Origin of the sequence: Nocardia sp. bgisy134 (genome assembly GCF_965341865.1) — a bacterium.
Taxonomy (GTDB): Bacteria; Actinomycetota; Actinomycetes; order Mycobacteriales; family Mycobacteriaceae; genus Nocardia.
This window is the reverse complement of record NZ_CBDQZP010000004.1, coordinates 1-56,929: the sequence shown is the minus strand read 5'-3', so window position 1 is coordinate 56,929 and position 56,929 is coordinate 1. Positions and strand designations below refer to the sequence as shown.

General features: G+C 68.6%; 51 protein-coding genes and 1 pseudogene (1 of these 52 cut by a window edge). 28 read left to right on the top strand and 24 right to left on the bottom strand.

The window, feature by feature from the left end:
* From ACRWNM_RS09170 to ACRWNM_RS09130, 9 genes are all read right to left on the bottom strand, one after another.
* A protein-coding gene (locus tag ACRWNM_RS09170; protein WP_431965520.1) for a double zinc ribbon domain-containing protein crosses the window boundary here: on the bottom strand, positions 1 to 150 show its start. The gene continues 894 nt to the left of window position 1, outside the view; the window shows 150 of its 1,044 coding nt (coding positions 1-150); the start codon lies at positions 148 to 150; its stop codon lies off the left edge, out of view.
* Positions 151 to 332: 182 nt separating this feature from the next.
* A complete protein-coding gene (locus ACRWNM_RS09165; protein ID WP_431965518.1) occupies positions 333 to 2,666 on the bottom strand; it encodes a tetratricopeptide repeat protein in 2,334 nt (777 codons plus the stop codon).
* Entirely contained in the window at positions 2,663 to 3,847 is a 1,185-nt protein-coding gene (locus ACRWNM_RS09160; protein ID WP_431965516.1) for a hypothetical protein, read from the bottom strand. The genes ACRWNM_RS09165 and ACRWNM_RS09160 overlap by 4 nt, the downstream gene beginning before the upstream one ends.
* The gene (locus ACRWNM_RS09155) at positions 3,844 to 4,815 is read right to left on the bottom strand and encodes a glutamate ABC transporter substrate-binding protein (protein WP_431965514.1); all 972 of its coding nucleotides are present in this window, start codon (positions 4,813 to 4,815) and stop codon (positions 3,844 to 3,846) included. The genes ACRWNM_RS09160 and ACRWNM_RS09155 overlap by 4 nt, the downstream gene beginning before the upstream one ends.
* Positions 4,812 to 6,083, bottom strand: coding sequence for a hypothetical protein (locus ACRWNM_RS09150; protein WP_431965512.1), 1,272 nt, complete (start codon positions 6,081 to 6,083; stop codon positions 4,812 to 4,814). The genes ACRWNM_RS09155 and ACRWNM_RS09150 overlap by 4 nt, the downstream gene beginning before the upstream one ends.
* A gap of 136 nt (positions 6,084 to 6,219) precedes the next feature.
* Complete coding sequence (locus ACRWNM_RS09145; protein ID WP_431965510.1) at positions 6,220 to 8,115, bottom strand: CocE/NonD family hydrolase; 1,896 nt, start codon at positions 8,113 to 8,115, stop codon at positions 6,220 to 6,222.
* Positions 8,116 to 8,141: 26 nt separating this feature from the next.
* Positions 8,142 to 9,002 (bottom strand): SDR family oxidoreductase, encoded by an 861-nt coding sequence (locus ACRWNM_RS09140; protein WP_431965508.1) that lies wholly within the window; start codon positions 9,000 to 9,002, stop codon positions 8,142 to 8,144.
* 105 nt (positions 9,003 to 9,107) lie between these two features.
* On the bottom strand, positions 9,108 to 9,776 hold the full coding sequence (locus ACRWNM_RS09135; RefSeq protein ID WP_431965506.1) for a TetR/AcrR family transcriptional regulator: 669 nt from the start codon (positions 9,774 to 9,776) through the stop codon (positions 9,108 to 9,110).
* Positions 9,760 to 10,371 carry a TetR/AcrR family transcriptional regulator gene (locus ACRWNM_RS09130; RefSeq protein WP_431965504.1) on the bottom strand — a complete coding sequence of 204 codons (612 nt, stop codon included), beginning with the start codon at positions 10,369 to 10,371 and terminating at the stop codon, positions 9,760 to 9,762. The genes ACRWNM_RS09135 and ACRWNM_RS09130 overlap by 17 nt, the downstream gene beginning before the upstream one ends.
* 354 nt (positions 10,372 to 10,725) lie before the next feature.
* Between ACRWNM_RS09130 and ACRWNM_RS09125 the strand changes: the two genes are divergently transcribed.
* The 12 genes from ACRWNM_RS09125 to ACRWNM_RS09070 all read left to right on the top strand — a co-directional run bounded on the left by ACRWNM_RS09125 (position 10,726) and on the right by ACRWNM_RS09070 (position 23,529).
* Positions 10,726 to 11,571, top strand: coding sequence for an MlaE family ABC transporter permease (locus ACRWNM_RS09125; RefSeq protein ID WP_431965502.1), 846 nt, complete (start codon positions 10,726 to 10,728; stop codon positions 11,569 to 11,571).
* 1 nt (position 11,572) lies between these two features.
* Positions 11,573 to 12,439 (top strand): ABC transporter permease, encoded by an 867-nt coding sequence (locus tag ACRWNM_RS09120; RefSeq protein ID WP_431965501.1) that lies wholly within the window; start codon positions 11,573 to 11,575, stop codon positions 12,437 to 12,439.
* A 4-nt stretch (positions 12,440 to 12,443) separates the two neighbouring features.
* Complete coding sequence (locus ACRWNM_RS09115; RefSeq protein WP_431965500.1) at positions 12,444 to 13,502, top strand: MlaD family protein; 1,059 nt, start codon at positions 12,444 to 12,446, stop codon at positions 13,500 to 13,502.
* The gene (locus ACRWNM_RS09110) at positions 13,499 to 14,521 is read left to right on the top strand and encodes an MCE family protein (RefSeq protein WP_431965498.1); all 1,023 of its coding nucleotides are present in this window, start codon (positions 13,499 to 13,501) and stop codon (positions 14,519 to 14,521) included. The genes ACRWNM_RS09115 and ACRWNM_RS09110 overlap by 4 nt, the downstream gene beginning before the upstream one ends.
* Positions 14,509 to 15,543: an MlaD family protein gene (locus ACRWNM_RS09105; protein ID WP_431965496.1), complete on the top strand. Its 1,035-nt coding sequence runs from the start codon at positions 14,509 to 14,511 to the stop codon at positions 15,541 to 15,543. Before ACRWNM_RS09110 ends, ACRWNM_RS09105 begins: the two co-directional genes overlap by 13 nt.
* Before the next feature lie 3 nt (positions 15,544 to 15,546).
* Positions 15,547 to 16,644 (top strand): MlaD family protein, encoded by a 1,098-nt coding sequence (locus ACRWNM_RS09100; RefSeq protein ID WP_431965494.1) that lies wholly within the window; start codon positions 15,547 to 15,549, stop codon positions 16,642 to 16,644.
* Positions 16,641 to 17,720 carry an MlaD family protein gene (locus ACRWNM_RS09095; RefSeq protein ID WP_431965492.1) on the top strand — a complete coding sequence of 360 codons (1,080 nt, stop codon included), beginning with the start codon at positions 16,641 to 16,643 and terminating at the stop codon, positions 17,718 to 17,720. Before ACRWNM_RS09100 ends, ACRWNM_RS09095 begins: the two co-directional genes overlap by 4 nt.
* The gene (locus ACRWNM_RS09090) at positions 17,717 to 18,766 is read left to right on the top strand and encodes an MlaD family protein (protein WP_431965490.1); all 1,050 of its coding nucleotides are present in this window, start codon (positions 17,717 to 17,719) and stop codon (positions 18,764 to 18,766) included. Before ACRWNM_RS09095 ends, ACRWNM_RS09090 begins: the two co-directional genes overlap by 4 nt.
* Positions 18,767 to 18,994: 228 nt before the next feature.
* Entirely contained in the window at positions 18,995 to 19,444 is a 450-nt protein-coding gene (locus tag ACRWNM_RS09085; protein ID WP_431965488.1) for a hypothetical protein, read from the top strand.
* 224 nt (positions 19,445 to 19,668) lie between these two features.
* On the top strand, positions 19,669 to 20,295 hold the full coding sequence (locus ACRWNM_RS09080) for a hypothetical protein (protein ID WP_431965486.1): 627 nt from the start codon (positions 19,669 to 19,671) through the stop codon (positions 20,293 to 20,295).
* A 162-nt stretch (positions 20,296 to 20,457) separates the two neighbouring features.
* A complete protein-coding gene (locus tag ACRWNM_RS09075) occupies positions 20,458 to 20,847 on the top strand; it encodes a hypothetical protein (protein ID WP_431965484.1) in 390 nt (129 codons plus the stop codon).
* Positions 20,848 to 23,529, top strand: coding sequence for a DUF4132 domain-containing protein (locus ACRWNM_RS09070; RefSeq protein WP_431965482.1), 2,682 nt, complete (start codon positions 20,848 to 20,850; stop codon positions 23,527 to 23,529).
* 110 nt (positions 23,530 to 23,639) lie between these two features.
* On the opposite strand, the gene ACRWNM_RS09065 is transcribed toward ACRWNM_RS09070, so the two are convergent.
* From ACRWNM_RS09065 to ACRWNM_RS09055, 3 genes are all read right to left on the bottom strand, one after another.
* Positions 23,640 to 23,945, bottom strand: a complete 306-nt coding sequence (locus ACRWNM_RS09065; protein WP_431965480.1) for a hypothetical protein — start codon at positions 23,943 to 23,945, stop codon at positions 23,640 to 23,642.
* A 4-nt stretch (positions 23,946 to 23,949) separates the two neighbouring features.
* A complete protein-coding gene (locus ACRWNM_RS09060; protein WP_431965478.1) occupies positions 23,950 to 24,600 on the bottom strand; it encodes a pentapeptide repeat-containing protein in 651 nt (216 codons plus the stop codon).
* A gap of 75 nt (positions 24,601 to 24,675) precedes the next feature.
* A complete protein-coding gene (locus ACRWNM_RS09055) occupies positions 24,676 to 27,864 on the bottom strand; it encodes a carboxyl transferase domain-containing protein (protein ID WP_431966157.1) in 3,189 nt (1,062 codons plus the stop codon).
* Between the two features lie 49 nt (positions 27,865 to 27,913).
* Here ACRWNM_RS09055 and ACRWNM_RS09050 point away from each other — a divergent pair, with 49 nt between their 5' ends.
* A complete protein-coding gene (locus tag ACRWNM_RS09050; protein WP_431965476.1) occupies positions 27,914 to 28,525 on the top strand; it encodes a TetR/AcrR family transcriptional regulator in 612 nt (203 codons plus the stop codon).
* Positions 28,526 to 28,579: 54 nt separating this feature from the next.
* On the opposite strand, the gene ACRWNM_RS09045 is transcribed toward ACRWNM_RS09050, so the two are convergent.
* Complete coding sequence (locus tag ACRWNM_RS09045) at positions 28,580 to 30,079, bottom strand: flavin-containing monooxygenase (RefSeq protein ID WP_431965474.1); 1,500 nt, start codon at positions 30,077 to 30,079, stop codon at positions 28,580 to 28,582.
* A gap of 218 nt (positions 30,080 to 30,297) precedes the next feature.
* Between ACRWNM_RS09045 and ACRWNM_RS09040 the strand changes: the two genes are divergently transcribed.
* Positions 30,298 to 31,443, top strand: a complete 1,146-nt coding sequence (locus tag ACRWNM_RS09040) for an LLM class flavin-dependent oxidoreductase (protein ID WP_431965472.1) — start codon at positions 30,298 to 30,300, stop codon at positions 31,441 to 31,443.
* 166 nt (positions 31,444 to 31,609) lie between these two features.
* Entirely contained in the window at positions 31,610 to 33,034 is a 1,425-nt protein-coding gene (locus ACRWNM_RS09035; protein WP_431965470.1) for an amino acid permease, read from the top strand.
* Here the strand turns inward: ACRWNM_RS09035 and ACRWNM_RS09030 are convergent.
* Together ACRWNM_RS09030 and ACRWNM_RS09025 are read right to left on the bottom strand one after the other, a co-directional pair.
* Positions 33,031 to 33,432 carry a hypothetical protein gene (locus ACRWNM_RS09030; protein ID WP_431965468.1) on the bottom strand — a complete coding sequence of 134 codons (402 nt, stop codon included), beginning with the start codon at positions 33,430 to 33,432 and terminating at the stop codon, positions 33,031 to 33,033. The genes ACRWNM_RS09035 and ACRWNM_RS09030 overlap by 4 nt on opposite strands.
* A 281-nt stretch (positions 33,433 to 33,713) precedes the next feature.
* Entirely contained in the window at positions 33,714 to 34,706 is a 993-nt protein-coding gene (locus ACRWNM_RS09025) for a helix-turn-helix transcriptional regulator (protein WP_431965466.1), read from the bottom strand.
* A gap of 68 nt (positions 34,707 to 34,774) precedes the next feature.
* Here ACRWNM_RS09025 and ACRWNM_RS09020 point away from each other — a divergent pair, with 68 nt between their 5' ends.
* Entirely contained in the window at positions 34,775 to 35,362 is a 588-nt protein-coding gene (locus ACRWNM_RS09020) for a DinB family protein (RefSeq protein WP_431965464.1), read from the top strand.
* Entirely contained in the window at positions 35,359 to 35,820 is a 462-nt protein-coding gene (locus ACRWNM_RS09015; RefSeq protein WP_431965462.1) for a VOC family protein, read from the top strand. Before ACRWNM_RS09020 ends, ACRWNM_RS09015 begins: the two co-directional genes overlap by 4 nt.
* Positions 35,821 to 36,062: 242 nt before the next feature.
* On the opposite strand, the gene ACRWNM_RS09010 is transcribed toward ACRWNM_RS09015, so the two are convergent.
* Together ACRWNM_RS09010 and ACRWNM_RS09005 are read right to left on the bottom strand one after the other, a co-directional pair.
* On the bottom strand, positions 36,063 to 37,268 hold the full coding sequence (locus ACRWNM_RS09010) for an MFS transporter (protein ID WP_431965460.1): 1,206 nt from the start codon (positions 37,266 to 37,268) through the stop codon (positions 36,063 to 36,065).
* Positions 37,269 to 37,365: 97 nt separating this feature from the next.
* Entirely contained in the window at positions 37,366 to 37,845 is a 480-nt protein-coding gene (locus ACRWNM_RS09005) for an RrF2 family transcriptional regulator (RefSeq protein WP_431965458.1), read from the bottom strand.
* Positions 37,846 to 38,213: 368 nt separating this feature from the next.
* On the opposite strand from ACRWNM_RS09005, the gene ACRWNM_RS09000 reads away from it, so the two are divergent.
* Positions 38,214 to 39,050, top strand: a complete 837-nt coding sequence (locus ACRWNM_RS09000) for an SGNH/GDSL hydrolase family protein (protein WP_431965456.1) — start codon at positions 38,214 to 38,216, stop codon at positions 39,048 to 39,050.
* A 310-nt stretch (positions 39,051 to 39,360) separates the two neighbouring features.
* On the opposite strand, the gene ACRWNM_RS08995 is transcribed toward ACRWNM_RS09000, so the two are convergent.
* From ACRWNM_RS08995 to ACRWNM_RS08985, 3 genes are all read right to left on the bottom strand, one after another.
* Positions 39,361 to 40,170, bottom strand: coding sequence for a class I SAM-dependent methyltransferase (locus ACRWNM_RS08995; protein ID WP_431965454.1), 810 nt, complete (start codon positions 40,168 to 40,170; stop codon positions 39,361 to 39,363).
* A gap of 287 nt (positions 40,171 to 40,457) precedes the next feature.
* Positions 40,458 to 41,345: a patatin-like phospholipase family protein gene (locus ACRWNM_RS08990; protein ID WP_431965452.1), complete on the bottom strand. Its 888-nt coding sequence runs from the start codon at positions 41,343 to 41,345 to the stop codon at positions 40,458 to 40,460.
* Positions 41,346 to 41,619: 274 nt separating this feature from the next.
* Positions 41,620 to 42,183 carry a PadR family transcriptional regulator gene (locus ACRWNM_RS08985; RefSeq protein WP_431965450.1) on the bottom strand — a complete coding sequence of 188 codons (564 nt, stop codon included), beginning with the start codon at positions 42,181 to 42,183 and terminating at the stop codon, positions 41,620 to 41,622.
* 121 nt (positions 42,184 to 42,304) lie between these two features.
* Between ACRWNM_RS08985 and ACRWNM_RS08980 the strand changes: the two genes are divergently transcribed.
* The 5 genes from ACRWNM_RS08980 to ACRWNM_RS08960 all read left to right on the top strand — a co-directional run bounded on the left by ACRWNM_RS08980 (position 42,305) and on the right by ACRWNM_RS08960 (position 48,170).
* Positions 42,305 to 42,721, top strand: coding sequence for a nuclear transport factor 2 family protein (locus tag ACRWNM_RS08980; RefSeq protein WP_431965448.1), 417 nt, complete (start codon positions 42,305 to 42,307; stop codon positions 42,719 to 42,721).
* A complete protein-coding gene (locus ACRWNM_RS08975) occupies positions 42,718 to 44,205 on the top strand; it encodes a phytoene desaturase family protein (protein WP_431965446.1) in 1,488 nt (495 codons plus the stop codon). The genes ACRWNM_RS08980 and ACRWNM_RS08975 overlap by 4 nt, the downstream gene beginning before the upstream one ends.
* Positions 44,206 to 44,220: 15 nt before the next feature.
* A complete protein-coding gene (locus ACRWNM_RS08970) occupies positions 44,221 to 45,357 on the top strand; it encodes an FAD-binding oxidoreductase (protein WP_431965444.1) in 1,137 nt (378 codons plus the stop codon).
* Positions 45,354 to 47,204 carry an acyl-CoA dehydrogenase gene (locus ACRWNM_RS08965; protein WP_431965442.1) on the top strand — a complete coding sequence of 617 codons (1,851 nt, stop codon included), beginning with the start codon at positions 45,354 to 45,356 and terminating at the stop codon, positions 47,202 to 47,204. Before ACRWNM_RS08970 ends, ACRWNM_RS08965 begins: the two co-directional genes overlap by 4 nt.
* Before the next feature lie 147 nt (positions 47,205 to 47,351).
* Entirely contained in the window at positions 47,352 to 48,170 is an 819-nt protein-coding gene (locus tag ACRWNM_RS08960; RefSeq protein WP_431965440.1) for an SGNH/GDSL hydrolase family protein, read from the top strand.
* 211 nt (positions 48,171 to 48,381) lie between these two features.
* Here ACRWNM_RS08960 and ACRWNM_RS08955 read toward each other — a convergent pair whose 3' ends face one another.
* The gene (locus ACRWNM_RS08955) at positions 48,382 to 49,059 is read right to left on the bottom strand and encodes a winged helix-turn-helix transcriptional regulator (RefSeq protein WP_431965438.1); all 678 of its coding nucleotides are present in this window, start codon (positions 49,057 to 49,059) and stop codon (positions 48,382 to 48,384) included.
* Between the two features lie 241 nt (positions 49,060 to 49,300).
* On the opposite strand from ACRWNM_RS08955, the gene ACRWNM_RS08950 reads away from it, so the two are divergent.
* Positions 49,301 to 49,729, top strand: a complete 429-nt coding sequence (locus ACRWNM_RS08950) for an organic hydroperoxide resistance protein (RefSeq protein WP_431965436.1) — start codon at positions 49,301 to 49,303, stop codon at positions 49,727 to 49,729.
* 101 nt (positions 49,730 to 49,830) lie between these two features.
* Here ACRWNM_RS08950 and ACRWNM_RS08945 read toward each other — a convergent pair whose 3' ends face one another.
* Positions 49,831 to 51,222 carry a phenylacetate--CoA ligase family protein gene (locus ACRWNM_RS08945; protein WP_431965434.1) on the bottom strand — a complete coding sequence of 464 codons (1,392 nt, stop codon included), beginning with the start codon at positions 51,220 to 51,222 and terminating at the stop codon, positions 49,831 to 49,833.
* Between the two features lie 360 nt (positions 51,223 to 51,582).
* Between ACRWNM_RS08945 and ACRWNM_RS08940 the strand changes: the two genes are divergently transcribed.
* The 4 genes and pseudogenes from ACRWNM_RS08940 (at position 51,583) to ACRWNM_RS08925 (ending at position 55,043) form a co-directional block, all read left to right on the top strand.
* A complete protein-coding gene (locus ACRWNM_RS08940) occupies positions 51,583 to 52,041 on the top strand; it encodes a cupin domain-containing protein (RefSeq protein WP_431965432.1) in 459 nt (152 codons plus the stop codon).
* Positions 52,038 to 52,568 (top strand): annotated as a pseudogene (locus tag ACRWNM_RS08935) (aminotransferase class I/II-fold pyridoxal phosphate-dependent enzyme); the annotation flags it as partial. The gene ACRWNM_RS08940 and the pseudogene ACRWNM_RS08935, both read left to right, overlap by 4 nt.
* A 238-nt stretch (positions 52,569 to 52,806) precedes the next feature.
* Positions 52,807 to 54,360 carry an alpha/beta hydrolase gene (locus tag ACRWNM_RS08930; RefSeq protein ID WP_431965430.1) on the top strand — a complete coding sequence of 518 codons (1,554 nt, stop codon included), beginning with the start codon at positions 52,807 to 52,809 and terminating at the stop codon, positions 54,358 to 54,360.
* Positions 54,361 to 54,434: 74 nt separating this feature from the next.
* The gene (locus ACRWNM_RS08925) at positions 54,435 to 55,043 is read left to right on the top strand and encodes an HAD family hydrolase (RefSeq protein WP_431965428.1); all 609 of its coding nucleotides are present in this window, start codon (positions 54,435 to 54,437) and stop codon (positions 55,041 to 55,043) included.
* 12 nt (positions 55,044 to 55,055) lie between these two features.
* On the opposite strand, the gene ACRWNM_RS08920 is transcribed toward ACRWNM_RS08925, so the two are convergent.
* A complete protein-coding gene (locus tag ACRWNM_RS08920; RefSeq protein ID WP_431965426.1) occupies positions 55,056 to 55,517 on the bottom strand; it encodes a hypothetical protein in 462 nt (153 codons plus the stop codon).
* Positions 55,518 to 55,537: 20 nt separating this feature from the next.
* Positions 55,538 to 56,254: an SDR family oxidoreductase gene (locus tag ACRWNM_RS08915; protein WP_431965424.1), complete on the bottom strand. Its 717-nt coding sequence runs from the start codon at positions 56,252 to 56,254 to the stop codon at positions 55,538 to 55,540.
* Between the last annotated feature and the right edge of the window lie 675 nt (positions 56,255 to 56,929).

Here is a 56,929-nt window from a genome sequence, read left to right as displayed (position 1 = left end):
CTCGGATTCCGGGTGCGGCAGCGCGACCCGGCGCGCGCTGAGTTCGCGACCGCAGGCTTCGCAGTACCGATCGGTGACCGAGACGCTCTCCTGGCAGTCGGGGCAGCGCGGCGAGGTAGGCGGCGGCGCGGCGGGCGTCGCCAGTGGCATGGTCGGCACGGTGTCCGCCGGGGAGGTCGTAGGGGCGCTCACAGATGGGGTCACGTCGGCACTCACGGTCGAAGTCGGTTGGTCGGGTGGGTTCGGCGCCGCGCTGGGCTCGGCGGCTGAGCCGGGATCGTCGGGCGGGTTCGGCTCGGCGGGTTCTGCGGGTTCGCCGCTCCGCTCGCGGTTCACAGCGTGGTCCTCGGGCGGATGGCGTTGGCGCGGTCCACCAACTCGAAACGGGTCCACATATCGTCGGTTTCGCGCGCCAGGTCGCGGTAGCAGCGCTCCAATCCGGTGCGCACACCTTCGTGGTCGAGCGAGACGCCGAGCAGCGGCGCGTGATTCGTCGCCGCCCTGCCGCCGCTCAGCCAGGCCAGCGCGGCGTCCAAGACCCGCATGCGCACCTCGGCCCCGCGGCGTTTGGAGTCGAGCGCCAGCGCGCCGACCCGGCCGCCCGCATCGCGCAGCACCGACTCGTTCAGCTCGGCAGCCGTGCGCTCGGCGAGCAAGGCGTCCACCGCGGCCACGCGCGCCTCGGTGTGCAGCGACGAGGATCGGTCGACCTGGTCGAGGACGGCGACCGCGCCATCGCGGTCGCCCGCGCCGCGGCGCACCCGCGCCAGGCCGAACACCGCGGCGGGGAAGGCGCGGTCGGTGCGCCAGACGGTGTCGTAGTAGCGCGCCGCGACGGCTCCGTCGCCGGCGAGTTCGGCTACCGCGGCCAGCGCCAGCTTGGGCGCCGGTTCACCGGGTAGCGCGGCGTAGACGGCCTCGAATTCGGCCCGGGCCGCGGCGAAATCGCGGGCGAGCAGCCCGGCCTGGCCGCGATACCAGGCCAGTCGCCAGTCGCCGGGCAGCCGGTCGGCGAGCTCGGTGAGCCTGCGCTCGGCCTGCGCCGGGTCGCCGATGTCCAGGGCGGCGCGCACCAGGCGCAGTGGGATCTCCACCGATTCGGCGCGGCCGGTGACCACCGAACGCAGGCCGTCGGCGAAGGCGCGTTCCAGTTCCTCCGGCGTCGTCCCCGCCGTGGTGGCGAGCAGCGCGGCACCGCTGTCGCCCGGATCCACCAGCGGCACCGGCAGACCGGCGACGACGTCCTCGGGCGCGACCGCGGAGCCGACGCCGAAGACCGCGCGCGGCGGCCCGAGATACGCCGACATGCCGGGGCGCGGCGACCCGTCGTCGGCGCTGAGCACCTCGCGCAGCACGCCGGTCAGCTGGTCGGTCATCTCCTCCATCGAGGCGAACCTGGCCTCGGGATCGGCGTCGACGGCGCGGAGCAGGAACCGGTGCAGCGAGTCGTAGCGGGCGAGCAAGGGTTCGGCGTCCGGTCCCGGCAGCGCGCTGAAATGCCCGTCCTCCTGCGGGATGTGCATGATCAGCACGGCCAGCGTGCGGCCGACGCTGTACACCTCGGTCGCGACCGTCGGCCCGGTGGTCGCGATCTCCGGCGCCTGATATCCGATCGTGCCGTAGATGGCGCTGTCCTGATCGTCCATGGCGATCACCGCGCCGAGATCGATGAGCTTGAGTTGCTCATCGGTCTGCATCACGTTGTCGGGCTTGAAGTCGCAGTAGGCGAGCCCGAGCGAGTGCAAGTGTCCGAGTGCGGGCAGCATCTCCAGAATGTAGGCGATGGCCTGCGGCACGGGCAGGTAACCACCGTCGGTGTCGCGTCGTTTGCGCAGGATCTGCTTCAACGAGGTGCCGCCGACGAACTCCATGACGATGTAGCCGACGGCGACGCCGTCCGCTCCGGCGTGCTCGACGAAGTTGAAGATCTTGACGATGCTCGGATGCTCGACCTCGGCCAGGAACCGCTTCTCGGCGACCGCCGCCGCCATGGCGTCCAGGTCACCGGAATTGAGCAGACCCTTGAGCACCACCCAGCGATTGCCGACATTGCGGTCGGTGGCCAGGTAGATCCAGCCCAAGCCGCCGTGCGCCAGGCAACCGACCACCTCGTACTGGCCGCCGACGAGATCGCCGCCGGAGAGCTTGGGTGCGAAGGAGAAGTGGGTGCCGCAGTTCGGGCAGAAGCCTTCGGTGCGGCCGGGTGCGCCCTCGCGTCCTCGGCCCACCGGGCGCTCGCAGGCGCCGCAGAAACGCTTCGGCTCGGCAACCATCGGGTCGGCCAGGATCGCCGAGCTCGGGTGGATCCGGGGCACTCGCGGCACTTCGACCAGTCCGGCGCCGAGCCGTCCGCGCGCGCTGGACTTCGACGACGCGGAGCGACCGGTGCGCACCGAGCGGGTGGAGCCCCTGGTCCCCGGCCCGGTGGTCCGGGCCGAGGCGGCGACCGTTCCGGTCGCCGCGGGCGCGGTGCCGCAGGTGTCGCAGTAGCCGCCGGATATCGTACCGTCGCAGCCTGGTTCGGTGCAGGCGTCGGCGCGCGCGGACGGTGACTCGATCGCCTCCGGCGCGGTGATCTCCGGCGCGGCGACAGCGGGTGCGGTGCCGCACACCGTGCAATAACCGTCCTCGACCGGCCCGTCGCAGCCGGGTTCGGTGCAGGTCATGATCTCCTCCCCGCTCTTTCCGCGATGAGTCGCTGGTAGTCGGCGATCGCGCGGGTGGCCGCCGCGAGATCGCACGGGCGGTACGACAGCAGCTCGGTCGCGCGCTTCTCCCGTGCCGCCAGCTCGTCGTCCGCGCCGACGCCCAATCGGGCGGCCTTGGCCCGATAGGCCGCGAGCCGCCCGCGCAGCTCGGCGCGGCGGTCGAGCAAGCCTTGGGCGAGTTCTGCCGCGCCTGCGGCCGCTGCGCTTGCCGTGGCGATCCGGCGGCGCAGCTCGTGCAACGCCGCGCCCGCGCCCGGCGTGGCAGCGAGGGCGGCCAATTCGCCGCCGAGCGCCCGGTGCGCCGTCTCGAGCACGGGCAACGGACCGGTGCGGATCTTGCGCTCGGCTTCCGCACGCGCGCGTTCGGCGCGCGCCTCCGTTTCGGCGAGCGCGGTCAGCCTGTCGCGGGTCGCCGCCACGGCGGCATCCCAGTTCGCGGTGATCGACGCCAGTTCGGCGAGCAGGTCCGAAGCGCGGTCCAGGCGGGTGCCGATATCGGCCAGGCGAGCGTCGATCTCGGGCGGTGTCAGCGCCAGCGGATCGGTGGCGGATCGGCGCAACAGCTCGGCGATCGCCTCGCCGATGTCCCGCAGTTCCGTGGTGACCGCGCCCGCCTGGTCCACCCGAGCCTGAAGCGGCGCGAGCCCGGACATCACCCTGTCGTTGACCGCGCCGACCTCGTCGAGGAAGGCGGCGATCCGGGGAAAGGTCGCGCGCATGCGGTCCACCGTGTCGGCCAGGCCGACGAACAGCACCCGTTCGCCTGGGCCGGTGAGCGAGCGCTGTGCCAGGGGAATCGGTGTGCGGGAGGCCTCGTGCGGCCGCCCGTGCAGCAGCCGGGTCAGCTCGGCGCGCGCCTCGGCGTCCAGCCGGGACCGGGCGCCGCGCACGGTGCGCGCCGCGTCCAGGATGGCTTGCAGCCGGGCCAGGTCCTGCCACATCAGGTCGAGCTCGGCGCGGATCGGCGTCCACCGGCGTTCGGTGAGACCCGTCGGCGGAAAACGGCGCAGCAGGGTCAGGCCGGGATGGCGGTCCAATTCCAGCAGTGTGGCGGTGATCGCGTCGAATTGGGCGGTGCGGGCGGCCAGTTCGCGATCGATCTCGGCGAGGGTGAGCGGCTGCATGGTCGCCCGGATCACGCGGTGTACCGGGTTTCCGGCGGGCCGGGCGAGGGACCGAGAACGCTCAGGTGCGCGGCGTAGATCCGCTGCCAGGTGCCGTCCGCCCGCATGCGTTCGAGCACCGCGTTGACGAAACGCACCAGCTCCGGCGCGCCCTTGGCCATCCCGATGGCGTAGGCGCCGGAGCCGATGGGTTCGCCGACCACCTCGAGATTCCGGTCCTGCGCGACCAGACCGTGCAGAATCGGGTCGTCGGCGCTGATCGCGTCCACGTGGCCCTGTTGCAGCGCGGCCAGACAGTCGGTCCAGTTGGTCACGCCGAAGACGGTGAGCCGCTTGGGCAGCGCGAACAGCGGGCCGGACGCGGTCGTTCCCCTGGCCACGCACACCCGCTTGCCGCCGAGATCGGCGCTGGACCTGATGCCGGAGTTCTTGGGCGCCAGAACGCGCTGCGCCGCACGGTAGTAGACGGCGGAGAAGTCCACGTCGCGGCGGCGCTCGCAGGTGGCGGAGAAGGTGCGCACGATCAGGTCGACCTTGTTCTCGCGCAGCGCGGAGATGCGCTCCTCGGCGGTCACCGAGCGCAGTTCGATCCGGTTGGGGTCGCCGAACAGCGCCCTGGCGATCTCCCTGGCGATGTCGATGTCGAAGCCCTCGAGCTCGTTGGTGGTCGGGTTGCGGAAACCGAACAGGTAGGTGTTCTGGTCGACGCCGACCCGGACCCGCCCATTGGCCACGATCGCGGCCATCGGCGATCCCGCGGGCATCGCGCCCGGCGGCGGCAGCGGCCCCGGCCGCAGGCTGGCCTCGGCGTCGCATTCGTCCTCGGCTTGCCCGGGCGTGGTGATCGGGGCGAACTCGGGCGGAGCCGGATTCACCGCCGCGGCGGGCGGCGTCGCGGGCACGGAGGCGTCGGTACTGCACGCGGCGAGCAGCGGGCCGACCGCGACCAGGGCGACGACCAGCGCGCACAGCCGTCTTCTCACAGGAACTCCTTCAGCCGCGGCCACAGTCCGACGACGGCGGCGCCCGCCGCGAACAGCATCAGCAGCAGGACTCCGGAGGGGCTCCAGGTCAGTGCGTCACCGGCGGCGTCCATACCGCCGCGCAGATCGCTGCGCACCCGCTGCACGTCCGCGCGCAGGGATTCGTCGAGTTCGGCGAATCGGGTCGCCGAGGTCTCCGGTCCCGCGCCGATGGCCTGATCCACGGCGGCCGGATAGTCGGCCGCCTGGTACGCCGCGAGCTGACGGCGGTGACCGGACGTCCAGCCCTCGAAGCGCAGGGCTGCGGGCGAATCGGAGCCGGTGACCTGCGAGAGGCGATCGCGCAACGCCGCGGTGTGGCGATTGAACGTCTCCTCCCCGGCCGCGATATCGCCACGGGTGACCAGCTGCAAAGTCTCCGCCGTACGCGCCTGCTGCGCCAGAATCCGTGCCTCGGCCAGGGTTTGGAAGCGAACCGCCGCACCGTCGCGTCCGGTCTCCAATGCCGTCGCGGCCACCGAGGTCGCGAGCACCGTCCATATCAGCGCGACACCTGCCGCGGCCGCCGCGACCACGAGTCCCGGATTGACCCGCCGGTTGGTCCGGCGCAGCAGCACGAAAGAGCCCGCGCCGCAAGCGATGAGCACCAGCAACAGCGTCGTGATCGTGGTGAACGGCAACGCGCCGATCGCTCGCTGGTCCTGGTGCACGGCGGCGAAACGCAGCGCGCTGAGCTCCTCGGCGTTCTTCAGCAGCGAGTCCTGCATGATGTCGGAGGCCTCGCGCAGGTAGGCCGAGCCGACCGGGAAGCCCTGCCGATTGTTCGCCCGCGCGGTCTCGACCAGCCCCGTGTACGCGGGCAATTCGGCGCTGATGGCCGCCACGATGCGGCGGGTCCGTTCGTCGGAGGCGCCCGCGGTGGCCTGCGCGAGCGCGTCGGCCGCGTCGGCGAGTGCCTGCTGGTATCGGGCGCGCACCTGCGGTGTCTCGATACCGCCGGTCAGGAAGGCCTCCGCCGCGGCCGCGTCGGCCGCCGAGAGCGAGACGTACAGGTTCTGCGCCGCGTAAGCCAGTGGTTCGGTGCCTGCGAGGGCGGCGTCGCGCCGATCGATCTTGCCGCTCAGCTGGTTTGCTCCGGTGAAGCCCGCGAGCAGGCACAGCGTGACCGTCACCAGTGCGAGCGCACCGATCAGACCTGGTGTCGTGCGCGCGAAGCGTCGCACCCACGCCGCCCCGTCGCGCGCGGTCGCCGGAAGGCGAGGTCCCACACCGTCCCCCCTTCGTCTACCCGGCCGGTGTCTCCGCACGCGATAGTACGGTAGGCCGCTGCGTTGCGCTCCCCCTTGCTTTCTCGCTCTCGCGACCGCACAGCAACGACCACCGTCCGGCCGCCGCCGCCGGGTCTCAGTCGTCGCCGCCGAGCGCGCGGAAACTCAGGTAACTCGGGTTGTCCGGACGCAGCAGAACGCGCTGACCCGCGATCTGGCGCTGCTTCCACGGCGGGATCAGGTGACGGGGTGAACTGGTGCGGCTCACCGAGATTCGCAACCGGTGCCCGGCACGGAGCAGGGCCTCGGTGGGGTTGATCTCGATGTCGATCTCGAAAGCGAGGCCCGGTTCCACCGGTTGCGCGGAATCGGCGGTCATGGGGTGCACGGCGAAAAGCAGCTCGCCCTCGGCGTAGTAGCTGTCGGCCGAGTCGACCGCGCGCAGTGTGGACAGCAGCGCACCGCGGGTGAGCGGCACCGAGGCGCCGTCGGGCCGCACGTCGCACACGATGACCGACCAGAATGCGTCGGCGCCGTCGGCCGTCGCGAGCAGGTGCAGATTCATCGGACCGGAGAGCACCGTATCGGTGGCGAACGGCGCGCTCGTGAAGGTGAGCGCGGTGGCCTCGCTGCGCCGGTCGTCGTTGCCGAAACGGTCGCCGAACAGCAGCGCGACGCCCATCGTCATCACCGCGGTGTTGTTGGAGGCCGCGCTGACCCGGCCGGTCGGCACCGGCAGGGACAGCTCGGTATCGGTTGGCGCGGAGGATAATCCGCCGTCCAGCGCGGCGTGCCCCGCGGTGCCGCTCGGCACGTCGGTCAGATAGAGCCTGCGTACGCCCGTCGCCGGGTCGGGAAACTCGGCGCGCTGCACCCACCGCCCGTCGCCCTGCCTGCGCACCGTGACCGGTCCGTACCCGTCGATGCCGTTGTCGATGCCCTTGACCCACCGGTCGAAGAACGCGCACTGGAGTTCGTCGAGCGCCTGCGGGTTGCCCGGATCGCCGAAGCCGGAGCCGGGCGTGAGATGGTAGGAGTCGTCCACCAGGACCTGCTTGGGTCCCGGCGCGACCGGAATACGGTCGTAGATGCGGAAATTCGACCGGTTGTAGACGTCGTGCCAGCCGCCGTGGATCCAGGTGGGCACGTCGATCTCCTCGAAATGGGCCAGCCGCGCCGCCCATTCCGGATTGAGATAGCCGTCGGGATGGTCGATGTCGAGGGCGATCCGCAGCGCCCTGCGCACCCAGTCCGAGCGCGCGGTGACGCGATCGCGCAGATAGTGGCCCAGCAGCCCGTTGCGCACCAGGCCGGGCAGCGCGGGAACGCGTCCGGCCCCGTGCACGAACAGGATCCACGCGAGCATGCCCGGCGTGGGCACACCGCCGGTGAGCCCGAGTTCGCGCACCGGGTTCTCGCCCGCCTCGATGGCGAACACCGCGGTGAGGCCCTCCGGGCGCAGGCCCGCCGTGATGAGCGCCGAGATCGCGCCGTAGGAGAGTCCGGTCACCGCGACGCGCCCGTCGCACCATGGCTGCGCGCGGACCCATTCGAGCACCTCGAGGTAGTCGCGCTGTTCGCGGGGGCCGAAGAAATCCCAGGTGCCGGTGGAACTTCCGGTGCCGCGCACGTCCACCATCAGTCCCACGTACCCGCGCGAGACGGCGGTGCGGTTGATCGCGAACGGCTCCAAGATCCCGCCCGCCGGGGTGCGCAGCACGTCGCGTGCCGTCATCCTGCCTCGGTCCGACGGTGCGACACGCATCGCCAGCGCGCGCAGCGCCCGATTCGCGCGCATACCGTGCCGGTTGAGCATCTTGTTGTAGGCGGTGAAGTTGATCAGCGCCGGGAGCGGCTCGGCGGTCGGCCCGGACCGGTCGCCGGGACGCAGGACGTCGGCGCTGAGCACGGCGCCGTCCGACATCGGGATCGGAATCGTCGAGGACGCATGTAGTTTCGGGTAGCGCGCCGGCCCTATGTCGAAACGTGCGTCCGGCGGCGCGCCGGTAGCGCTGGTCAGCGGCTCGACCATGGCGATCCCCCTCCGAGGTTCGTGTCTTATCGTGCGCGCAGCACGCCCGGCTTGTCGACGTACCGTTGCATCGCCCAGTTCAGGCCGCGCATGGCGAGGTTGTAGGAGGGCGGGAAGTAGCGCTGGGCCCAGTGCCCGATCCGGATGTCGCGCGAGGTGTAGATCAGATACCGGTTCCGCTCCACCCCGCGCACAATGGATTTCGCCGCCTGTTCGGGCGTGACGGCGTGCCGCAGGAACAGCTTCAGCCCCGCTTGCACGGCCTCGGCCTCGCGGTCGACGCCCGCGATGTCCACCCGGTTCACCATCGGCGTCGACATCGCGCCAGGACATACCAGGCTGACGCCGATCCCGTGCCTGCGCAGGTCGAAACGCAGCACCTCCGAGACGCCGCGCAGCCCGAATTTGCTTGCGCTGTACGGCGCGTGCCACGGCAGACCGAACAGGCCCGCGGCCGAGGACACGTTGACCAGGTGCCCGCCACGTCCCGCCTCGATCATCGGCGGCAGGAACTCCTCGATGACGTGGATCGGACCCATCAGGTCGATGTCGATGGTGCGCCGCCACTGATCGTGGGTCAGACGGTCGACGGTCCCCCAGGTGGCGATGCCCGCCACGTTCATCACGATGTCGACGCTGCCGATCGTGTCGTGCGCCTTCGCGGCCAACGCGACGACGGCGGCGTGGTCACTGACGTCGAGTGCCTCGGCCAGGTGCACGGTGGCGCCCGCCTCGCGCAACTCCCCGGCGGTACGCTGCAAGCCTGCCTCGTCGATGTCGGTGAGAATCAGTGACGCGCCCTTGGCCGCGACCGCACGGGCGGTGTCTCGGCCAAGGCCGCTGGCCGCCCCGGTGATCAGGCAGCTCTTGCCGTCGAACTTCGTCATGGCTAGACCATAAGTGTCGGTGAACACGGTTGTCTATCAATCGAGCGCGATGCGTCCCAGACGGAACCGTTCGACGCGGGCCGCACAGGGGCGGGAGGAGCACCGTTACGGCTCGGAAGAGCTTTTCGCCGACGGGTTTTCATAGAGCAACAGGTCGACGACGCGCAGGATTCGGTCGATGTCGAAGCGGCGGGGGTCGGCCAGCATCTGCCGCGCCACGGTCTGGACGGCGCCCTGCACGATCTCGACGAAAACGTCGAGGTCCACCTCGTCGGTGTGTTCGTCGGCCGGTCGGCTCGCCAGCCAGGCGCCGAGCAGCCGTCGCAGCGGCGCGCGTAGTTCGTCGCGCGCCCGCTCGATCGGCGGGCGCAACGCGACAGGCACCCCGTCGATCGGGTAGTACACCAGCCGCCAGCTGTCGGGGACGGAGCTCAGATCGCTCAGGAAGCGGGCCAGTCCCGCGAGCAGCGCCGCCTTGGGATCGGTGGGCGCGGCGGCGAGCTCGGCCACATTCGAGGTGGCGGCGACCATGCGGGCGGTCTCGCGCGCGATGAGGTCGCGGAGCAGGTCGTCGCGGTTGGCGTACAGGTCGTACACCACCGGGCGGGTCACCCCGCCCCGCTCGGCCACCGCGGCGATCGTGACGTCCGCGAAACCGGACACGGCGAGGATGCGTAACGCCGTGTCGAGCAGCTGTTCTCGCCGATCGGCGGGCTGCAGGCGTTTGGCGTACCTGCGGCGCGGCCGGGCGGCGTCGCTACCGGCCCGCGCCACCGGCCACCTCCCCGATGCCCGTGGCGGCCACGGCCCGGCGCGCGAGCCAGCGCAATGTCGAGGCGACGGCGTCGCGGCGCTCGGCGCCCCCTTCGTCGAGCACCAAGCGGGCGGCGGTCTCGCTCGTGCTGATGGCGGTGTAGCTGACGAGTTCGGCGTCGATCTCCCGCTCGCCCATGGCGGCGATCAGGCGGATCATGGCTTCGGAGCGCTCGCGCAGCACCGCACGGCCGTGCGCCACCCGTTCGTGTGCCGCGGGCGGCAGCGCCTGGTCACGCAGCAGCACGAAGCGCCACGTGGCCGGTGCGGCGAGCACTATGTCCAGGAACAGGTCGGTGGCCTCGGCCGCGACCTGGGCGGGATCGGCTCCGGGCCGGATTTCGGGAATGGACGCGGTCGCCATGTCCAGCGCGCGTTCTTCCTCCCGGTCGAGCAGTGCGGTGAAAAGCCCGTCGCGGTCGCCGAATTCGGCGTAGAGCGCGGGCCTGGTCAGGCCTGCGGCTCGGGCGACGGCGTGCATGCTCGCCTGGGTGTAGCCCTCGCGGAGGATGAGATCGCGTGCCGCGTCGAGGATCTGGTCGCGTCGCGCTGACACCTTCGCCTCCATCGTGATCGGTCGTCGAGCGTCAGCACTCCCCCAGCGAACTGGTCACCCGATTGAATAGTGTACGCAGCCGGAGGCTCAGCGGGGCGAGTCGCGCCGGAATGCGAGCTCATCGCCCGTCGGTTTGTCCACGGAGACAATCAGTTTCATCGAATCCTACGGCGGCGACGGAGCTACGGAGGTAAATTGACGTCGTTGTATTCGTATGTGACGCAGACTACTTCCGATCGGTGGAAGTGCTGATGGTCACAGGTGATCGCGACATCGGGCTACCCCAGAAGCCCCGGATGTCGGCGACCCGCGCCGAGGCGGATCGGTGCGTGCGCAACGGGGGATGGAGGAACGATGAAGGAGGCGGCACCGACCGTCGCGGACGGGGGCGCGATCCGGATCGCGCGGGAAAACGTCACCGGCACCGCGGTTTCCAGCGTGCGCACGTTCGGCCGGGCGGTCGATCTCGGCATCGAGTCGGTGCGCGGCGCGGTCTCCGATCTGATCGGCCTGCGGTTCCAATGGCAGGAGATGCTGCGCCAGGCCTGGTATCTGGTGACCGTCACGGCCCTGCCCGCGGTGCTGATGGCGGTGCCGTTCGGTGTGGTGGTCTCGGTGCAGGTGGGCAACCTGATCCACCAACTCGGCGCCGATTCGATGATCGGCGCGGCGGGCGGGCTCGGCGTGATCCAGCAGGGCGCGCCGATCGCTACCGGATTGCTGCTCGGCGGGGCAGGCGCCTCGGCCATCGCCGCCGACCTCGGCGCACGGACCGTGCGCGAGGAGATCGACGCGTTGCGCACCATGGGAATCAGTCCCGTGCACCGGCTCGTCATCCCCCGGGTGGTGGCGATGCTGTTCGTCGCTCCCCTGCTGAACGTGCTGATCATCTTCGTCGGGGTGGTCTCCGGTTACGCGGTCGCGATCAGCGCGCAGAACGTGACGCCGGGCAGCTACTGGGCGACGTTCGGCTCCTTCGCGGTCGTCGCCGACGTGTGGATCTCGTTGGCCAAGGCCATGCTGTTCGGCTTCCTCGTGGTGATCATCGCCTGCCAGCGCGGGCTGGAGGCCAAGGGCGGGCCGCGCGGCGTCGCCGACGGCGTCAACGCCGCGGTGGTGATCTCGGTGGCCTCGATCATCGTGGTCAACCTGGTGATCACCCAGATCGTGACGATGTTCCTGCCACTGCGGGTGGCCTGAGATGACCGCGACACCCTACGCACCCAAAGGCCTCGGCTGGGCCTATCGCGCCGCCCGCAACCGCGGCCGGATCCTCGCCCCGATCGAAACCACCGGTTTCCTGCTCGGTTTCGTCTTTCAGGCGCTGTGGGCGATACCGCTGACGCTGCGCCGCTACCGCGCCCAGACGATGCGCACCATCACCGACATGACCTGGGGGCGCGGGTCGGTCATCGTCGGCGGCGGCACCGTGCCGATGCTGGTGGTGCTCGGCGTCGCGATGGGCGCTGGCGTCGGCATCCAGTCCTTCGCCGCGCTGGACCTGATCGGCCTCGGGCCGGTCACCGGCGTGGTGTCGGCCTTCGCCAACACCAGGGAACTCGCCCCCATCGCGGCGGCGATCGGCTTCGCCGCGCAGGCGGGCTGCCGGATGACCGCGGAGATCGGCTCGATGCGCATCTCCGAGGAGATCGACGCCATCGAATCCCTCGGATTGCGCTCGGTGCCTTTCGTCGTCACCACGCGGGTCATCGCGGGCGCCGTCGCGATCGTGCCGACTTTCCTCATCGCGCTGATCCTGAGCTATCTGGCCTGTTCCGCGGTGATCGTCCTGCTGCACGGTCAGGCGGGTGGCGTGTACAACCACTACTTCTTCCAGTTCACCAGTGGCTACGACGTGCTCGCCGCGGTGGTCAAGATCCTGGTGTTCGGCGTCACCGTCATCCTGATCCATTGCTACTACGGCTTTTTCGCCTCCGGCGGACCCGAGGGCGTCGGCATCGCGTCCGGTCGCGCGGTGCGGGCCAGCTTCGTCGCCATCATCGCCCTCGACATGGTGCTCACCATCATGCTCTGGGGCATCAACTCCGCCATCGAATTCCCGGGGTGATCCCATGCCGAACTACGGACTGCCCGGCGTGCCGATGAGCAGGCGCGGTTCTCGTGCGCTGGGCGCCGCCGCGCTGGCGCTGACGGTCGCCGCGGGACTCACCTGGCGCGCGGGCCTCGACGACCGGCCGCCGGACCGTCTCCAGGTCCAGCTGCGCACCGAGCAGATCGGCGAAGGCGTCATCGAGGGCACGCGGGTGCGCTACGACGGCGTCACCGTCGGCGAGATCACCGAGATCGCCGCCGTCGGCAAGGGACGCCAGTTGATCACGCTGGATCTCGACAAGACACAGACAGCGGGCCTCACCGACGCGCTCACCGTGGACTACGCGCCGGAGAACCTGTTCGGGATCAGCGCTCTCACGCTGCGGGCCGCCGTGGGCGGCGCACCGCTCGCCGAGGGCGGATTGATCGATCTCGCCGGCGCGCACGCCGACAAGGTCACCGACGTGACCATGGGCAGCCTGCTGCGCGCGCTCACCGCCACCTCCACCGAGGTGCTCACCCCGCAGCTGTCGGAATTGCTCGCCACGGTCAACAGCGAGATGAGCTCGTTCGCCCCGCTCTGGGAGGCGATCATCGCGCTGAGTCGCGCCGTGGCCGACACCCAGCGCTACCCCGCGCCGTATCTGATCGACCAGTACGCGGCCTTCTTCGGCGGCGCGGGCGATTTCGCCTCCGCGACCTTCCGGCTCCTGCACGCGGTCATGAACATCGAGATCTTCCGCAACGACCGGCCGCGCTACGACGCCACCATCACCATGGTCGTGGACGGAGCGCTGCCCAAGATCGGGTTGCTCGGTGACGCCGCGAATCGGCAGTTGCACAGCTACACAGCCGAACTGACGCCGCTCGTCGGTGCGCTCGCGGCCACACTGCCCGAGCCGGGACGCTCGCGCGCCGAGGCAGCCGCATTGATCGATCGGCTCGAGCGCCTGTTCTCCGACACACCCGACGGGCCCGCGCTGAATGTGGCCGTGACCCTGCGCGGGATGCCGGGGCTCGCGGTGCCGCTGCTCGGACCGTCCGGATTCGCGGCGCTGAACGCGGGAGGTGCGCGATGACGGCCCTGCCGATCCGTGCCGTGATGTGGCGGCTCGGGCTGTTCGCGGCCGCGATGGTCGTGCTGCTGGCCGTCGTCGTGCAGGCGATCACCCGCCCGGTGGACGGCGAGACCGGTTCCTACACCGCCGAATTCACCGACGTGAGCGGACTGAAGACCGGCGACGACGTCCGGATGTTCGGCGTGTCGGTCGGCAAGGTCGCCGAGATCGAGCGGGCGGGCAACAACGCCCGGGTGACCTTCACCGTCCAGCGCGACCGCCCCGTCTACGACGCCAGCGTCATCGCCATTCGCTACCAATCCCTGACCGGCCAGCGCTATGTCGATGTGCGGCAACCGGATAGGCCGGGGACGCCGCTGCCGCCCGGCGCGGCGTTCGGGGTGTCGAGCACGGTGCCCTCCTTCGACATCACCCAGCTGTTCAACGGCTTGCAGCCGGTGATCGCCGAGTTCTCCCCCGGCGCGCTCAACCAGTTCACCGAAAGCGTGCTCGCGGTGATAGAAGGGAACGGGTCCGGCATCGGCCCCGCGCTGGACGCCATCGAGAAGCTCAGTCGCTACACCTCCGATCGGCAGGCGGTGATCGCCACGATCGTGGCCAATCTGCATGCGATCTCCACACAGGTCGGCGGGCGCTCACCGCATCTGGCCACCCTGTTGGAGGGAATCGCGGACGTATTCAGCGCCTTTCGGGTGAAGCTGGACGGTTTGCTCGACTTCGCCGCCGTGGCGCCCTCGGCGATGGGACCGCTGAACAGCCTGATGGAGACGCTCGGGTTCACCGAGGCCAGCAATCCCGATCTGATGACCGACCTGCGGCTGCTGTTCCCCGACCCGCAGGCGGCACTGGACGCGCTCGGCAGGCTGCCGGGCCTGCTCCAAGCGCTCAGCGCCGCGCTACCGCCCGCGCCTGGCGCCGCCGGTCCGGTGCCGATGAGCTGCTCCAAGGGCTCGGTCGCACTCCCCCAGGTGCTTTCGGTGCTGGTCGCCGGACAAAGGATCGCGATATGCAACGGATGATCCAACGTGCGCTGAATCAGCTCGCGGCGCACGGGTTTTCGCACGATCGGCACGAGGCGGCCAAGAACGCCAGGGAATTCCGCCTCGGTATCCTCGGCGCACTGTTCGTCGCCGCGCTGCTGCTGGCCACCGCGGTGATCTATCTGGTCCCGCTGGGCAAGACCGGCTACACCGCCGACCTGGCGGAGGCGAACTCGGTCAAAGTGGGCGACCAGGTCCGCCTCGCGGGCATCACGGTCGGCTCGGTGACCGCGCTCGAGCTGGGCGAGACGAAGGTGCGAATGACCTTCACGGTGGATCGCGACGTGTTTCTCGGTGACGCGACCAGCCTGGAGATCCGCATGCTCACCGCGGTCGGCGGCCACTACGTCGCGGTGTTCCCCGCGGGCGAGCGCGCCCTCGGCTCGCGGCCGATCCCGCCCGACCGGGTGCGGCTGCCCTACAGCCTGGTGCGCATCCTGCAGGACGCCGCTGCACCTGTCGCTCAGGTCGACGGGGAAACGCTGCGGCAGAATCTGGCCGCCCTCCAGCACTCCCTCGACACCAGCCCCGACGCGTTGCGCCAGATGGGCACCGCGATGCAGTCCTTCGTGGACATCCTGCGCGGGCAGAACCTCGAGGTGTCGCGTGCGCTCGCGGTGCTGGACGAGTATGTGCGCGCGATCGATGTGAACAAGTCGCTGATCGGGACGTTCGTCCGCGAGGTCGGCACCCTGATGACGGTCGGGCTCGGCAAGCGCGCCGAGATCGAATCGGCGTTGACCGTGGCGGCTTCGCTGCTGTCGCGGATCGCGGCGATCGAGCCGTCCTGGCGGGAGGTGCTCGCCCCGCTGGCCGGGAAGCTGCGCGAGCTGCTGCCGCAGCTGGAACAGCTGGCCGCGCAACTGGATGTGGCCATTCCGCAGTGGCAGCGGCTGCGCGAGCAACTCGTGGCGATGACCGCTTCGGAGGACGGTGTCGTCATCGATCAGTCGGCGCTGACGGCGACGGTGTGTATTCCGCTGCCGGGATGGGAGTGCTGAGCGATGACGCGCATCCTGCGGTCCCAGGGTTTCGTGACCGTGCTCGGCGCGCTGGTGCTGGCGCTGGTCGCCGCGATCGGGTATCTGGTGGTGTTCGATCCGGTGAAGAAGACGGTCGCCTACTGCGCCATCATGCCCGATGCCGTCGGCCTGTATCCGGGCAATCACGTGACGGCGCTCGGCATTCCGATCGGCACGGTCAACGCGGTGCGACCCGAGGGCACGGCGGTGCGGGTCGACTTCGAGGTGCAGGCGGAGCGCGTGCTGCGCGGGGAGGTCACCGCGACCACGGTCTCCGACACCCTGGTCGCCGATCGCGCCCTCGCGGTCCTCGGCGAGCCGGGCGCGGCGCCGTGGGATCGCTCGACGTGCATCACGAACACCTTCACGCCGAAGAGCATCAGCCAAACACTCCAGGGCTTCTCCCAGCTGGCGGCCCAGCTGACCGGCGGCGGAAATCCGGGCGAGCAGACCAGGATTCGGGACAGCGTCGTCGCCTTCGAGGCCGCCACTTCGGGCACCGGTCCGGAGCTGAACAAGCTGATCACCGATCTCGGCGATGCCCTGCGCGCGCCGGACGCGGCCATCGGGCGCATCGGCGGGCTGCTGGACTCCTACGGCTCACTGATGTCGAGCATCGCGCTGAACTGGGAGGACATCAAGATCGTGCTGGTGCAGGCGAGCGAGGGCATCGCCTTCATCAACGAGCTCTGGGACCGCGTGGTGCAGCTGATCGACTCGCTGCTGGTCATCCTGCCGTGGCTCAACAGCATCGCCCGTGAGTACGGCAGGCCGATCCTCGGCGCGCTGGACGGCGCGCTACCGGGCCTGCGGCTGCTCTCCGCGAACGTCGGGTCGCTCCAGCAGCTGGTGTCGATGGTCCCGCCGATCGTGCAGTTCTTCGAGCAGGTGATCGACCCGGCGACCGGGCGGCCGCAGCTGACCTATGCCGCGCCCAAGGTCGGGCTGCCGCGCGAGCAGGCCGATCGGATCTGCGCCGCGCTCAACGCGCTGCGGCCCGGCCACTGTGACGGTGCCGAAAACGGTTTGGCCGACGTGAATCTGGTGTCCCTGGTGCTCGGAACGGTAGGTGCTCGATGACTACGCGATCGGTCCGCCACGCCATGCTCGCTGTCGCACTGGCGGCCGCTCTGCTGTTGCCCGGATGCGGATTCGATCCCGCCCAGGTGCCGGTGCCCGGCGCGACCGTGTCCGGTCCGACCTACCGGGTGCGGATCGAGCTGGCGAACGCACTGAACCTGCCCGCCCAGGCCAAGGTGGTGGCCAACGGCGCGCAGATCGGCAGCCTGCGCGAGGTGCGAGTGGTCGACCCGACGCCGGAGCAGCCCGGCCGGGTGGAGGCGGTCGTCGAGATCGCCGAGGCGGTGCGACTGCCGGTGACCACCACCGTGCAGCTGCGCCAGAACACCATCCTCGGCGACATCTACATCGGACTCAGCACGCCCACCGGCGATTTCGACCGTGTCATCGCGCCGGGCGGCACCATACCGCTGGCGCGGACCCGCCCCGCGCTTCAGGTGGAAGACCTGCTGGCGGGCATGTCGACCTTCGTCGGCGGCGGCGCGATGCAGCAGATGCAGGCCATCGTCAACCGCGTCAACGCGACGCTGCCCGAGCGGCCCGCCGAGACCGCGCGGATCTTCGAGGTGCTCGGCCGCGACGTGTCCGACGTGGCCGAGCACATGGTGGTGGTGGACCGGTTCCTCGACTCGATCCAGCGCGATCTCGATGTGGCGCTGCGCAATCCGCGGGAACTCGACGCGCTGCTCAGCGAGCGTGGCGCGGTGGAGATCCCCGCCGACGCGACATCACTGGTGCTCACGCTCGGCGTGGTCGGCGGGCTCGGCATCGTCGGGCACGCAATCGCCTGGCTCGCGCCGCTGCTCGAGGCGGGCGACGAGGCCGCGAAAGCCTTGGTGCCGTTGTTGTTCGCGGACCGGCCGCTGGATCTGAGCGCACCGTCGAATCTGAACCGGGTGGTGTCGCTGATCCGCGACAAGATCATTCCGTTCGTGGAGCGCGGGCCGAAGCTGAACGTCGGCCAGGTGTTCGTGGAGGGAACGGGAACGGTGGAAGGGGCGCCGACGCCGGTCGCCACCGACGAGCAGGTGGCTCGAATCATCGCCACCCTCAGGATGATCGGAGTCGTGCGATGAACGTCGCCACCGAAACCGCCTATCCCGGCTACGTCCCCCAGAATCCCGCGGGCAGCGCGACCGACGAGGTGTTGCGGCGACTCGGCCCACTCGCTTCGCTGGCCGCGATCGCGGCGATTCTGCTGATCGGCGTGGGACATCTGAGCTTCGGCGTGGTGCGGGTCGGCTGGTTCACCGAGTACACCGAGGCCACCATGACGGTCCCGGATTCCGGTGGCCTGCTGCCGCGATCCAAGGTGCTGCTCTCCGGTATCCAGATCGGGCAGATCACCGCGGTGACGCACACCCGCGATGGCATCGATGTGGCCTTCCGTTACGACGCCGAATACCGGGTGCCCGCGAACAGTTCGGTCCGCATCGAGACGCTCTCGGCGCTGGGCGAGCCGTATCTGGAGTTCCGGCCGACGGTCGCGGACGCGCCGTACCTGCGCGACGGCGACCGGCTCGCGGCCGCGTCGGTGCAGCGGCCGGTGTCGATCCCCGAGGTCGCCCGCACCGCGACCCAGCTCCTCGAGCAGATCGACCCGGCGACCGTGGCCGCCATCATCGACAACTTCAGCACCGGACTCGCGGGCACCGAGGCGGTGATCCCGCAACTGTCCAGGGCAGGCGACCTGTTGGCGGCCACACTACTGAGCCGCACCGACCTGATTCGCAGGCTGCTGGTCGACATGCAGGCCCAGGCCACCGATATGACATGGGCGGGCGGCGAATTGGCCGCCGCCTCCAGACCGTGGGCCGAGTTCGGTCCGCGGGTCAGCGACGTGGCCGCGGCGATCGCGCGCGTCCTGCGGATCGGCGACACCCCCGCGGACTACCTCACCGACACCGAGGACGTGATCGGACTGCTCCCGTTCCTCGACGCCCTCACCCAGAAGCTGGATCTCCTCGGCCCCGAACTGCGCGAACTGTTTCCGGTCGTCCAGCCACTGCTCGCACTGACAACGGGAGTGCTCGGCAAGGTCGACCTCGGCAGCCTGATCTCCCAGGCCCTGCACGCCACGACCCCGGACGGCGCACTGCAATTGCAGATCACCGTCCGGTAGGTCGGTCCTTCGCGGAGGCCGACATTCGCTGAACGCTGTCCAGGTCTCTGTGCAGCGCTGCGGGGTCACCGGCGCCGCCCGGCTCCGAGAAGTTCGGCCGACGCCAATCTGGCAAAAGAGTGTCGCGGGATGCCAGTCCGGAACCCTGTCCCTCATGGATGGCACGATCGGACCATGAATCACCTGACCAGCCGGTTCGCGGGGCACCTCGATTTCGGCGACGACTCGGTGGCCGGTGCCGTGCTACCTGCTGGAATAGACGGATTCGGAGCCGGTGCCTGGTATTGGATTCACGGTGACGAGACTCTGAACCAAAGCGAACTCGACAAGGCCGAGACCGCTCTCCTCGATGTGAAGGCCCTGGTCGCTGCGGCCTTCGTCGCTTTCGCCGCCGAGCTGACCGATCCCCGGTCGACGACCTCATTGTTTCGCAAGGTTCATCTCGAGGAGATCCCCGAAGAGATGGCGGGCGACTTGTTCGACGTGGACACTTGTGAGGCTGTTACCGACAAGGTCTTCCTCGACCATCTACTCGTCGTCGGCATTGCGATCAGCCCCGCGGCGACGGAACGTGTTCTCGCGCTCGACTTCGCGATCGGCGCTGACAAGCCCACCGACCAGCTGCTTGTCGCCGTGTGGGATCGGAACAACACCGTTACCGTCCACCACGAAAGTTGAGCCCGGCGAATCACCCGTCACTACAAACCAAACCCACAGCTTTTCCGGCATGCACACCAAAAACTCGGCGTGACAACCGAACACGTGATCCACGTCGCGGCAAGCCAGCCTCTGGACATGGCCGTCTGCCACTCGATGGGCATCCGAGCCTTCTGGAGGGTCGACCGGAATACGGCAGAAACCTGCCGTTGAGGCCATAGTGGCCGGTGAGAGACCCGACGTCGGTGTGGCGGGTGGTGCCGGTTAGGGTTCGGGTGCTCTGGTGGTGTTGTTGTTCCGGGTGGTTTCGTGGCTTCGATCGATCGCACCTGTTCACGCTGGTCGACTCGATCGAGCTGGAGCCGGTGACCGCGGAGCGCGCCGTGGCCGACGCAGTGGAATTCGTGCGTGCGGTGCGGAACCGGCGCGGGGACTGGATCGGCGAGACCGTGGTGCTTGAACGCGATGGCGTTAAGTCGGTGGTGCGGGTGGATGTGGACTCCTTCGCCAGCGAGTTGTGGCGGAAGGTGTTGCGGGACAAGCGCCGTCCGAGGATGTTGTCGCGGCGGCATCTGGCGGTGTGCGTGTTCTCCTATCTGGCGGCCGAGCTGCGCTCCGGTGATATCGCGGTGGCAGGGTCGGACTCGTATGCGAACCTGCACGCGCAGTTGATGAGCTGGGACGAGTGCGCGCCGCTGGTCGAGCAGTTCTGCGCCCAGGCCGGTATGCCATCCGAGGCGAGCGAGCTGCACAGTCTGACATGGCCCGCAAGCGCCGTTCTTCGGGAAAGCTCACCGGCCAGCTTCCGGCTCGACATGACTACCCGCCTGGATCTGAATCGAGAGCGGGAGGCTTATCCGCAAGCATCTTGATGGCCTCTGTCCGGGGTGCAAGCGCCGTCCCAGCGGCCATCAGCCGTGGCGCGCGTTCGACCTCGGCCGAGCCGGCACCGTGGCAGCGACGAATTCTTGGAGCAGGCCACTGGTAGGAAACTGTTCTCAAGTTCTGTCAGGGGTCGTGCCTACCCTGTCGTCATGGTGAGTGTGAAGGTCGTCGACGAAACGGCATCCGGGGGTCGCGACGAAGGCTGGATGTTCGAGGTGACCGAGGAGCGGCTGCCACTGCAGGAGATCATCCGGCGGCGAGTATTCCAGGAGGTCGCCGAACACAATGCCGGCGCGTCTCGTGGTGCCTTTCGTGGTCTGGTACGGCCGGCAGATGCCGAGGTGGTGCGCGGCGGGTTCCGCACGACTGGTCGTGTCGATCCGGAACGCCAGTGCGAGGCGGCGTTGCAGGCTTTCGGGCGCAACGGTTTCGTGGTTCTGGTCGGCGATCGACAGATCGAGGAGTTGGACGAGGTGGTCGCGCTGCCACTGGGTGTGGAAATCACATTCCTGAAGCTCGTCGCATTGGTGGGTGGCTGAATGTCGAGGTCCGAGTACGAGACCGCGGCGCGGGCCGCCATCGCTGCGGACGATATGGACGCCTTCTTCGACACCTATCTGCAGGCGTATCAGACGAAGACCGACAAGTACGTGTGGGGTGCGGTATCGGACATGGCACGCGTGTTGCCAGACGAGATCTCCGAGCGGTTGGCTCGCGTCTGCGCCGCAGCGGCCCCGGCCGCTTCCGAGCACATCCGACACGGGATCAAGTATCTGCAAGAGAGCATCGTCCCTTCCAAGTACAAGACAGCGGTCCTCGACGCCATCGCGGCGGACGATATGGGCAGGTTGTGCGCCGAGATTGTGCGGGTACACCAGATCGCCGAGTCCTCCCATATGGCGTCCGACTATGCCTTGTGGCATGCCCTGTTCGCCAAGGTGCGTGAACTGCCGACCGAGACGGTCGAACGGCTTGCTCGCGCTTGCGCGCTTGCGTTCCCTACCGCTTCCGAGCGCGAGCAGCACTCTCTGCTGCTCTTGGCGTCGACCATCGCACCCACCTTGCCGATCCTGGTCGAAGAACGGCGAGCAGTGCTGGAAACCCTGTCGAACCACCACGGCAGGTTGAGCCTTTTCGCGATCGACTCATCTCTGGCCCTAGCCGAACTGGCGTCAGGACGTATCTTGAGCCCTGAGGTCGTCGCGGTGTACCGCCGCGGAGCCTGCGAGAGGTACCAGGACTCTCGTGTTGCAGAGGTCGCCCGGCAATGCCCCGAACCAGTGGTCAATGTGGGTGAGCAATGGGCGGACCGAGCACTGGAGTTGGCGTGCTCGTCTCCGGGTTGGCACGACCTGCTGGCCTTCGCCACAACCGCCACGATGGGAAGACCGAACGCCAAGTGGGAAAAGACCGGTCGAGCGCTGCTGGCGAAGGTGGATTCCTTCGACGAGAAGGTGCTGTCGTTGTTGGAACTGGTTGGCCGACCCAGGACATTACCGCTGCGGCATCGTCTCGCCGAAGATCCCGGCCTCAACGATGAGTACGACCCGTTCAACGCGAACGCTGTGCGCGGTCTGCTGTGGCTGCTGACGTATCGGCCCCCGCAGCCGACGACCGCCCGCATCCTGGGCGGCCTGGTGGAAACGTCGCTGCGCAAAATCAAGGGTCTGGGACCACGTAACCCCATAGCCAACGCCGGTGTTTACGCTCTGAGCCAGGTGAGCGGCGAGGCGGCGCTGGGTGAGCTGGCCCGCCTGGCCGCCACAGTGACTTACAAGGGCACGTTGAAGCTGATCAACGTCGCGCTGGAGACCATTGCACACGCGCTCGGGCTGACCCGCACTCAGATCGAGGAGATGGCCGTGCCCGCCTACGGCCTGACGTCGGTAGGCACGGCGGAATTCGCCTTCGGCGCCGCGTCGGCGACGGTGACCGTGGACGGCACCAAGGCGGTGCTGTGCTGGTTCACGAGCAAACCGGTGAAAAGCGTCCCGGCCGCGGTGAAACGCGACCATGCCGAGGAATTGAAAGAACTCGAGGCGGCGGCCAAGGACATCGGCAAGATGCTGACCGCCCAAGTCGAACGGCTGGATCGCCAGTTCCTGGAGCGCCGCACCTGGGATTACCCCTCGTGGCGGGAGTATTACATCGACCACCCCTTGGTGGGCACGATCGCCCGCCGTTTGTTGTGGACAGTCGACGGGGTCACCTGCGGCTACGCAGACGGCGCGCTGCGCGACGTGGCGGACAACCCGGTGGGTGGTGACGTCGTGGAGCTGTGGCACCCGCTCGGTCGCTCGACGGAGGAGATCCTCGCATGGCGAGACTGGTTGGAATGCAAGAATATCCGGCAGCCGTTCAAACAAACCCATCGCGAGGTCTACCTACTCACCGACGCAGAACGCCACACCGGTACCTACTCGAACCGCTTCGCGGCGCACATCCTGCGCCAACACCAGTTCCACGCGTTGGCCGCTGTCCGGGGATGGCGCAACAAGCTCTTGCTGGATGCCGACACCTCCGTGCCGCCACCGACCCGTGAACTGCCGCAGTGGGGTGTGCGCGCGGAATACTGGGTGGAGGGCGACCGCGACGACATTGGGGACGTCGACATCACGGAGTCCGGCAGCTACCTACGCCTGCGCACCGACCAGGTGCGGTTCTACCCGATCGACGCACCACTGAACCTTGCCAACAGCGCTTTCCATGGCGGCTTCCATGGGTCGGCCGAGCCACTGCCACTGTCGGACGTGCCCGAACTGGTCCTGAGCGAAGTACTGCGCGACGTGGACCTGTTCGTCGGTGTGGCCAGCATCGGCAACGATCCGACATGGTACGACGGTGGTCCGAACGGCAGGTTCGCCGACTACTGGACCGACTACAGTTTCGGCGACCTGAACCAGACTGCACAAACCAGACGTGACCTGCTGACCAGGCTGCTGCCCCGACTGGACATCGGCCACCAATGCACCGTGGAAGACAGATTCCTGCACGTGCGAGGTACCAAGCATTCGTATCGGATCCACCTGGGCTCAGGAAATGTCCTGATCGACCCCAACAACCGCTACCTGTGCATCGTCCCCTCGGCACGAACAACCGAACCGGACTCGTTCCTGCCGTTCGACGGTGACCGGATGCTGTCGGTGATCCTCAGCAAAGCCCTGCTTCTGGCCAACGACACAAAAATCACCGACCCAACCATCCTGAGCCAACTCCCGTGACAATGCTTCAGGCGTGACAGTTGGTCGAACTCAGTGCACCGATTGCCATCTCGTGGCGCACTTCCGCTCCTACACGATCCTTATCTCACCCAAGACGAGGATGGGGTGTTTCATAGGCGGTCACCTATGAAACACGGCTCCGGCGGGGAGCGTCCTGGGCGTTCCCCGGCGTCGGTCGGGTCTTCGCCGAGAAGATCTCCACCCGCCCCGAACTGGACAACGCCGTCACCCTCGCCCGGGAACTGCGGGCCTCCGGTGTCGCGGCCACCCTCGTCGTGCACGAACACAAACGCCTCGGCCGCGGAATCGAACTCGCCGCCCTCGCCGAGCAATTGAAAGCCTCCGACATCGGCCTGGAATTCCTCACCGGCGAACTGCAAGGCTCCCACATCGACGCGCTCCACCAATTCGCCCACGGACCTACTGCTCGTCGGCGACGGTGATGCCGAGAGTGCTCGCGAAGCTTGGGGCCAGGTCCATCAATTGCAGTGGTGTGATGGTTGCGCCGCGCAGACCGTCGAGCCCGTCGGCGATGCCGATTCGTGTGGCGCCGCGCAGGTCGACCTTGCGCATTGTGGTCTTGTTGAGCGAAAGGTCTGTCAGTGTCGAGCCGGGGAAACTCACCGTGGTGAGATCCGCGTCGCCGAAATCGGTGTGCCGCAGGACGCAGTCGACGAACGAGACCTCGCGCAGCTTCGCGCGGCGGAAGTTGACCGAGTCGAATTTGCAGCCCTCGAACCGGACGCGGCGCAGCACCGTGCCGCCCGCGTCCACGCCGGAGAACACGCCTTCGACGAATTCGGCGTCCTGCCACGAGGTATCCGAGAGATCGGTGCCGATCCAGGAGACGGCGCGCAACCAGACGTCGGTGAACCGCCCGTAGCGAAAGCTGCCCCGGGTGACGGTGAGCGAGGTCAACGCGGACTCGGCGAAACGCACGTGCTCGGCCCCGAGGTGTTCGAGTTGGCGATCGTCGACGTGGACGCAGTCGTAATCGCCCTCGCGCTCCGGCTCCTCCTCGAACGGCGTCAGGTACCGCGCGAACGGCAGATCCGCCAGTTCACGTGCCACGCCCCACCTCCCAACTCAGTCGACAACGGTCGATCCTGTCTACCAGCGCCCACCGACAACCGGCGTCGAGGCAGGTCAACGCAGCGTGCACAGCCAGCGGCGGGTATCGGCGGGATCGATGACGTCGTCGAGCTCCAGCACGGTCGCCGCGGTGAGCGCCTTGCCGTTGGCGTAGGCGAGCTGCACGAGGTTGTCGAAGGCCGTCTGCCGCTCGTCCGGGTCCGCGATGGCGGCCAGCTCCTTTGCGAAGCCGAGGCGCACCGCACCCTCCAGGCCCATGCCGCCGATCTCTCCGGTCGGCCAGGCGATCACGAAACGCGGCGCGCGGAACGAGCCTGCGGCCATGGCCTGCGCGCCGAGGCCGTATCCCTTACGCAGGATCACCGTGCCCCACGGCACCGACAGCGCGGCCGCGTCGACGAACAGGCGACTGAACTTGGTGACCGTCGCGTGCGTCTCGGCCTCCGGCCCGACCATGAAACCCGGTGTGTCGCACAGCGACACGATCGGCAGCCCGTGCGCGTCGCAGAGCCGGAGGAACATGGCCAGCTTGTCGGCGGCGGGCGCGTCGATGGCGCCGCCGAGGTGATGGCAGTCGTTGGCGATCAACCCGAACGGCCGCCCCTCGACGCGCACCAGGGCGGTGACGATGCCGACGCCCCAGTCCCTGCGCAATTCCAGCACCGAACCGACGTCGGCGATCGAGGCGATGGCCGCGCGAATATCGAAGGCGCGCAGGCGATTCTCGGGCACCACGTGGCGCGCGAGCCGGGGATCGGGTGCCGTCCATTCGGTCTCGCCGCCTTGGAAATAGCCCAGATAGCGGCGCGCCAGGGCGACCGCTTCGGCTTCGTCGGCCGCGACCAGGTGCACCACGCCGTTGCGACGCTGCACCTCGATCGGCCCGATGTCCTCCGGCGCGTAGACGCCGAGGCCGCCGCCTTCGATCATGGCGGGCCCGCCCATGCCGATGTTCGCGTCGGGGGTGGCGATCACGACATCGCACATGCCGAGCAGGGCGGCGTTGCCCGCGAAGCAGCGGCCGGAGACGATGCCGATCAGCGGCACCCTGCCGGACAGCGCGCCCATGGCGCGGAAGGTGGTGACGTCCAGGCCCGAGATGCCCGCGTAGTCGGTGTCGCCGGGACGGCCGCCACCGCCTTCGGTGAAGAACAGCACCGGAAGTCGTTGTTCACGAGCCAGTTCCAGCATGCGGTCGGTCTTGACGTGGTTGCGCATGCCCTGGGTGCCCGCGAGCACCGTGTAGTCGTAGGAGAGGACGACCGCGCGGGCCGCGTCCGCGCCGAAACGGTCGGCGTTGATCGTCGCCACGCCGGTGATCAGGCCGTCCGCCGGTGTGTTGGCGATGAGGTCCTCAGGGCTGCGGCGCGAGCGTTGCGCGGCGACCGCCAGCGCCCCGTATTCGAGGAAGCTGTCCGCGTCGACCAGATCGGCGATGTTCTCGCGGGCGGTGCGGCGGCCGAGCCGGTGGCGTTTGGCGACGGCCTCGGGCCGGGCGGCGTCCAGGCCGATGCGATGCCGCTCGTGGACTTCGGCGAGATCGGCGCGGATCGCGTCCAGGTCGACGGCGGCGACGTCGTCCGTTTCGCCGTCGTGCTCGCTCGCGGCCCAGACCAGTAGCGCGGCGTGCGGGTCGACGGTGTCGCCGGGCACGACGAGGTGCCGCAGCACGCGCAGCGGCTGTTCGGCGCGCAGCACGTGTTGCATCTTCATGGCTTCCAGCACCGCCACTTCGCCACCGGCGGGGACGACGGCGCCCGCTTCGACCAGGCTCACGACCGTGCCGCCCATCGGCGTCGACAGCGCTGTCTCGCCGTCGAACAGCGGGTCGGGCTCGCGTGCGGCCACGGTATCGGCGGCGGTATCGACCGAGGGCAGTGCGGTGGCGAGATCGGCTGCGCGCGCGGCGAATTCGGCGGCATGCTGCTCGAACCACGAGGTGGTGACCGCGCCACTGTGGCCGAGCTCGTCGAGTACCGCCCGCAGCACGGTCGCGTTGGTGTCCACTCCGGCGACGACGGTCTCGGCCAGCGCGTCCGCGCAGCGCCGCAGCGCGGCAGGATACGACCCCGCGCGCGCGATCACCTTCGCCAGCAGCGAATCGAAGTGCACGCCGTGCCGCAGTCCGGCGTACAGGCCGGTGTCGACCCGCACACCGACGCCGGTCGGCGCGGCGAACCGCGTGACGGTGCCGGAGGCAGGCAGCACTTCCCCACCGGCCGTGACGATTTCGGCGTTCACCCGGGCCTGGACGGCACAGCCGCGTGGCGCGGGATCGGGCAGGTCGAGCTCGGCGAGCGAGGCGCCGCGCGCCAGATCGAACTGGAGCGCGACGAGGTCGGCTCCGGTGACCTCCTCGGTCACGGTGTGCTCCACCTGGAGCCGCGGATTCACCTCCAGGAACCAGTAGTGCGTTCCGCTGACGAGGAATTCGACGGTGATCACGCCGCGACAACGCACCGATTCGGCAAGCGCGACGGCATCGGCGTGCAACTGCTCGCGCACGGCCGAGTCCAGCCCGGGCGCGGGCGCGATCTCGATCAGCTTCTGGTGGCGCCGCTGCACGCTGCAATCGCGGTCGCCGAGCGCCATCGCCACGGCGCCGTCCGCGACGACCTGCACCTCGATGTGCCTGGCCGCGGGCACCAGCGCCTCCGCGTAGACGGTGTCGTCGCCGAATCCCGCGCGCGCCTCGGCCCGGCAGTACTCGTAGGCGGCGGGCAATTCGGCGGGGTCGCGCACCACGCGCATGCCGCGCCCGCCGCCACCGGCCGCGGCCTTGACCATGACGCCTTCCGGATAGCGGGCGAGCAGCTCGGTGATCTCGTCCACGCCGGAACCCGCGGGCGTGGCGGGCAGAACGCGCACGCCCGCGCGTTCGGCCGCGGCGCGCGCGGCGGTCTTGTCGCCGAAGGTACACAACACCTCGGGCGACGGACCGACGAAGACCACGTCCGCCGCGGCGCACGCGGCCGCCAAATCGGCGCTCTCGCTGAGGAATCCGTAGCCGGGATGAACCAGCGCGCCGGATTCCGCCTTTCTCGCCGCGGCCACGATGCCCGCCACGTCCAGGTAGGCGGCCGCGCCGTGTCCGTTCAGTTCCACCGCGTCGTCGGCGAGGTGGACGTGCATGGCCTCGCGTTCGTCGGCGGTGTACACCGCTAGCGTGCGGTATCCGCGCTCACGGGCGGTCCGCAGGACGCGGACCGCGATTTCTCCTCTATTGGCCACGACGACGTACATGCCGCCCAGTTTCGTTGACATTGACGTCAACGTCAATGACCATATTGTCGTGACCTCCTCCGCCTGGTCGGTTCGCGGCGCGCGCGAACGCTCGCACACCGACCGCCACCGTGATCTGCTCGACGCCGCCGCCCGGGTCTTCACCGCGCGCGGCTACGCCGAGACCACCGTCGCGGCCATCACCGCGGAGGCGGGCGTCGCGCGCGCCACGCTGTATGTGTACTTCGCCTCGAAAGACGAGATCTTCCACGCGCTCGCCGTCCGGGTGCGTGACGACTTCCTCGCCGCGCAAGAACCCGGCCTCACCGGCGACGATCCGCGAAAGACGTTGCGCGCCACCATCGACGCCTTCGCGATCGCGGTCCGCAAGACCGGTCCGTTGCTGCGGATGCTCGAGGAGCGCGGCGCCATCGATCCGGCGTTGGCCGGACTCGTTGGCGAGATCACCGAGCGTCCGACCCGCCGTTTCACCCGGTGGATCGAGCGCCAACAGCAGGCCGCGGCGATCTCGCCGGTCGCCGAGCCGCGCGTGGTCGCCGAGACCGTCGGGTATTCGCTGACCCGCGGCGCACTGGTACGTCGCGACGCGGACGCGGCGGTGTGGGACGCGTATCTACGCAACGTCTACACCATCGCCGAGACATTGCTCGGCATGCCGTGACACGACTTCGGCCCGCCGAAGAGTCGGCGGGCCGAGAGCGGTGGTCGGAGTGGATCAGGCGCTGCGGCTGTCCAGCAGCGCGGCGGGCCGGTCGGTGGCTCCGCTGAAGCGCAGCACGCCGTCCTCGAGCGACGCCTTGCGCAACAGGGCGCGGTCGCGGAAGTAGTTGTTGATCACCTGCCACGGGCCGTTGGTGCCCTGGCGCGGCATCACCGCGTCGCCGCGCTTGATGTAGCCCGAGGTCAGCGCGCCGCCCATCACCGAAGCGGCGCCGCGGTCGCCCTCCTCGGCCACCGCGACGAACTTGGTGAGGCCCTTGGACTTCAGGTGATTGAGCAGACGGCAGAAGTACTCGGCGGCCAGATCGGCCTTCAGCGTCCACGACGCGTTGGTGTAGCCGAGCACCATCATGGCGTTGGGCACGCCGTCGAGCAGCGCGCCCTTGTAGACCACGCGATCGCGGGTCACCACCGGCTCGCCGTCGATCTCGAGCGACGCACCGCCGAGCATCTGTACCGAAAGGCCCGTCGCGCTGATGACGATGTCGGCCTCGAGTTCCTCGCCGGAGGCCAGCCGGATGCCGGTCTCGGTGAAGGTCTCGATGCGATCGGTGACGATCGAGGCCTTACCGCTGCGCAGCACCTTGAACAGGTCGCCGTTGGGCACCACGCACAGGCGCTGGTCCCACGGGTTGTAGGACGGCGTGAAATGGCGCATGTCCAGATCCGCGCCGACCTGCAGCCGGACTGCGGCGAGCAACAGCTTCTTGGCCGCCGCCGGATTGGTGCGGGAGAGCTGGAAACTGGCGCGCTGCAAGGCGATATTGCGCGCGCGGCCGATCCGGTAGGCGAGTTTCGCGGGCACCTTGGCCGCCTTCATGCCGACCGCGACCGGGTCGTCGGCGGGCAACGCGGTGATGTAGGTGGGCGAGCGCTGCAGCATGGTCACGTGCGCGGCGTCTTCGCTCATCGCCGGGATGAGGGTGATCGCGGTGGCGCCGCTGCCGATGACGACCACGCGCTTACCGCGGTAGTCCAGATCCTCGGGCCAGTGCTGCGGGTGCACGATCTGCCCGCGGTAGTCCTGCTCGCCGGGGAACTCGGGGCGGAAGCCGTTGTCGTAGTCGTAGTAGCCGGTGCAGCCGACCAGGAAGTTGCTGGTCCACTCCTCGGTCGCGCCGGTCCGCTCGTCGATCGCGGTGACGGTCCACAGCTCGGCTTCGCTGGACCAGCGCGCGACGGTCACCTTGCGGCCGAACCGGATGTGCTCGGTGACGCCGTACTCGGCGGCGGTGTCCTCGATGTACTGGCGGATGTGCGGTCCGTCGGCGAGCACCTTGGTGCCGTGCCACGGGCGGAAGCCGTAGCCGAAGGTGTACATGTCCGAGTCGGAGCGAATGCCCGGGTATTTGAACAGGTCCCAGGTCCCGCCGATGGCGCTGCGCCGTTCCAGGATCGCGTAGCTGCGTCCGGTCTGCTCGCGGGTGAGATGGCAGGCCATCCCGATTCCGGACAGGCCAGCGCCGATGATCAGTACGTCGACATGCCGCGTCATTGAGGTACTCGTTTCGTCTGGTCTCGCACCCGGGCGACGTCGTCCGAGCGTGTTCAATCGAGGGTACATGTTATTAGAAGTAACGTCTATAACGCGAATCCCCTGATCGGCGATAAAAACCATGGTGGTCGCAAACCGTGACCCCGGGACGTGCGGTCAGCACCATGAACCACTGCGGCATGCCCACGACTCCCACGCCCGAAGGAAGTGACGCACGCATGAGTCTGTCGTTCCACTGGTTCCTGCCCACCTACGGTGATTCGCGCGGTCTGGTCGCGGGCGGCCACGGCACCTTCATGTCGGGCGACCGTCCTGCCTCGCTGCGCTACCTGAATCAGATCGGCGCCGCCGCCGAGGACAACGGCTTCGAGGCGGTGCTGACGCCGACCGGCGCCTGGTGCGAGGACGCCTGGCTCACCACCGCGATGCTGGTGGAGACCACCGAGACGCTGAAATTCCTGGTCGCCTTCCGCCCCGGCCTGATCAGCCCGACGTTGGCCGCCCAGATGGCGGGCACCTTCCAGCGCCATTCGCGCGGCCGGCTGCTGCTCAACGTGGTGACCGGCGGCGAACCGCACGAGCAGCAGGCCTACGGCGATTTCCTCGACAAGGATCAGCGCTATGCCCGCACCGGCGAATTCCTGCACGTCGTGCGGGAGCTGTGGCGATCGACCGAGCCGCTGACCTTCGAGGGCGAGCACATCCGGGTCCGCGAGGCCCTGCTGAGCAACCGGCCCGACCCGATCCCGCCGGTGTTCTTCGGCGGCTCGTCGGCGCCCGCCGGGCCGGTGGCCGCCCGCTACGCCGACACCTACCTCACCTGGGGCGAGCCGCTGCTCGCGGTGAGCAGGAAGCTGGAGTGGATCCGGCGTCTCGCCGTCGACCACGGCCGCGTCCTCGACTACGGCCTGCGCATCCACGTCATCAGTCGCGACACCTCCGAACAGGCGTGGGCCGAGGCCGAGCGGCTGCTACAGGGCATCGATCCCGCCGACGTCGAACGGGTGCAGGCGAACCTCGCCCGCAGCGAGTCCGAGGGGCAACGCCGGATGCTCGAGCTACACGGCGGCAGCAGCGAGCGGCTGGAGATCGCGCCGAACCTGTGGGCCGGTGTCGGACTGGTGCGCGGCGGCGCGGGCACCGCGCTCGTCGGCTCGCACGAGGAGGTCGCCGAGCGGCTGGTCGAGTACTCGCGCCTCGGCATCACCCACTTCATCCTGTCCGGCTATCCGCACCTCGAGGAGGCGTACTGGTTCGGCGAGGGGGTGCTGCCGATCCTGGAGCGCAAGGGTCTGTGGCGGCATCCGCACCGCGCGGCGCCGGTCCGCGTCGGCACTCCGTTCGCAACCTCGTCGTCCAGCTGAGCGCGCCGCCGGGGTGCGCCCGCTGCCTGTATGCAGCGCCTGCAAACCCCCGGTTATCGCTGCCGTCGCGGCACCCACGAGAATGGATCCCCGGCTCCGGCCCACGAAGGCCGAGCCGAGGATCCATTTTTCGTACTGGGGTGGACCACGCCCCGAGAGGAAATCGATGACCCGCGCAGCTGAACAACGGTGGCGCCGCCGCACGCCCGACTCGAACCCGTCCGGCGTGGCGCTCAAACGGAGCCTCGGGCGGGTCGACCTAACCGCCATGGGCGTCGGCACCATCGTCGGTGCGGGCATCTTCGTCATCACCGGCGTGGCGGCCGCGGAGAAGGCGGGACCGGCCATCGTGCTGTCCTTCGGACTGGCCGGTCTGGTCTGCGTGCTCGTCGCGCTGTGCTACAGCGAGCTCGCCGCGATGGTCCCGGTCTCGGGCAGCGCCTACACCTACACCTACGCCACGCTCGGTGAAGGTCCCGCGTTCCTGGTCGGCTGGAATCTGCTGCTCGAATTCGTCATCGCGGGCGCGGCCGTGGCGATCGGCTGGTCCGGGACGACGGTGTCGGCGCTGGACTCGATGTTCGGCATCACGCTGCCGCACGCCATCACCGCGGGGCCCGGTGAGGGCGGGGTGGTGAACCTGCCCGCGGTGCTGATCATCGCCGCGATCGTGGCCGTGCTGGTCGGCGAAGTGTCGCTCACCGCACGCATCACCAAGGCGCTGGTCGCGGTGACCATCGGCGTGCTGGTGCTGGTGATCGCAGTCGGCGCACCGCACATCGACCTGGGCAACTGGGTCCCGTTCGCGCCGTTCGGCTGGAGCGGCGTCATCGGCGGCGCGGCCATCGCGTTCTTCGCCTTCCTCGGTTTCGACGTGGTCGCCGCCTCCGCCGAGGAGGCGCGCAACCCCAAGCGCGACGTGCCCTTCGCCATCATCGGCACCGTGCTGATCGCGACGCTGCTCTACGCGCTCGTCAGCGCCGTGCTCACCGGCGTCGCCCCGTTCCCGACCCTGAACAACGGCGCACCGATCGCCACCGCCTTCGGCGCGCTGCACATCGGCTGGATCGGCAACGTCATCATCGTGGCCTCGGTCATCGCGCTCACCAAGGGTCTGCTGCTCATCGTCTACGCCCAAGTGCGGCTGAGTTTCGCGATGTGCCGCGACGGTCTGCTGCCCCGCAGGCTGGCCGCGACCGGCAAGCGCTCGACGCCGGTGCGGTTGACGCTGGTGCTCGGGGTGTGCTGCGCCGCCATCGCCGGACTGCTGCCCATCGACATCGTGGTCGAACTGGTGAACATCGGCGCGCTGTCGGCATTCGCGGTCGTGTGCGTCGGCGTGCTGGTGCTACGCAAACAGGAGCCGAACCGGGAACGTCCGTTCCGCACCCCGCTCGTGCCGCTGGTGCCGATTCTCGCGCTGATCGGATGCGCGCTGATGGCGTTCACCCTCGACGTGCTGACCTGGGTGCGGTTCGCCGTCTGGGTCGCGGTCGGCGTCGCGGTCTACCTCGGGTACGGACGCAGGCATTCGACCTTCGCCACGTCCGAGACGTCCCAGGCCCGCGTTCCCGCAGGCCCTGCGAGTTAGCCGCGCCCGGCGGGCTGCACCAAGCGCAGCAATGCGTCCACCGTCGTTTCCGGGGACGTGTTGAAGCAGAGCCTGATGCCGGGCGCCGACTCGGTCAGCACGTTCACGATGCGTTCGAACAGCAAGGTCTGCTCCGGGAGCATCCGGACGCCGCCGCCGATCATCGCCAGCCCGTAGGTCGCCTCCCCGAGCCTGCTCTCGACGAGGTCCTCGGCCGCGTCGGGATCGGCCGGAACCGAGCACGACACGACGTCGAGGCCCGAATCGCGCAGCGCCGCCGTCCCGGCCTCGACGCGCGCGGTGAGCTCGGCTTCGTCCAGTCCGGCGTGCTTGCTGTAGTCGAGCTGGCTGGGATGCAGGCCGATGGAGCGGATCTTGGTGTCGGAACCGAGGGTCATGGCGTCCACAGTGCCAGCGATCTCCGGCGCGCAGGCGGGCCGAAGCACACGCGATGCCGTTCTGCACTCGATGCGGATCCGCTGTCGCGCGGCGGCCTTCCCTCATCGTGGCATCGAGTGCAACCAGAGTTCCACGTGAATCACACCGTTTTCCAACGGAATTCGGCGAGGGCTTGCCGGTGGCGCATCGGTCGCAGCGCTCTGTGTCGGGAGCTCTCGGGAAGTCGCCGAAAACCGGTGCGGCGGTATGGATCGGGATCCCGGATCACACTCGTCGCCGCTCACGTACCCGGCACGTCCGGCATCGGTGAGATCGTCGCGCCTGCCGTCCGTAACCGCTGCGCCAGCACGTGACAGCGCGTCGCCAGCTCCGGCGGGTCGAGTACCTCGAAGGCGTGCCCGAGCAGGAGCACGTGCATGAGTACGGCGTCGAGGTTGGCGGCCCCGCTGACGACCTCGCAGCGCTCGCCGTCGCGCTGGTGCACGACCGCCGCCGACGCCGGAATCTGCGCGCGCACTGTGTCGGCCGACGCGTGCACGAGAAAGCGCGCCCGGTGCGGGTAGACCCGACTCGCCACGCCCTCCTGCACGTACGTCGCCGCGTCGGGCGCAGGGCGTGCGCGGAACCGCCAGGTCCGTGCGGCCACATCGGTCATCCTGTCGACACGGAAGCTGCGCCAGTCGTCGCGATCGAGGTCGTAGGCGAGCAGATACCAGCGCCGATCGGAGGCGACCAGACGATAGGGCTCGACCCGCCGCCGCGTCGGCCGATTGGCGGACGGGTAGTCGAATCCGGCCTCGACCTCGTCGCGGCATGCTCTGGCCAGCGTCATGAGCGCCTCGGGGTCCACCGGAGTGCGGCCCGCGCCGAAGGACTCGACCGAGTCGGCCAGCGCGCGCACCTCGCGCCGTAGCCGGGCGGGTAGCACCCGGTCGAGTTTGGTCAGCGCCCGCAGCGCGGCGTCGCCGGCGCCGGTGACCGCGCCACCCGCACCCACGAGCAGCGAGACGGCGGTGGCGATTGCTTCCTCGTCGTCGAGCAGCAGCGGCGGCAGATCCTGTCCCGGTCCGAGCCGGTAGCCGCCGCCGACACCCTGGCAGGCGTGCACCGGATAGCCGAGGGTGCGCAGTCGTTCGACATCGCGCCGTACCGTGCGCGGCGTGACGCCGAGCCGGTCGGCGAGCTCGGGGCCGGTCCACACCTGGCGTTGCTGCAACAACCCGAGCAAGGTGAGCACCCGCTCGGTCGTACCCCGCTCGTCGCTGCCTGCCATGTCCACCTCGCTAAGCCTCCCGGAGATAGCGGACCGATGCTGTCCGGTTTCGATGTCAGGGTAGCCGCATGGACGCAGACCAACTCGAATGGAACCGCACGCTGCGCGAGCAGTGGGTGGTCCACTGGGACAATCAATTGCGCGGCAGGCTCGACGGTCTCACCGACGACGAGTACTTCTGGTCGCCGGTGCCCGACGCCTGGAGTGTGCGGCCGCGCGGCAGTTCGACCGCGCCCGTGCAGGCGGGCGCCGGAGACTTCACGATCGACTACGCCGTTCCCGGGCCGGGTCCCGCGGCGTTCACCACGATCGCGTGGCGACTCGGTCACGTCATCGTCGGCGTGCTCGCCGCGCGCAACGCGGCGCACTTCGGCGCTCCGGCCGCGTCCTACGAAACCTGGACATACGCGGGCAACGCGGCCGCCGCACTCGACCAGCTCGACACCCAGCTCGGCGTGTGGCTCGCCGGGGTACGCAACCTCGGCGACGCCGGTTTGCGGCTCCCGGTCGGTCCGAAGGAGCCCTATCCTGAGGCGTCCATGGCCGACCTGGTGCTACACATCCACCGCGAACTGATCCACCACCTGTCCGAGGTCTGTCTACTGCGCGACCTCTACCTGCACACGCAACCCACCGCGAACGGAGCAACTCGATGAGCCGCCACCTCCAGATCACCTTCGACGCCCACGATCCGAAGGCGCTGTCGACGTTCTGGCGCGAGGTACTGGGCTATGTCCACCCCGGGCCGCCTGGAGTCGACCTGCCCGCCGGCGCCGACCCGCTGGCCGCATGGGACGAGTTCCTCGCTCGTATCGGCGTACCGCCGGAGCTGCGCAATACGAGATCGGCCATCGAGGACCCGGACGGGCACGGCCCACGACTGTTCTTCCAGCAGGTGCCGGAGGACAAAGTCGCCAAGAATCGCGTCCACCTCGACGTCCGTGCGGCTCCCGGGCTCCAAGGCGAGGAGCGGATGGCGGCGCTGGAGGCCGAGTGCGACCGGCTCGTCGCGCTGGGAGCGAAACGGGAACGTCGCCACGAGCCCGAACCGCCGCTGAGCGCGGGCTTCATCGTGATGACCGACCCCGAAGGCAACGAGTTCTGCCTGGACTGACTCGGCCGCGCGGTCAGCGGCGGCTCGTGCGCGATAGGCGTGCGGACGAGCTCGCCGCGGCGCACAGACAGCTCCAGCGCGACGATCGCGCCGGAGCTGCCGCGCGCAGCAGTTCCCACGCCACCGCGCCGCCCTTGACATTTGACGGTCACCACCTCGGCCGGGCCCACCGCCGCCTCGGGCGTCGCGGTTCGACGGTTCAGGTCGAGCACTGAATGTCGTTGCCAGACAACGGCGAGGCGTCATCTCAGCGGGCGTGGACGCGGTGCTGCCGCCGCCCTCGCGGTGATGTGCAGGTATGCCAGTGCCACCAGGGCCAAGGCGGTGCCGAGGGCATACATGGCGGTCGCACCGTGCCCGATGGTGAAACCGCCGAGCAGCGTGCCCGCACCGATGCCCAGATAGATGCAGGAGGCGTTCAGCGCCACCACCAACCCCGCTTCCTGCGGGGCCGCGCTGATGAGGCGATGCTGCTGCGCCGGGGTTTGGCACCAGCTGGCCGCACCCCACGCCGCGGCGAGCACGCCCACCAGCCACGCCGCCCTGACGTGAGTGGCCGCCAGCGTACCCATGAGCCCCAGCGCGGTGGCCATCACCACGTAGCCGCCGGTGAGCACCCGGGTCGCGCCCCACCGGTCGGTGGCATACCCGGATGCCGAATTGCCTGCTATCGCGCCGAATCCATACAGCGCCAGCACCCAGGCCGTCGCGGACGCGTCGATGCCCGAGGCCGCCAGCGCGGGCACGCTGTAGGCGTAGACCACGTATGCCGCGCCCATGCCCAGCACGGTCAGCGGCAGTACCTTCGCCACCGATCGGTCTCGCACTACCGCCAGCCGGGTGGCCAGCCGCACCGGCGAATTTCCGGGCACGAACGGCACCCACACCGCCACTCCCGCCGCGGCCAGCAGGCACACGAACGCGACCGCGACCAAGGCCGCACGCCAACCCAACCACTGCCCGATCGCATCACCGAGCGGCACGCCCAGCGCGGTCGCGATCGTCAACCCGCCCACGACCACCGCCAACGCGCGCGCCCGCGCCTGCGGACGCACCAGGGCCGAGGCCACCGCGCCGGCGTTCGGGGTGAACGCCGCCGCACCCACCGCCGCCAGCACCCGAGTGGCCAGCAGAACCGCGAAACTCGGAGCCGCCGCCGACCCCAGATTGGCCAGACCGAGCACCACCAGCGCCGTCACCAGCAGGGCCCGGCGCGGCAGTGGCGCGGTCGCGGTGGCCAGCACCGGCGACAACAGTGCGTAGGCCGCCGCGAACACTGTCACCGCCGCACCGGCAGTCGCCGTGGACACCCCCAGCGCTGTGGCCATGTCGGGAAGGAATCCTGCCAGGATGAACGCATCGGTGCCGACGGCGAAGGTGCCCAACGCCAGAATCACCGTGCGCTGCAACCCATTCGGCGACTCGGCGATCCGAGGTGCGGTTCCCATCGGGAGTTGCATATTCGGGATACTCATTGTCCCGGTTCTCCTTCGAAGAAATCCCGGCCGGAAGGCCGGGTGGTTTTCGCAGACGCGGTGATCGCCGCTAGGCGGTGAGGCGCTCGTAGAAGCGCCGCGCCCGCGTCGGCGCGTTGGCCGGAGCGTCGGCGACCAGATCGGCGATGGTCTGCTTCGTCAGTTCGCGGCGCCACGCCAACTCGGCGCGACGCATCGCGCCTGCGATGCCACAAGGCTTCGCGAATTCCGAGCTCGCCGCCGCCGAACCGGCTCCACGGCGGCGGATCTCGGTGCAACGAAACGCTTCGGTTCTCCCCTCGACCGCACCGACGACATCCATCAACGTGATGCGTTCCGAACTCCGCGCCAACCGATATCCACCGCGTGATCCGGGAGTGGATTCGAGAATCCCTTCGCGCACCAGCGGTTGCAGCCGCTTCTTCAGATACTCCGGCGGCAGCTCGAACATCTCCGCCAGCCTGGCGGTCGAGATCGGCGCCCGGTCATCGAGCCACACCAACACCATGCAGCAGTGCAAGCCCCACTCGACCCCCTCGCTCATCAACATGAATAGGGATATTACATGTCCCGAATATGGCTCCGCGAGGGGGGTGAGCCACCCGCCTCGTAGACGCAACAACCCTGTTCGGTCGCGGGGCTAGCGGGAGAAGGTCAGCGGAGCCTTGGATCTGCCAGTAGCACCACACGGTCGGCTCGATCGTCTCCGGCGATACCTTCCAGCTACACCAGTTCCGGATCGATTGTGCGGCTTGATATTTAGTTCACTTGTGTCGGGTTCGCCAGGTGATGTACATCGGTAACGACCAGGGGCGGTGTGGTTATCAAACATCCGTGATCAGAATCAGATCGACCCCCGCAATCGTTGCTCTGTTCGTCGCCGCCTGCATAACCGGCGCACCATCCGCCGGAGCGGACGTGACCACTTATCGCGAGTATGTCGCGCTGGGTGATTCGCACACCGCCGATGTCCTCACCGGGCTACCGCCCAACACGGAATCGACGCCGGTCAGATGCGACCAGTCGCCGACGGACTATCCGCATCAGGTCGCGGCGGCGCTGGCGATCGAGACGTTCCGTGACGCGAGTTGCGGAGGGGCGCGGACCGTGGATATGGCCGGTCCGCAGACAGTGCCGTTCGGGGTCAACCCGCCCCAGTTCGATCGGCTGACCGCGACCACCGACCTGGTGACGATCGGCATCGGCGGCAACGACATCGGCTTGGAGGAGCTGCTGGCGGAGTGCGTGAATCCGAAGGCGCTCGATCCCGCCGCGGTGCTGCCGCCGGAGGACAGCTGTGTCGCCGAATACACCAGGGGCGGGGTCGACCGGATGGCGGACAACATCACCGCGGTCGCGCCGAAGATCGCCGCCGCGCTGGCCGAGATCGGGCAACGATCGCCGCAGGCCAGGATTCTGGTGGTCAACTACCTCACGGTCGCGCCGGTGGACGGCACGGGATGCCGGCCGTTCATTCCGATGGCCGACATCGACGTCGTCTACCTGCGCGACACATTGGCGCGGCTGAACGACATGCTGGCGCGCGAGGCGGCTGCTTCGAACGCAGAGTTGGTCGACGTCTACACCCCGAGCGTCGGCCACGACGTGTGCCAGGCGCCTACGGTGCGCTACATCGAAGGGTTTGTCCCGTTCTCGATCAGGAATCCGGGGCTGATCGCGTTTCCGCTGCATCCGAATGCTGCCGGTGCGGATTTCCAAGCCGAGGCCGTTCTCGCGGCGATCCACCGCGGTTGAAACCGACGGGGTGTTGCTCCTGGGCCGGGCGTCGTTGACCGGCCCAGGAGAACGGGCTACACGGGTCAGCACCTTGGCGCGTTCTACTCGGGCGCGTACTCGCTGTTCGGCGAGAGGGGTGTCGAGTTCGGGCATTCAGGTGTCGTACATCGCCAGGGCATACCTTTCGGTCGAAGACTCATCTGGGGGCCGAAGGGGGTTCCGGACTGGCAGGGGCGCGTATTGAACCGTCGTGTATTCGTGGCAGTCGCTGGCCGATCCTTCCGGTCGATGATCCGTCGGCACCACCCCTGGCCGGTGTCGTGCACCCCTATGGCTTTCGGGGGGCTCGGGCCCATGTGCGGACCGTGGGCGGGGCGTAGAACCAGCGCTGCTCGTCCTGCAACTCGGCCTGCGCAGTGGCAATGACCTTGTGTGAGACCCCGAGCGCTACCAAGGTTTCGCGGACCTGCGCCCAGGTGAGGTTCCACATGCGCGCCATCGGCGAACCGCCGCGAAACACCGGGATCTGCGCATCGGCGTGGACGTCGACGAGCCCAAGCGCGTCCAGGTGTGTGGGCAAGTTCCGGGCCCAGGCTTGGTCCGCACCCGCGGTCTCGGTCGAACGTCCAAAGGCTCGCCAGACCTCCCCGAACGCGCCCGGCATTTCATTGAGGACGCCGAGCCCGTCGCCTTCCTCGAGCAGGAGAACGCCGCCTGGCGCCAGCGCCCGGACCAGTCGCTGCAAAACAATGTCTCTGTGGGCAATGTGCAGCAGCACGAATCGTGTGTGGACGAAATCGAATGCGCCTTCGGGGAGTTCGTCGGCGACGAGGTCGATCTGGGCTACTTCGCCGCCACGGTCGGGCAGGTCTGTCAGGTGTCGTGGGTCAGCGTCCAGCGCGAGGACTCGACCACCTGGCAATGCGGCACTGCATAGCCATCGCGCGAACGACCCGCCGCCGGCTCCAGCTTCCAGGCATCGCCATCCCGCACCCACGCCCAGTCGCTGAGCAAGCGCGATGCTTTCCGGGTCGTAGGCTGCGCCCAGCAGTGCAAGGCGTTCGTCAGCGAAATCCCATTCGTTGGGTAGCGTGTAATACGAATTCCGTGGTGAAGAGGTTGGCGAAGACCCGGTCATGATAGGAAACTAAGCCGAGCGATCCAGGATGAAGTAGGGATCGAGTCGTTTCACGAGACCAAGTGATCGAATGCACAACGACGTCAGCCCAACTCGCGCCTTCGGCTTGGCGGGCTCAGCATCAGACGGCGGACCGTTGGCGTCTGGTGTCATATGCGCACCCCCGCCTAAGAGTTATGAAATATGTTGGGGCAGTGGATATTGCGTAGAACGGTGACCGGAGAGCTGGTGCACGACCAGGTACCAGCACCCGACCTGCGAAGCCAATCGTGCGGCCCGGGTGCGTATCAACGCTTCGGCGACAACCAGCCCGCGTCGATCAACTGCTGTGCCAGGCCGTCTGCCTGGCGAATGCCGGCTTGGAACGCTTCCGACCAGCTCGCGAGAACGTCCGGATCGGTCGCGGACGCATTGAATATGTCGATCGTGGCCGCATCGGGGCTGAACCGCACGACGGTATCGGCCACCGTCGTCGCGAGTTCGGCCCGAACCAGTGCGGGCGGGACCCGGTGCGCAAACGGCTCAACGACCAGAACGACGTCCGAGTCCGCGGCGAGGTCCGCGTTGGTGGGCGACCAGACCCCGCCATCGATGTAGTAGCGGTCTCCGACAACGACAGGTGGGAAGGCTCCCGGAAGGGAACGGCTCGCGGCGACGGCGGTCGCCAGCGGCACACCGCTAGCGCTGTCCCAGACCTGGCGCTGACCGCTGGCCGCGTCCACGACGACGATCCGCAGCCTGTGATCCGGCCAGTCGTTGCCGCCGACCAGCCACTCCATCGGTTCGATATGCGCCGGTTGCGCAGGCTCCTCGGCCATCGCCAGTCGACCCACCTTGCGCCGCGCCGTATCACGATCCAACGTCCGGTCCGACAGCACCGAGAAAACGGTGGCAAGCAGCTCGGGCTTCAACACCGACGGTGGTTGCGTGCTGTCGGGGGGACGTGGATCGTCGGCAAACGAGTCCAGATCCCGCCCCGCTATCAGCGCGGCCCCGACGATCGCGCCTGCGGACGTGCCGACTATCGAGTCGGCCGAGCCCAAATCGATTCCACGGCGGCGCAATTCAGCGGCCAAACCCCCCATCCACGCCGCCCCGACGACGCCGCCCCCACCCAAAACAACCGAACGCCGGACGGACTCACCAGACGTTCGATCGACAATGCGACTCTCCATGCCGCGATCCTAACGACACTCACCATCGTCGCAGGCCATCGAACTCGCCGGGCATCGACCACCCCTGCCGGCCCCATCCGTGTCCGCACCCGCGAGGGCTCACCCCCCTGGAGGGTTAAGCACCTGAACGCACGACACCGGTCAGGTCGCGCTCGCCAGGCAACGGTCCACTCCGCCGCGAGGCCAACCCAAGACCCAGCGAAAACCGCGCACTGAAAACGACTGTGCCGCCACCGGAAATCCGGTCGGCGGCACAGTCTTGTGCGCGAGAGCGCTACACGTGCGCGGCGATCCGCCGATCGATCACCGACAGCACGAACTCCGCCCAGCGAATGTTCTCCTGCTCGAACGAGATTCCCCGCAGCAACGTGAGGTAGGGGCCGACGCGATCGGCCTCGGCCAGGTACGCCTGTTCGCTGCGTCCATCGAGCAGCCGGGCGCGGAGGCGTTCGTATCGTTCCAGTTTCGCCTGTGCCCAGGCCAGCTTGTCGGACACCGTGGCGCGCACGGCCGGGGCGTCCTCGGCGTCCATGCCCTGTACCTTCACCATCAGCTCATCGCGGATGGCGGTGGGCTTGGCCGGCTCGGCGATGAACTCGTGCAGCGCCGCCCGCCCGGCCGGGGTGATGGCGTGCAGCCGCTTGTTGGGACGGCGTTCCTGCTGCACGACCCGGGTCTCGATGAGACCTTCGGCCGCCATCCGTTCCAGTTCCTTGTAGAGCTGCTGAGGCGTGGCCATCCAGAAATTGGCCACCGAGGCATCGAAGCCCTTGGCCAGGTCATAGCCGGATGCCTCGCCCTCCAGCAGGGCGGCCAATACCGCGTTTCGTAGCGCCATCCACCTAGGCTACCACCAAGGGAGATTATTCAAATATTTGTCCGGATACCCCTGGACATGCCTGATAATGCGGACTACGGTTCCAATAATTAGTCAACTAATTGACCATGAGAGGTGGGATATGCATCCCTTCCGGGCAGCCGTGGAAGCTCGCGACGACGCCGCCATCGAGGCGCTGCTGGCAGACAACGTGGTGTTCACCAGTCCGGTGGCGTTCAAGCCGTACCCGGGCAAGGCCATCACCGCGGCCATCCTGCGCGCGGTGATCCGGGTCTTCGAGGACTTCCACTACGTCCGCGAGATCGCCGACGCCAACGGTCGCGACCACGCGTTCGTGTTCGAGGCCAAGGTCGACGGAAAGCAGCTGACCGGCTGCGACTTCCTGCACTTCGACGAAGACGGGAAGATCGACGACTTCATGGTCATGGTGCGCCCGCTCTCCGCGGCGCAGGCACTGGCGGCGCGGATGGGCGAACAGTTCGAGCGCATCAAGGCCGAGGCCACCGCGCAGCTCCAGCGAGAGGCGACCGGCGCATGACCGACTACGACGCCATCGTCATCGGCGCGGGCAATGCCGGCCTGACCGCCGCGGCGACGCTACAGCGTGCGGGCGCGCGCACCCTGCTGCTGGAGCGGCACAATATCCCCGGCGGCTGTGGCACCTCGTTCCGCCGCGGCCGGTTCGAGTTCGAGGTGGCGCTGCACCAGCTGTCCGGCGTGGGCGTCGAGGGTCAGCCGATCTCGTTGCGCGAGGGCTTGTTCCAGCAACTCGGCATCGCAGACAAACTGGAGTTCGTGCAGGAGCACGACCTCTACCGGGCGGTGATTCCCGGTCAGCTGGATCTGACCCTGCCCGCCGATTGGGATGCCGCCGTCGACGCCATCGAGGCCGAGTTCCCCGGCAACCGGGATCGGGCCGCGAAGTTCTTCGAACTGCTCAAGCAGGTGACCTTCTGGCAGATCGCCGCCATGCGTGGCATGCCGGTCGAACAGATCGACCCGGTGCTGTTCGAGTACGGGCTGCGTCCGCTGAAGGATGTGCTCGACGAGTACTTCGACGACAACCGCATCAAGGTCGCGCTCGGCATGTACTGGACCTATCTCGGGCAGCCGCCGTCGAAATTGCGGTTCCAGGACCTGGCGCTGACGCTGTTCGCCTACTTCGAGTTCAAGCCATGGCACGTGCGCGGCGGCTCGCAGGCCATGTCCACCGCCATCCTGGACACCTTCCTCGCCGCCGGTGGCGAGGTGCGCTTCAACACCGGCGTGGAGGCCATCCTCACCGCGGGCGGGCGAGCATTCGGTGTGCGACTGGACGACGGCACCGAGGTCACCGCGACCGATGTGGTCTCCAATGCCTCGCTACCCACCACCTACGGCATGCTCGAGGGCATCGACCTGCCCGCCGCGGTGCGAGACGACCTGGCCACCAGGCGAATCGGCGTGTCCGGCTTCGTGCTGCACATGGGCCTGGACGCCTCCCCCGCCGAACTCGGGTTCACCACCAGCACCACCTTCGTCAACATGGACACCGACGACGACCGCACCTACAACGCGTGGCGGTCGTTCGAGCCCGCGCGCGGAATCTGCGTCAGCTCCTACGATGTCGCGCCGATCGGCTTCGCGCCCTCCGGAGCCACCCACGTCAGCCTGATGACGCTGCAATACGCGGACATCTGGAAGAACGTCGCCCCATCGGAGTACGCGCGCACCAAGTTCGCCTACGCCGAGACCCTGCTCGACCTGTGCGAGAACATCACCCCCGGCATCCGGGACGCGATCGAAGAGGTCGACGTCGCGACACCGCTGACGATGACGCGTTACCTCGGCCACCCAGGCGGCGCCATCTACGGCTACGACCAGGACTCCACCGAGGGCTGGCTGTTCCGCAACAGCGAACGCCGGACCCACGTTCCCGGACTGCACATGGCCGGATCCTGGTCCGGAATCGGCGGCTTCCAACCCACCCTCGAAGCGGGCGCTCGCGTTGCCCGCCGTCTCCTGCGCACCAAAGCCGCCTGACCCCTGAGGATTCCGATGTCACACCCTCTCGCAGAACGATTCGACGGCGCGGCCGAGATCCTCGCCGAGATCGACTCCCGCATCCCCGACACTCGTGACTACCTCGCCGAGACTCGGGCCACGATAGACGCGTACCACCCCAAGCGGCTGCAGCTGGTCGTCGCCGAGATCATCGACGAGACCGCCACCACCAAGACGTTCCGGCTACAGGCCCACGACCAGGCCGCGCTGCCACCGTTCCTGGCCGGTCAGTACGTCAACCTGTTCGTCGACGGCACCAGCCGCCCGTACGCCATCTCGTCGAGTCCCACCCGGCTGGATCACTACGACCTCACCGTGCGCCGGGTGCCGGGCGGCCGCATCAGCAACCTGCTCATCGACACCGTCCAGGTCGGTCAGGTGCTCACCAGCACAGGACCGATGGGCACCTTCCACTTCAACCCGCTCTTCCATGGCAACGATGTGGTCTTCCTCGCGGGCGGTTCCGGTGTCGCGCCCGCCATGAGCATGATCCGCGAGATCGCCGAGGCGGGCCTGGACCGCATCTTCCACCTGATCTACGGTTCCCGCGACGCAGGCGATGTCATCTTCCGTGCCGAGCTCGACGCCCTCGCCGCCGCGCACCCCGGCATCGACGTCGACCACGTCATCGCGGAGCCCGACGCCGAATGGATCGGCGCCACCGGCTTTCTCACCGCGGACACCATCCGCTCCCTCGCGGGCGCCCTCGACAATCGGATGGTCTATGTCTGCGGCCCCCAGGCCCTCTACCCCTACGCCCTCGCCCAGCTGACCGAGCTCGGCCAAGCGCGCAAGCGAATCCGCTTCGAGGCCAACGGCGCTCCGAACGACCCCACCGCTCAACCGCATTGGCCCGCCGGGGTGGATCCGGCCGGTGAGGTCACCGTCACCGTCGGCAGTGCCTCCTTCCGTACACCGCGCAACCGTCCGCTGCTGGACGCTTTGGAGGACAACAACCTTCGCCCCGAAGCGGCGTGCCGTTCCGGCGAATGCAGCCTGTGCCGGGTGCGCGTCGTGAAAGGCCAGGTGCACACCGCGGAGGAGGCCAAACTCCGCCTCTCCGACGCGCAGTTCGACTACACCCACTCCTGTGTCGCCTATCCGATCAGCGATGTGGAGCTCGACCTGTGACCTCGAGCGACACCAGCCCGAGCCACTACCGCAGCAATCTCCGCGATCTCGAATTCAACCTGTTCGAGGTCCTCGGCCTGGACGCACTGCTCGACGACGAGGCGTTCGGCGACCTCGACACCGGCACCGTGCGCGCCATGCTCGCCGAAATGCGCCGCGTGGCCGAAGGTCCGCTGAGCGCGTCGTTCGCCGCCGCCGACCGCGAGCCGCCGGTGTTCGACCCCGACACGCACTCGGTCACGCTGCCCGAGTCGTTCAAGCGCAGCTACCGGGCGCTGCGCGAGATCGGCTGGGAGAAGATCGGGGTTCCGGCGGAACTGGGCGGCACTCCCGTGCCGAGGGCGCTCTACTGGGCGCTGGCGGAGATGATCGTCGGCGCCCAGCCCGCCGCCTTCATCTACGCGCTCGGCCCGAGCATGGCCGCGCTGTTCCACCACGGCGGCGACGAGCAGCGGCGCATGGTGCGCGCCGCGGTCGACAACGGCTGGGGCGGCACCATGGTGCTCACCGAACCCGACGCCGGATCCGACGTCGGCGCGGCGCGCACCAAGGCGATCGCCCAACCCGACGGGTCCTGGCATCTCGAAGGGGTCAAGCGGTTCATCAGCTCGGGCGACTCCGACGATCTGTTCGACAACATCGCCCACCTGGTGCTGGCCCGTCCCGAAGGCGCGGGGCCCGGCACCAAGGGCCTGTCGCTGTTCTTCGTGCCGAAGTTCCATTTCGACCCGGAGACAGGCGAACTCGGTGAACGCAACGGCGTGTTCGTCACCGGCGTCGAACACAAGATGGGACTGAAGGTCTCGGCCACCTGCGAACTCACCTTCGGCGGGCACGGCATCCCGGCCAAGGGCTGGCTCATCGGGGAAAGGGACACCGGCATCGCGCAGATGTTCCGCATCATCGAGAACGCGCGAATGATGGTGGGCACCAAGGCCATCGCCACACTGTCCACGGGCTATCTGCACGCCCGCGACTACGCGCGCAGCCGGATACAGGGCGCCGATCTGCTCCGGATGGGCGACCCCACCGCGCCGCGCGTGCCCGTGATCGCCCATCCGGACGTCCGACGCTCGCTGATGCTCCAGAAGGCGTATGCCGAAGGGCTGCGCGCGGTGTACCTCTACACCGCGGCACACCAGGATCCACTGGTGGCCCAACGGGTTTCCGGCGCCGACGCGGATATCGCGGCGCGCGTCAACGACCTGCTGCTGCCGATCGTCAAGGGTGTCGGCTCCGAACGCGCCTATCAGTACCTCGGTGAATCGTTGCAAACCTTCGGCGGCTCGGGATATCTGCAGGACTACCCGCTCGAGCAATACATTCGCGACGCCAAGATCGACTCCGTCTACGAGGGCACCACCGCCATCCAGGCTCAGGACTTCTTCTACCGCAAGATCATTCGTGACAAGGGTGTGGCGTTGACGCACCTCGCGGGACAGATCCAGAAGTTCGTCGACAACGGCGCAAACGACTTCGCGTCCGAGCGAAAACTCTTGGAGACGGCCTTGCAGGACGTCCAGGCCATGGCCGGTGCCCTGACCGGACACCTCATGGCGGCACAGCAGGATCCGGCTCAGCTGTACCTCATCGGGCTCGGTTCGGTGCGATTCCTGCTCGCGGTCGGTGATCTGCTCATCGGCTGGCAACTGCTGCACCAGGCGGAGATCGCCGCCGCGGCCTTGGCCGGAGCGGGCACTGCGGGACCGGACGTGCCGTTCTATCGGGGCAAGATCGCGGCCGCGCGGTTCTTCGCCCGCACCGTGCTACCGATGCTGTCGGCCACCCGAGCCGTGCTGTCGAACCTCGACGGCGACGTGATGAAGCTCGGCGAAGCCGCCTTCTGAGCGAGCAGCCGTCGGTGGGTGGAGCGATCGGCTCCACCCACCGACGGCCGACGGGAAGTCCGTGACAGCCATCCTTTAGGCAAATAATTGAGTAAGTTACTATTTTGCCATGCTTGCCGACCATCCGCACCTGACGGCGCGTGCCGCATGACCGCCTATTCGCGATACGTTGCTCTCGGCGACAGCCAGACCGAAGGCGTCGGCGACGGCGATGACCGGACCGGAGTGCGCGGTCTGGCCGACCGACTCGCCGAACGGCTCGCCGCGATCGACCCGGACCTGCGCTACGCCAACCTCGCCGTCCGCGGCAAACTCGCCCATCAGGTGCACGCCGAACAACTCGACGCCGCACTGGCACTGCGCCCCGATCTGGCCACCGTGGTCGCGGGGTTCAACGACCTGCTGCGCCCCGGATTCGACGCCGACGAGGTCGCCGGGCACCTGGACGCCATGTTCGCGGCGCTCACCGCCCACGGCGCGGTCGTGGCCACGCTGACCTTCCCCGACGCCGCGCGAATCACCCCGCTCGCGCGCCCGATCAGCGCCAGAGTCACCGCCATGAACGACCGCATCCGCGCCTCCGCCGAACGGCACGGCGTCGTCGTCGCCGATACGACCCCCTACCCCGTCGTCACCGACCCCCGCCTGTGGAGCACGGATCGGCTGCACGCGGGCCCGCTCGGACATCAGCGCATCGCCGACGCCCTGGCCTACGCGCTGCGACTGCCCGGCGCCGACGACCGCTGGACCGAACCCCTGCACCCGCCGCTGCCCGCCCGCGGCACGCTGTCCACCGCGGCGAGCGAACTGCGCTGGGCGGCAACCTTTCTCGGGCCTTGGCTGGGCCGCAGGCTGACCGGGCGCTCGTCCGGCGACGGCCGCACCGCCAAACGCCCCGACCTGCTACCGGTTCGCGACCGCACGCACACCCTGGGCCCCGCGACCGCCGACCGACCCCGGCCGTGATCGAGGGCGGCGGCGACTTGGCCTGGCGATCACCGCCATCGGCGTCACCGCCCTCTCGGCACTGACGGCCCTCGGCACCGCGAGAGTCCTGGTCAACCTCGCCTTTTCATCGCGCTCGGCCTGCCGTCCGCCGGCGCGACTGTGCCGATCGAGGTATCCGTGCACCCCCGACGGAATCCGTGCGCCGTCGCGAGAATTGGTTGTCGATGGTCTACTCGTCTGCCTTTCGGGCGCGTGGTGGCGGCAGACGGAACAGCCCTTTGATCCTGCGCAGAGCCTCGCTGTCACCGCTCGCGGATGCGGCACCGGTTTCGACCGCCTCGGCGAGTGTGAGGCCCTGGCTGGTCAGGTCGAGAAACGCGGACTCACTGATGGTGATGACTGCGTCGGGGTACTGGGCGGGGCCGTGCAGCGTTTCGATCGTTCCGTCATCGACGCGGGCGTGGAAGACTTCGTCATCGATGCGGACCTCGTACACCGCGCGGAGTCCGACGGCGGCCTGCGGGTTGAAGCAGGCTCGCAGTCCGAGGACCGCCCAGCCCGGGTGGAACGTTTCGGCGGGGCGCGGTGCGCCCATCGCCCACTTCAGACCCCACCTGGCCAGCGCGAGGATCGCGGGCTCGAGTTCCTCGCCGGCGTCGGTCAGGGCGTATGCGGGGGTGCGGGCGGGCGGCGGGAGGGTGATCTTGTGGGCCAGCCCCTCGCGTTCGAGATGTTTCAGGCGGGCGGCGAGGAGACCGGTGCCGAGGCCGCGAAGGCTTGCCTGCAGGTCGCTGAATCGCTTGGGTCCGGTCAGCAGTTCGCGGATCAGCAGCAGCGTCCAGCGCTCGCCGACGAGATCGAGGGTGCGCGCGGTCGCGCAGTACTGGTTGTATGTTCGCTGATCCACTTCATCACTCTAAACTTCGCGCTTCTCGTTCTTGAATGACTGAGCTGCCTCCGCCCGCCGGCCTGGACGACAGGCGTCCTCGGTTCATGCACACCCGGTACGGACTGGTCACGTGTCGGCAGCAAGTAGCCGATCCTCCGCATTTTCGTTCCGCCACTAGGCATTTCCAAACATTGATCTATTGACTTCCTATTTTAGAAGTGAGAAGTTCTATTGCGTTACCTAGGAAGGGAGTTCAACGATGGCCACTGCGCTGTACACGGCTGGGGCACGCGTCACCGGCGGCAGGAACGGCAACGGGCGCACATCCGATGGGCGATTGGATCTGGACCTGCGCCAGCCCAAGGAACTGGGCGGAGATGGTGAGGGCACAAACCCCGAGCAACTCTTCGCGATCGGGTACGCCGCTTGTTTCGGCACAACACTGGCCCTGCTCGGGCAGCGCGGCAAGCTCGAGGCGAACGACGCACAGATCGACTCATCGGTCTCACTTGTCCCGATCGACGGCGGCCGCTTCGAACTCGGCGTCGAACTGCGGATCTCGCTACCCTCCGTCACCAGCGAGCAGGCGATCGAGCTGGTCGAGATGGCCCATCAGGTCTGCCCGTACTCCAACGCCACGCGCGGCAACATCGATGTGGCGCTGGTGGTCAACGGCACCCGGCTGTGATCAGGTCGGGCGCTGTGGCGGCCTCGATTATCGAGCTGAGGCGTCTTCGGTAGGAATCCGCTCGGCGGATCGATCTGGCACGGGTGTGAATCTCGGCCCGGTCACCGCGTGTAGCGGTGCTTGACTCCCACCGGGAAGTAATCCGGGTCGCCTGCCGGGCGCAGCTCGACGTGCGGCAGGTGACGCTCGGCGGGCACGTAGTTCGCGTATTCGCTGTTGTGCGTGAGCAATTCGTCACGGATCGCGACAGCGACGAGCCGGGTGCGGTCGGCGGTGTTCGGCTCGTCGGGCCCGAGCTCGACCGTGATGCGCAGCAGCCGGTCGCGGTCGGCGTCCTCCCACGCCTCCAGCACGAACTTCCCGGTGACCCAGTCGCTGATCTCCGCCCGCTCCAGCCCGAGCGACACCGTCTCCGGAAAGACGTTGGCGCCGAACACCGAGACGGCGTGGATGGCGCGGCCGAAGACGAAGACGAACGGCAGATCCGGGCCGGTCTCCTCCTCCGGTTCGAAGCCGTGCGCCTTGCAGAACTCCACCAGACGCTCGTGCGGGATGACGCCGCCGTCGTCGGCGATGTGATAGCGGATCAGCGGCACACCGGAATCGGCGGTGAACACCAGTGTGCCGTCGACGGTTTCGAAGTAGCGGTCGGCCGGGTTGTACTGCAAGAGGGTCGGCAGTCGCTCGCCGCCGAACAGTTCCCGCGCCGGACCCGGATGCTCGGCGAGGAACCGCCGGATGCGCACACTGAGCGGGGTTTCGTTGCCGAGCACGCCGCCGTCCGCGGTGCCGTAGAGCGCGGCGACGTCGCGGACCGGATCCAGCCCGGCGCGCTTGCCCATCAGATCGCGCCACTGCTCGCTGAACACCTCGCCCGCGCACACCAGCTTCAGCGCGAAGCGCGACCAGTCGACGCCGTCGTGCAGGCCGGTGTCGACAACGTCTTTGAGGAAAGGTGGATAACCGAACAGCACCACCTGGTCGAAGTGCGGACCGAGTTCCGGTACCACGCGCAGGATCTCGGCCTTGTTGTTGCCCGGTGCCACAATCGTCATGGCCAGTTCGGCGGCCAGCCCGCGCAGGCAGGACAGCGTGTAGAGACCGCCGACCCAGGTGCCGAGCGGGAAGCAGACCACCGCGAGGGTGCGCCGATGGGTGGCGTCGAAGCTGTGCACGAGAACCTGTTCGAAGCGCCGGGTCGCGGCCGCTTCGTCGGCGGCGGAACGGGGCCAGAAGGTGGGCGTCCCCGTCGAGCCGGACGACACCGCGATCAGATCGCACGCGCCGAGATCGCCGTCCCGGCACCGCTGCGGCAGCGGATAGCGGTGGTGGTAGTTCTCCTTGGTGATCAGCGGAACTCGCGCGAATCCCGCGGCGTCGGCGACCGACGCCGGGTCGATGCCGTGGCTGTCGAGGAAGGCGCGATAGGCTGGCACGGTCGTCGCCGTTCGCTGGAACAACGCCACGAGCCGCTGCTGCAGATCCGAATCCATCTCCGGCCCTTCCGCGAGGCGAAACCTGCGTCGGAGACCAACGTACCGCCGGACGCTGCCGCGCGTGGAGATCCACGCGGATCGCCGTCGTTCGCGCGCTCCGTGGTCGCGGCGGTCTGGCATGCCACGACATTGCTGTGGCGGCCGCCCGCTCCAGTCGCCGTGTTCCGCTCGTAGCGCTGATGTTTGCGGCGCCGAGAATTTGATCTTGATCACTCGCGAGATGAACGTCCGTCTGCGCCGAGGTAAGTCCTGCCGAATGCCCGATGAAATCGGGGTCGGGAGGCTTCTCCCCCGGACCTCGGGATGACTTACGTTCGGGCTCATACCGACCGGCCTTGATGTTGGGGAAATGCTTCGATGAACGATGTCTTCAAGACAGCACGGGTGATCGCCGCTGCGGACCACGCGATGACGGTAAGCAGGCACGGCCAGCATCTGATCCCGTGCGTGACGACGGAAACCTGTGGCGCCGAGGGAATTTCGGCGGCCATGATCACCATGGCGCCGGGCAAGGTGGCTTGGGCGCATTACCACGCCCACAGCGAGACCATCGTGCTGTGCCTGCAGGGGCGAGCGGCGACGCTGGTCGGCCCGGAACTGACGCCGCAGCTGCACGGTCCCGGCGAATTCCCCTACATCCCCGCGGGCGTCGTGCACGTGGCGGTGAACCTCAGCGACACCGAGGAATTGACGGCCGTCGACATCCGCACCGATCCGCTCTTCAGCGACGATCTGGTGCTGGCGCCGGAATCTGATATCGCGGCCGCCGACATCGCCGCGCGGTTGCGGCGGGAACTCGCCCCGGCACACGCGTGAGCGTCACCGTCGAACGAGGGGCGGCGGCCCCGAGCGGACAGATCGATGACCTCTTCGCCGCGCAGGCGCGCCATCCCACGGTGATCTCGTTCGGCGTAGGCGCGCCGGACCCCGCGCTGCTGCCCGCGTTCTGGTTCTACGCGCCCGACAGCACCGTCTACATCACGTCGCTGTCGAAAACCCTTGCCCCCGCGCTGCGCATCGGCATCACCGTGCTGCCGGATCAGCTCGTCGAACCGGTGCTGGCCCTGAAACAGGGCATCGACATGCAGACCTCGGTCCTCAACCAGGCGATCGCCGCCGAATTCCTCGACAGTGCAACGGCATCCGCGCATCTGGACCACATCATCGCCGTGTACGCCGCCGAAATGGACGCGGTCACGACCGCGCTGGAACGGCACTTCCCCGACGGCTTCTCCTGGACCGACCCGGACGGCGGCATGTTCGTCTGGATCGAGGGCCCCGCCGATTTCGACGCCGTGGCGCTCGCGCAGCCCGCGCGGGAGGCCGGGGTGGTCTTCATCCCCTCCCCGCCCAGCTCACCGGGCGCCGCTTCGACCCTTTCGTGCACTGACCGAACGGCAACAACCTCTTGGATCGACCAGGCCCCGGCACCGAGATGCGCTGAGACCCACGCGGATCGCCGCTTTCTCGCTATCTTCGAGAGGGGCTCGCCGTCAATTCGCGGTGGCCGCGGCGATACATCCGCCGGAGGACGTCGCGGAGGATCGGGGGACGACAGTGCGAGCGAATCGGTGCGGACTGGTGGCCGTGGTTGCGGCCGTGGGATTGCTGATCTCGGGCTGCGTGATCGGGCCGAGGGTGGATGGCCGGGCAACGCCTTCCCCCGCCCCGCTGCCCACACTGCAGGATTACGAGGCTCAGCGGATCGACTGGGCGCCGTGCGCCGGATACCCGGGCGCGGACTGCGGGGAGATCCGCGTGCCTGTCGACTACGACCACCCTGGAGTTGCGGCCATCGCCATGCCGCTGGTGCGTTTACGCGCCGCCAATCCCGCCCGGCGCCTCGGCGTGCTCACCAGCAACCCCGGCGGTCCCGGCGAATCCGGTTACGAGAACGTCCTTTCCGCGCTCGACCCGCGGGACACCGGTCTGCGCAAGTTCCGCATCCGCTACGACCTGGTCGGTTTCGACCCGCGCGGCGTCGGCCGGACCGCGCCTGTGCAGTGCCTGAGCGATCGCGCGATGGACGACTACCTGGCCACCGATTTCACCCCGGTCGACGACACGGGCCGCCGGTCGGTCGCCGAGGCGCACCGCCGCTACGCCACCGCGTGCCTGCGCAACACCGGCACCTTGCTCGGTTTCGTCGGCACCGAGTTCGTGGTGCGCGACATGGACATCATGCGTTCGGCGCTCGGCGAGGCGAAGCTGAATTTCTTCGGCTTCTCCTACGGCACCCGGATCGGGCAGCTGTACGCCGAGCGGTTCCCGGATCGGGTCGGTCGGATGGTGCTCGACTCCGTGGACGATCCGAGCCTGCCCACCGACCGGTGGGAGGCGCTCGACGTGTCCGGCACCCCGGCACCGGGCGAGCTCTCGCCGCGAGATCGCTTGGTGCGCACCATGCTCGACGCGTGCGCGCAGCGCACGGACTGCCCCGTCGGCAACGACGCGGACGCCGCCATGCGGCGGCTGCGTGACCTGATCGCCCGGGTGGACGCCGAGCCCATCCGCACCACCGACGACCGCAGAGTCGGCTCCAATCTGGCGCTGCTCGGCATCTTCCAGGCGACCTACGACGAACGCTACTGGCCGCGATTCGAGCGCGCGTTCGCCGACGCGCTGCGCGGTGACGGCACCGGGCTCGCCGAGCTGGCCGACCTCTACGTCGGCCGCGACCAGGGGCGCTACAGCTCGTCGGATCCGGCGTTCTGGGCCGTGGAATGCCTCGACGACGACCCGAACGCGTGGCGGTCCAAGTCCGAGGACGTGATCCTTGGGGAACTGGCGCGCGAGGCCGAATGGGTGGCCGGGCAGTCACCGCTGTTCGGCGCGAACCGCGTGTTCAGCACCCCGCTGTGCCTGTTCTGGCCGGTGCCGCCGACGCAGAAGTCACAGGGCGTGGACGCGGCGGGTGCGCCGCCCATCCTGCTGCTCAACAACAGCGGCGACCCGGCCACCCCGCTCGAAGACGCCGAGAACGTCGCCGCCACCCTGACCGACGCCGTGCTCGTGATCAACGAACACGACGGTCACATCGCCTTCGACAACGGTTCCTCCTGCGTGGACGCCATCGTCGTCGCCTACCTCTACGACGGCGTGCTGCCCCCGGACGGGACCCGTTGCACGAACTGACCGGGCCCGCGCGCACCTCCCCTTTCAGCGCTCCCGGCGGACTCGGTCCCGCCGCGCCCCTCTAGAGTCGATGGGTGACCTGGACCGTCGGTTTCGACCTCGACATGACGCTGATCGACTCGCGACCGGGAGTCTCTTTCGCCATCGACACCGTCGCCGCGGAATTCCAGCTGCCGCTGCGCGGCGCCGACTTCGTGCAGCGACTGGGCCCGCCGCTCGATCTGCTGCTGGCCGACGCGGGCGCCCCCGACGAGCTCATTCCCGCCCTCATCGCCCGCTACCGCGAGCTGTATCCGGACGTGGTGCCACGCATCCCCGCCATGCCCGGCGCGGCCGCGGCCCTGGCCGCGGTGGCCGCGCGCAGCGGACGGCTGATGGTGGTGACCGGCAAGTACCAGCCGCACGCGCAGCTCCATCTGGACGAGCTGGGCTGGCGGATCGACCACCTGGCGGGCGGGCTGTGGTCCACCGGCAAGGCCGAGGCGCTGCGCGCGCAAGGTGCGTCCGTCTACGTCGGCGATCACGCCGGTGACATGCGCGGCGCCAAAGCCGCCGACGCGTTCGCGGTGGGTGTCACCACCGGACCGTGCGACGCCGCCGAACTGCGCGCGGCGGGAGCCGACATCGTTCTCGGCGACCTGACCGAATTCCCGTCCTGGCTCACCGAATACGCGGCCGCCTGAGCGCGCGGCGGGTCAGTCGGCGGCGGTGATCTCGAGGTGCGGCCGGTGCCTGCGCATCGCCTCGGTGACCTGGAGCAGCGGGACCGAGAGCGAGGTCATGGGAATCGACGGCGCGGTGGCGATCGCCAACTCCTGATCCGGGTGTGTGAGTACCAGATCGATGGCGTCGCCGCTCGGGCAGCGGCGCACCCGGACGTGATCCACCATCGACCACGCGATCCGGCCGAACGCCCGGTGTTCCACGACCTCGTCGGTGATGACCAGATCCGGCCTGCGCCGCAGCCCGGACCACGCCATCTCGGCGCCGATCGCAAGGAAGACCAGTGCGCCGATCTTCCCCGCGATCACCGCCGTGCCGGTCACGATCGCGACCACGCAGATCACGGCGAGCATCAGGCAGGCGGCCGCTACTCCCAGCGTCGTCCGCATCGATCGGAACACCGTGTCCGGCCGTCGCGACTTCCGCACATGCATGCGCGCATCCTAGCGGTGCCTCACCAAGGGACCGGCCCGCGCCGGTCGAAGAACCCGCCCGTGGGTCCGCCCGGTTCGCCGGAGGCCAGGCGCACGACGGCGTCGGTGCCTTCGGCAACGGTCTGCACGCCCGTGTTGTTGTTCAAATCCGTTGCGGTATAGCCGGGATCGACCGCGTTGACCCGGAAATCGGGCAGCGCCCGCGCGTACTGGGAGGTGATCGCGTTGAGCGCGGACTTCGACGACGGGTAGGGCAGGCCGAGCAGAGTGGATTCCAGCCGGGTGGGATCGGAAGTCAGGGTCAGCGATCCAATGCCGCTGGAGACCATGACGATTCGCGGGTGCGGCGACGCGCGCAGCAGCGGCAGAAAGGCGTGGGTCACCTCGACGACGCCGAAGACGTTGGTCTCGAACACTTCTCGGAAGTCGGCGGCCACGCAGTCCGGCGGGGCGGCGAGAGTGCCGCCGATCGCCGCGTTGTTGACGAGCACGTCCAAGTGGTCGGCGCGCTCGCGGACCGACTCGACGGCGGCGGCTACGGAGGACGCCGTCACGTCCAGCTCGACGAATTCGACGTCGAGACCCGATTCGGCAAGCTCGGTCGCCGCCCGCTCGCCGCGCTCGGCGTCCCTTGCGCCGAGGAAGACGCGCCATCCGAGTCCGGCCAGCCTGCGCACCGTCTCCCGGCCCAATCCCTTGTTGGCCCCGGTGACCAGGGCGATCGTGGTGGATTTCACGATCCGAGCGTGTCCGCGCGGCGCGCTGCGCGCCAGGACCGCCATGTCCTGGGATCGGCCGTACCACCCCGCCGCCGCCGATGTCCGGCATCATCGGGTCATGGACCGCATCGAGCTCGCCGCGTTGTTGCGGCAGGCGCGCGCTGGCGTGGGACCGCGCGATGTCGGTCTGCCCGTCGGCGTGCGACGGCAGGTGCCAGGGCTGCGGCGCGAGGAGGTGGCGCTGCTGGCCGGGGTGAGATGTCGGTTACACACTCCCCAAATGCCCGCGTATGGGGAGGGAGACGACGATGTCACCTCCCCGTACTCCCTACAGCAGCCCCATGATTCGGCGCGGCGAGAGCGCGGATCGTGGTTGATCGGTTGGGCAGTGGTCGAACCGCCAACATCGGTCCGCGGACCCGGGACACGGGGTCCGGCGCGGACGGATGTCCCCAGATCGGTCTTCGACCACATTGCTACCACCAAGTCAGGTGCTCAGCTCGTGACGCGATCCACCCATGCGTACTGGCAATCGGCTAACGGTCCGCCGAGCGGCAACGGCTCGAACCGGCGGCACGTTCACATCTGGGACAGCGCACTTGATTCACGTTGGTTCTGTGACCACGCGGTGATGTTCGTACCAAATTCCAGGGACGGTCGATCCGTCCGGCAAAGGCTGCGGTCGCCGATCCT

What these genes read in the sequence shown, in the direction of transcription:
- ACRWNM_RS09070 (WP_431965482.1), top strand. Translation starts at nt 20,848, where the DNA reads ATGTCGAGGTCCGAGTACGAGACCGCGGCGCGGGCCGCCATCGCTGCG.
- ACRWNM_RS09100 (WP_431965494.1), top strand. Translation starts at nt 15,547, where the DNA reads ATGACGCGCATCCTGCGGTCCCAGGGTTTCGTGACCGTGCTCGGCGCG.
- ACRWNM_RS09075 (WP_431965484.1), top strand. Translation starts at nt 20,458, where the DNA reads ATGGTGAGTGTGAAGGTCGTCGACGAAACGGCATCCGGGGGTCGCGAC.
- ACRWNM_RS08950 (WP_431965436.1), top strand. Translation starts at nt 49,301, where the DNA reads ATGGCCACTGCGCTGTACACGGCTGGGGCACGCGTCACCGGCGGCAGG.
- ACRWNM_RS09140 (WP_431965508.1), bottom strand. Translation starts at nt 9,002, where the DNA reads ATGACGAAGTTCGACGGCAAGAGCTGCCTGATCACCGGGGCGGCCAGC.
- ACRWNM_RS09030 (WP_431965468.1), bottom strand. Translation starts at nt 33,432, where the DNA reads ATGACCCTCGGTTCCGACACCAAGATCCGCTCCATCGGCCTGCATCCC.
- ACRWNM_RS09110 (WP_431965498.1), top strand. Translation starts at nt 13,499, where the DNA reads ATGACGGCCCTGCCGATCCGTGCCGTGATGTGGCGGCTCGGGCTGTTC.
- ACRWNM_RS09095 (WP_431965492.1), top strand. Translation starts at nt 16,641, where the DNA reads ATGACTACGCGATCGGTCCGCCACGCCATGCTCGCTGTCGCACTGGCG.
- ACRWNM_RS09120 (WP_431965501.1), top strand. Translation starts at nt 11,573, where the DNA reads ATGACCGCGACACCCTACGCACCCAAAGGCCTCGGCTGGGCCTATCGC.
- ACRWNM_RS09005 (WP_431965458.1), bottom strand. Translation starts at nt 37,845, where the DNA reads ATGTTGATGAGCGAGGGGGTCGAGTGGGGCTTGCACTGCTGCATGGTG.
- ACRWNM_RS08990 (WP_431965452.1), bottom strand. Translation starts at nt 41,345, where the DNA reads ATGGAGAGTCGCATTGTCGATCGAACGTCTGGTGAGTCCGTCCGGCGT.
- ACRWNM_RS09015 (WP_431965462.1), top strand. Translation starts at nt 35,359, where the DNA reads ATGAGCCGCCACCTCCAGATCACCTTCGACGCCCACGATCCGAAGGCG.
- ACRWNM_RS09055 (WP_431966157.1), bottom strand. Translation starts at nt 27,864, where the DNA reads ATGTACGTCGTCGTGGCCAATAGAGGAGAAATCGCGGTCCGCGTCCTG.
- ACRWNM_RS09145 (WP_431965510.1), bottom strand. Translation starts at nt 8,115, where the DNA reads ATGGTCGAGCCGCTGACCAGCGCTACCGGCGCGCCGCCGGACGCACGT.
- ACRWNM_RS08960 (WP_431965440.1), top strand. Translation starts at nt 47,352, where the DNA reads ATGACCGCCTATTCGCGATACGTTGCTCTCGGCGACAGCCAGACCGAA.
- ACRWNM_RS08940 (WP_431965432.1), top strand. Translation starts at nt 51,583, where the DNA reads ATGAACGATGTCTTCAAGACAGCACGGGTGATCGCCGCTGCGGACCAC.
- ACRWNM_RS09010 (WP_431965460.1), bottom strand. Translation starts at nt 37,268, where the DNA reads ATGGGAACCGCACCTCGGATCGCCGAGTCGCCGAATGGGTTGCAGCGC.
- ACRWNM_RS08985 (WP_431965450.1), bottom strand. Translation starts at nt 42,183, where the DNA reads ATGGCGCTACGAAACGCGGTATTGGCCGCCCTGCTGGAGGGCGAGGCA.
- ACRWNM_RS09115 (WP_431965500.1), top strand. Translation starts at nt 12,444, where the DNA reads ATGCCGAACTACGGACTGCCCGGCGTGCCGATGAGCAGGCGCGGTTCT.
- ACRWNM_RS09045 (WP_431965474.1), bottom strand. Translation starts at nt 30,079, where the DNA reads ATGACGCGGCATGTCGACGTACTGATCATCGGCGCTGGCCTGTCCGGA.
- ACRWNM_RS08920 (WP_431965426.1), bottom strand. Translation starts at nt 55,517, where the DNA reads ATGCATGTGCGGAAGTCGCGACGGCCGGACACGGTGTTCCGATCGATG.
- ACRWNM_RS09125 (WP_431965502.1), top strand. Translation starts at nt 10,726, where the DNA reads ATGAAGGAGGCGGCACCGACCGTCGCGGACGGGGGCGCGATCCGGATC.
- ACRWNM_RS09165 (WP_431965518.1), bottom strand. Translation starts at nt 2,666, where the DNA reads ATGACCTGCACCGAACCCGGCTGCGACGGGCCGGTCGAGGACGGTTAT.
- ACRWNM_RS08995 (WP_431965454.1), bottom strand. Translation starts at nt 40,170, where the DNA reads ATGACCGGGTCTTCGCCAACCTCTTCACCACGGAATTCGTATTACACG.
- ACRWNM_RS09025 (WP_431965466.1), bottom strand. Translation starts at nt 34,706, where the DNA reads ATGGCAGGCAGCGACGAGCGGGGTACGACCGAGCGGGTGCTCACCTTG.
- ACRWNM_RS08970 (WP_431965444.1), top strand. Translation starts at nt 44,221, where the DNA reads ATGTCACACCCTCTCGCAGAACGATTCGACGGCGCGGCCGAGATCCTC.
- ACRWNM_RS09105 (WP_431965496.1), top strand. Translation starts at nt 14,509, where the DNA reads ATGCAACGGATGATCCAACGTGCGCTGAATCAGCTCGCGGCGCACGGG.
- ACRWNM_RS09040 (WP_431965472.1), top strand. Translation starts at nt 30,298, where the DNA reads ATGAGTCTGTCGTTCCACTGGTTCCTGCCCACCTACGGTGATTCGCGC.
- ACRWNM_RS09020 (WP_431965464.1), top strand. Translation starts at nt 34,775, where the DNA reads ATGGACGCAGACCAACTCGAATGGAACCGCACGCTGCGCGAGCAGTGG.
- ACRWNM_RS08975 (WP_431965446.1), top strand. Translation starts at nt 42,718, where the DNA reads ATGACCGACTACGACGCCATCGTCATCGGCGCGGGCAATGCCGGCCTG.
- ACRWNM_RS08980 (WP_431965448.1), top strand. Translation starts at nt 42,305, where the DNA reads ATGCATCCCTTCCGGGCAGCCGTGGAAGCTCGCGACGACGCCGCCATC.
- ACRWNM_RS09035 (WP_431965470.1), top strand. Translation starts at nt 31,610, where the DNA reads ATGACCCGCGCAGCTGAACAACGGTGGCGCCGCCGCACGCCCGACTCG.
- ACRWNM_RS09090 (WP_431965490.1), top strand. Translation starts at nt 17,717, where the DNA reads ATGAACGTCGCCACCGAAACCGCCTATCCCGGCTACGTCCCCCAGAAT.
- ACRWNM_RS08945 (WP_431965434.1), bottom strand. Translation starts at nt 51,222, where the DNA reads ATGGATTCGGATCTGCAGCAGCGGCTCGTGGCGTTGTTCCAGCGAACG.